Annotated in this window: 43 protein-coding genes and 1 tRNA gene (2 of these 44 only partly in view); 24 read left to right on the top strand and 20 right to left on the bottom strand. The window is 55.3% G+C overall.

Features of this window, described 5'->3' with window-relative positions:
* Positions 1 to 1242: the 5' portion of a thiamine pyrophosphate-binding protein gene (locus GOW92_RS08940; protein WP_170559989.1), read on the bottom strand. It extends 453 nt beyond the left edge of the window; the window shows 1242 of its 1695 coding nt (coding positions 1–1242); its start codon is at positions 1240 to 1242; its stop codon lies off the left edge, out of view.
* A 72-nt stretch (positions 1243 to 1314) separates the two neighbouring features.
* On the opposite strand from GOW92_RS08940, the gene GOW92_RS08935 reads away from it, so the two are divergent.
* From GOW92_RS08935 to GOW92_RS08905, 7 genes are all read left to right on the top strand, one after another.
* Positions 1315 to 2055, top strand: a complete 741-nt coding sequence (locus GOW92_RS08935) for a GntR family transcriptional regulator (protein ID WP_368040266.1) — start codon at positions 1315 to 1317, stop codon at positions 2053 to 2055.
* Entirely contained in the window at positions 2052 to 2771 is a 720-nt protein-coding gene (locus tag GOW92_RS08930) for an aspartate/glutamate racemase family protein (RefSeq protein ID WP_170559987.1), read from the top strand. The genes GOW92_RS08935 and GOW92_RS08930 overlap by 4 nt, the downstream gene beginning before the upstream one ends.
* Before the next feature lie 117 nt (positions 2772 to 2888).
* A complete protein-coding gene (gene queC / locus GOW92_RS08925) occupies positions 2889 to 3587 on the top strand; it encodes a 7-cyano-7-deazaguanine synthase QueC (protein WP_170559985.1) in 699 nt (232 codons plus the stop codon).
* A complete protein-coding gene (gene queD, locus GOW92_RS08920) occupies positions 3587 to 3940 on the top strand; it encodes a 6-carboxytetrahydropterin synthase QueD (RefSeq protein WP_170559983.1) in 354 nt (117 codons plus the stop codon). The genes queC and queD overlap by 1 nt, the downstream gene beginning before the upstream one ends.
* On the top strand, positions 3937 to 4638 hold the full coding sequence (gene queE / locus GOW92_RS08915; protein ID WP_170559981.1) for a 7-carboxy-7-deazaguanine synthase QueE: 702 nt from the start codon (positions 3937 to 3939) through the stop codon (positions 4636 to 4638). Before queD ends, queE begins: the two co-directional genes overlap by 4 nt.
* 15 nt (positions 4639 to 4653) lie before the next feature.
* Entirely contained in the window at positions 4654 to 5118 is a 465-nt protein-coding gene (gene queF / locus GOW92_RS08910; RefSeq protein WP_170559979.1) for a preQ(1) synthase, read from the top strand.
* A gap of 210 nt (positions 5119 to 5328) precedes the next feature.
* A complete protein-coding gene (locus GOW92_RS08905) occupies positions 5329 to 7185 on the top strand; it encodes an SLC13 family permease (RefSeq protein WP_170560759.1) in 1857 nt (618 codons plus the stop codon).
* 73 nt (positions 7186 to 7258) lie between these two features.
* Here GOW92_RS08905 and GOW92_RS08900 read toward each other — a convergent pair whose 3' ends face one another.
* The 3 genes from GOW92_RS08900 to GOW92_RS08890 all read right to left on the bottom strand — a co-directional run bounded on the left by GOW92_RS08900 (position 7259) and on the right by GOW92_RS08890 (position 12374).
* The gene (locus tag GOW92_RS08900; RefSeq protein ID WP_170559977.1) at positions 7259 to 8521 is read right to left on the bottom strand and encodes an HlyD family type I secretion periplasmic adaptor subunit; all 1263 of its coding nucleotides are present in this window, start codon (positions 8519 to 8521) and stop codon (positions 7259 to 7261) included.
* 65 nt (positions 8522 to 8586) lie between these two features.
* A complete protein-coding gene (locus tag GOW92_RS08895; RefSeq protein ID WP_170559975.1) occupies positions 8587 to 10680 on the bottom strand; it encodes an ABC transporter transmembrane domain-containing protein in 2094 nt (697 codons plus the stop codon).
* Positions 10677 to 12374 carry an ABC transporter transmembrane domain-containing protein gene (locus GOW92_RS08890; protein ID WP_170559973.1) on the bottom strand — a complete coding sequence of 566 codons (1698 nt, stop codon included), beginning with the start codon at positions 12372 to 12374 and terminating at the stop codon, positions 10677 to 10679. The genes GOW92_RS08895 and GOW92_RS08890 overlap by 4 nt, the downstream gene beginning before the upstream one ends.
* A gap of 179 nt (positions 12375 to 12553) precedes the next feature.
* Here GOW92_RS08890 and GOW92_RS08885 point away from each other — a divergent pair, with 179 nt between their 5' ends.
* Positions 12554 to 16114 carry a PA14 domain-containing protein gene (locus tag GOW92_RS08885; RefSeq protein ID WP_170559971.1) on the top strand — a complete coding sequence of 1187 codons (3561 nt, stop codon included), beginning with the start codon at positions 12554 to 12556 and terminating at the stop codon, positions 16112 to 16114.
* A gap of 6 nt (positions 16115 to 16120) precedes the next feature.
* Here GOW92_RS08885 and GOW92_RS08880 read toward each other — a convergent pair whose 3' ends face one another.
* The 6 genes from GOW92_RS08880 to bioB are packed head-to-tail and all read right to left on the bottom strand — an operon-like array spanning position 16121 to position 21503.
* On the bottom strand, positions 16121 to 16879 hold the full coding sequence (locus GOW92_RS08880) for a methyltransferase (RefSeq protein ID WP_170559969.1): 759 nt from the start codon (positions 16877 to 16879) through the stop codon (positions 16121 to 16123).
* The gene (locus tag GOW92_RS08875; RefSeq protein ID WP_170559967.1) at positions 16876 to 17496 is read right to left on the bottom strand and encodes a pimeloyl-ACP methyl esterase BioG family protein; all 621 of its coding nucleotides are present in this window, start codon (positions 17494 to 17496) and stop codon (positions 16876 to 16878) included. The genes GOW92_RS08880 and GOW92_RS08875 overlap by 4 nt, the downstream gene beginning before the upstream one ends.
* Positions 17493 to 18779: an adenosylmethionine--8-amino-7-oxononanoate transaminase gene (bioA, locus tag GOW92_RS08870; protein WP_170559965.1), complete on the bottom strand. Its 1287-nt coding sequence runs from the start codon at positions 18777 to 18779 to the stop codon at positions 17493 to 17495. Before bioA ends, GOW92_RS08875 begins: the two co-directional genes overlap by 4 nt.
* On the bottom strand, positions 18776 to 19396 hold the full coding sequence (gene bioD / locus GOW92_RS08865) for a dethiobiotin synthase (RefSeq protein ID WP_170559963.1): 621 nt from the start codon (positions 19394 to 19396) through the stop codon (positions 18776 to 18778). Before bioD ends, bioA begins: the two co-directional genes overlap by 4 nt.
* Positions 19393 to 20526: an 8-amino-7-oxononanoate synthase gene (locus GOW92_RS08860; RefSeq protein WP_170559960.1), complete on the bottom strand. Its 1134-nt coding sequence runs from the start codon at positions 20524 to 20526 to the stop codon at positions 19393 to 19395. The genes bioD and GOW92_RS08860 overlap by 4 nt, the downstream gene beginning before the upstream one ends.
* Complete coding sequence (gene bioB, locus GOW92_RS08855) at positions 20523 to 21503, bottom strand: biotin synthase BioB (RefSeq protein ID WP_170559959.1); 981 nt, start codon at positions 21501 to 21503, stop codon at positions 20523 to 20525. The genes GOW92_RS08860 and bioB overlap by 4 nt, the downstream gene beginning before the upstream one ends.
* Before the next feature lie 331 nt (positions 21504 to 21834).
* Here bioB and GOW92_RS08850 point away from each other — a divergent pair, with 331 nt between their 5' ends.
* Positions 21835 to 23814 (top strand): bifunctional 2',3'-cyclic-nucleotide 2'-phosphodiesterase/3'-nucleotidase, encoded by a 1980-nt coding sequence (locus GOW92_RS08850; protein ID WP_170559957.1) that lies wholly within the window; start codon positions 21835 to 21837, stop codon positions 23812 to 23814.
* A gap of 101 nt (positions 23815 to 23915) precedes the next feature.
* Here GOW92_RS08850 and GOW92_RS08845 read toward each other — a convergent pair whose 3' ends face one another.
* The 5 genes from GOW92_RS08845 to GOW92_RS08825 all read right to left on the bottom strand — a co-directional run bounded on the left by GOW92_RS08845 (position 23916) and on the right by GOW92_RS08825 (position 31361).
* A complete protein-coding gene (locus GOW92_RS08845; protein WP_170559955.1) occupies positions 23916 to 25025 on the bottom strand; it encodes an AI-2E family transporter in 1110 nt (369 codons plus the stop codon).
* A 25-nt stretch (positions 25026 to 25050) separates the two neighbouring features.
* Entirely contained in the window at positions 25051 to 25836 is a 786-nt protein-coding gene (locus tag GOW92_RS08840; RefSeq protein ID WP_170559953.1) for a TIGR03084 family metal-binding protein, read from the bottom strand.
* Between the two features lie 89 nt (positions 25837 to 25925).
* Positions 25926 to 27899 (bottom strand): acetyl-CoA carboxylase biotin carboxylase subunit, encoded by a 1974-nt coding sequence (locus tag GOW92_RS08835; protein ID WP_170559951.1) that lies wholly within the window; start codon positions 27897 to 27899, stop codon positions 25926 to 25928.
* Between the two features lie 58 nt (positions 27900 to 27957).
* Entirely contained in the window at positions 27958 to 29577 is a 1620-nt protein-coding gene (locus tag GOW92_RS08830; RefSeq protein ID WP_170559949.1) for an acyl-CoA carboxylase subunit beta, read from the bottom strand.
* Complete coding sequence (locus tag GOW92_RS08825) at positions 29577 to 31361, bottom strand: acyclic terpene utilization AtuA family protein (RefSeq protein WP_170559947.1); 1785 nt, start codon at positions 31359 to 31361, stop codon at positions 29577 to 29579. Before GOW92_RS08825 ends, GOW92_RS08830 begins: the two co-directional genes overlap by 1 nt.
* A gap of 113 nt (positions 31362 to 31474) precedes the next feature.
* On the opposite strand from GOW92_RS08825, the gene GOW92_RS08820 reads away from it, so the two are divergent.
* From GOW92_RS08820 to GOW92_RS08780, 9 genes are all read left to right on the top strand, one after another.
* Positions 31475 to 32110, top strand: coding sequence for a TetR/AcrR family transcriptional regulator (locus GOW92_RS08820; RefSeq protein WP_170559946.1), 636 nt, complete (start codon positions 31475 to 31477; stop codon positions 32108 to 32110).
* Complete coding sequence (locus GOW92_RS08815; RefSeq protein ID WP_170559945.1) at positions 32107 to 33264, top strand: acyl-CoA dehydrogenase family protein; 1158 nt, start codon at positions 32107 to 32109, stop codon at positions 33262 to 33264. The genes GOW92_RS08820 and GOW92_RS08815 overlap by 4 nt, the downstream gene beginning before the upstream one ends.
* Before the next feature lie 1092 nt (positions 33265 to 34356).
* Positions 34357 to 35370, top strand: a complete 1014-nt coding sequence (locus GOW92_RS08810) for a tyrosine-type recombinase/integrase (protein WP_170559944.1) — start codon at positions 34357 to 34359, stop codon at positions 35368 to 35370.
* Positions 35371 to 35518: 148 nt separating this feature from the next.
* Positions 35519 to 37090 (top strand): type I restriction-modification system subunit M, encoded by a 1572-nt coding sequence (locus GOW92_RS08805; protein WP_170559943.1) that lies wholly within the window; start codon positions 35519 to 35521, stop codon positions 37088 to 37090.
* A complete protein-coding gene (locus GOW92_RS08800; RefSeq protein ID WP_170559942.1) occupies positions 37083 to 38327 on the top strand; it encodes a restriction endonuclease subunit S in 1245 nt (414 codons plus the stop codon). Before GOW92_RS08805 ends, GOW92_RS08800 begins: the two co-directional genes overlap by 8 nt.
* A complete protein-coding gene (locus GOW92_RS08795) occupies positions 38327 to 39157 on the top strand; it encodes a hypothetical protein (protein ID WP_170559941.1) in 831 nt (276 codons plus the stop codon). The genes GOW92_RS08800 and GOW92_RS08795 overlap by 1 nt, the downstream gene beginning before the upstream one ends.
* Positions 39154 to 39903 (top strand): abortive infection family protein, encoded by a 750-nt coding sequence (locus GOW92_RS08790; RefSeq protein ID WP_170559940.1) that lies wholly within the window; start codon positions 39154 to 39156, stop codon positions 39901 to 39903. The genes GOW92_RS08795 and GOW92_RS08790 overlap by 4 nt, the downstream gene beginning before the upstream one ends.
* A complete protein-coding gene (locus GOW92_RS08785) occupies positions 39900 to 43040 on the top strand; it encodes a type I restriction endonuclease subunit R (protein WP_170559938.1) in 3141 nt (1046 codons plus the stop codon). Before GOW92_RS08790 ends, GOW92_RS08785 begins: the two co-directional genes overlap by 4 nt.
* Before the next feature lie 35 nt (positions 43041 to 43075).
* On the top strand, positions 43076 to 45328 hold the full coding sequence (locus GOW92_RS08780) for a GmrSD restriction endonuclease domain-containing protein (RefSeq protein WP_170559936.1): 2253 nt from the start codon (positions 43076 to 43078) through the stop codon (positions 45326 to 45328).
* Between the two features lie 234 nt (positions 45329 to 45562).
* Here GOW92_RS08780 and GOW92_RS08775 read toward each other — a convergent pair whose 3' ends face one another.
* Positions 45563 to 46231 (bottom strand): recombinase family protein, encoded by a 669-nt coding sequence (locus tag GOW92_RS08775; RefSeq protein WP_170559934.1) that lies wholly within the window; start codon positions 46229 to 46231, stop codon positions 45563 to 45565.
* A 120-nt stretch (positions 46232 to 46351) separates the two neighbouring features.
* On the opposite strand from GOW92_RS08775, the gene GOW92_RS08770 reads away from it, so the two are divergent.
* Entirely contained in the window at positions 46352 to 46525 is a 174-nt protein-coding gene (locus GOW92_RS08770) for a hypothetical protein (protein WP_170559933.1), read from the top strand.
* Positions 46526 to 46903: 378 nt separating this feature from the next.
* Here GOW92_RS08770 and GOW92_RS25315 read toward each other — a convergent pair whose 3' ends face one another.
* The 4 genes from GOW92_RS25315 to GOW92_RS08750 form a co-directional block, all read right to left on the bottom strand.
* Entirely contained in the window at positions 46904 to 49987 is a 3084-nt protein-coding gene (locus GOW92_RS25315; protein WP_170559932.1) for a DUF5906 domain-containing protein, read from the bottom strand.
* A 391-nt stretch (positions 49988 to 50378) separates the two neighbouring features.
* Positions 50379 to 50732, bottom strand: coding sequence for a hypothetical protein (locus tag GOW92_RS08760; protein WP_170559931.1), 354 nt, complete (start codon positions 50730 to 50732; stop codon positions 50379 to 50381).
* Between the two features lie 273 nt (positions 50733 to 51005).
* Positions 51006 to 51479, bottom strand: coding sequence for a hypothetical protein (locus GOW92_RS08755; RefSeq protein WP_170559930.1), 474 nt, complete (start codon positions 51477 to 51479; stop codon positions 51006 to 51008).
* A 609-nt stretch (positions 51480 to 52088) separates the two neighbouring features.
* Positions 52089 to 52173 (bottom strand) — tRNA-Leu (locus GOW92_RS08750).
* A 775-nt stretch (positions 52174 to 52948) separates the two neighbouring features.
* On the opposite strand from GOW92_RS08750, the gene GOW92_RS08745 reads away from it, so the two are divergent.
* The 5 genes in view from GOW92_RS08745 to GOW92_RS08725 are tightly spaced (at most 32 nt apart) and all read left to right on the top strand, a layout consistent with a single transcriptional unit that may run on beyond the window.
* Positions 52949 to 53344: a hypothetical protein gene (locus GOW92_RS08745; RefSeq protein ID WP_174822482.1), complete on the top strand. Its 396-nt coding sequence runs from the start codon at positions 52949 to 52951 to the stop codon at positions 53342 to 53344.
* 2 nt (positions 53345 to 53346) lie between these two features.
* The gene (locus tag GOW92_RS08740) at positions 53347 to 55359 is read left to right on the top strand and encodes a dynamin family protein (protein ID WP_170559929.1); all 2013 of its coding nucleotides are present in this window, start codon (positions 53347 to 53349) and stop codon (positions 55357 to 55359) included.
* 8 nt (positions 55360 to 55367) lie between these two features.
* A complete protein-coding gene (locus GOW92_RS08735; RefSeq protein ID WP_170559928.1) occupies positions 55368 to 57089 on the top strand; it encodes a dynamin family protein in 1722 nt (573 codons plus the stop codon).
* Between the two features lie 32 nt (positions 57090 to 57121).
* Complete coding sequence (locus GOW92_RS08730) at positions 57122 to 57523, top strand: hypothetical protein (protein ID WP_170559927.1); 402 nt, start codon at positions 57122 to 57124, stop codon at positions 57521 to 57523.
* 23 nt (positions 57524 to 57546) lie between these two features.
* A protein-coding gene (locus GOW92_RS08725) for a hypothetical protein (protein WP_170559926.1) crosses the window boundary here: on the top strand, positions 57547 to 57671 show its 5' portion. The gene runs 736 nt beyond the window's last position; only the first 125 of its 861 coding nucleotides appear in the window; it begins with the start codon at positions 57547 to 57549; its stop codon lies off the right edge, out of view.

The following is a 57671-nucleotide window of genomic DNA, read 5'->3' as shown; positions in this document are numbered from 1 at the left end:
GCGCCAGCGGTAATAGGCACTGAAGTAGGGGCAAGGGGTGCCAGGATCGGCGACGACAATCGCGTCGTCGTCCAAAATGTCCGCAAGAGCTGCCATAACTGCTTCTGGCCGGATCGGGGCTTCGCGGCTGGTCGCAAGCGGAGCAAACGCGGCCAGCTTGGCCTCCCAAGCCGCACGGGCCTGTGCCGCACCGTCAAAACCTGGCAAATCACCCCGCACCTCAAGCGACCGCGCCAATGCCTCAAGTGCCAAACGGGCGTCGGCACAGATGGCGACTTCGGTTTGATAATTCGCTCCGATCACCATCGGATCGCTGTCTATGTGGATAATCGTGGCATCCCGCCCGGGGCTGCGCCAGCGTTCGGTCGTCACCGACCCCGCACGGCATCCGACAAACACAACAACATCTGCCTGATCAATAACGGCGCGCGTAGCCGGAACACCACCGTTCGACCCAACGACGCCCAAGGCAAGCGGGTCAGTTTCCGCAATAGATCCTTGTCCGGAAACCGTTGTTGCAACCGGGATATCCAACAGAGCTGCGACTCGACGCAACGCCCCCTCGGCGCCGGAAAGAACCGGTCCGCCGCCACAAACGATGACTGCTGATTTGGCTTTGATCAGGAGATCAGCAGCTGCTTCAATGGCGTCCAGATCCGGCCCCGCGCGTTCCGCAGGATAACAGCGGTGGCGTGTGTCTGCCCAGATTTCAGCCTCGTCCACCTGCCCTTTTTGCGTGTCAAAGGGCAATGCCAGATGTGTCGCGCCTGGTGTTCCGGTCGTCATTGCCCGAAAAGCCGTGCGCACCATTGCCGGCAGGCGCGTGGCGTCATCAAGGGACGTGTTCCACTTTGCCAGTGGCTTGAAAAGCGCGGCCTGATCCAACTCGGTCAACGGGTACTTTCCCCGACTGGTCGTCGCCACATCAGAGGTGATCGCCAAAATAGGAACCGAGCTTTCGCTGGCCTCAACAACGCCCGGCAGAATGTAGGTCGCACCGCCACCGGACGGACCCTCGCAAACACCCGGCTTTCCGGTCACGCGCGCATATCCGTCGGCCATATAGGCCGCGTGACGCTCATCCCGCGTCAGAATGTGCTGAATGCCATGATCCATGCGTGCCAACGCGTCATAGAATGGCAGCGTTGTATCGCCGCACAGGCCGAACATGTGTTTCACACCGTGTGCTTCCAACATGCGCACCATTGCTTCGGCTCCTGTCAGATAGTTCGTCCCGGTCATGGCTGGGTTCCTTTGGTTTGCATTGCACACAGATCTGTATACAGTTTTGTATATTGATTTCAAGAGCGACCTGTGTCACGCCTTGATAAACTGGAAAAGGCAGTACTTATGGCGGGTCCGCGCGTTGACGACATCTATGATCAGGTAAAGGCGATGGCCGTCTCGTTTCGTCTGCGACCAGGTGATCGGTTGAATGAAGTGGCGCTGTCGAAGGAATTGGGCGTCAGCCGTACACCCCTACGCGAAGCGCTGAATAGGCTAGTGGCGGAACGCCTGTTTGATTTTCGCCCCGGTCAGGGGTTTTTCTGTCGCCCGCTGGATGCGCAAAGTGTGTTCGACCTGTTCGAACTACGCCAAATCATCGAATCCGCCGCAGCGCGCAGCGCCTGCGCCAAAGCGTCAGACGAAGATCTGAAAGCTCTACGTGACGAGCTTTATTCGACCGGCATCGACATAACCGGCCTGACAGTCGAAGAGGCCGTTAGCAGGGACGAGGCTTTTCATTTGGGCATCGCCAGACTTTCGGGCAACAACGAAATGATTCAGACCCTTACCCGGATCAACGAACGCATCCGCTATATCCGTTGGATTTCCATGAGCTTGGATCGCGTCCAACGCTCGAAAGGCGAGCATAAGAGGGTCATGCAAGCTTTGATGGATCGTGACGCGGACGAAGCAGCGCGCGTGTTGAGTGCGCACATTTCCAAGCGAATGGATCAGGTTCAGGAATCGGTGCGCCACGGGATATCCAGCATCTACATGGAAGGGCCCGAAGAAATCTCGGCGCGCGTTATTGAGGAGACGCACGGATGATCGTCCAAGGCGGAAAATCCATTTACGGAGCGTCGGTCGGCATTCTTATGCTGGACGCTCAGTTCCCGCGCATACCCGGAGATATGGGCAATGCGGTGACATGGCCGTTTCCGGTGCTTTATCGCATCGTTCGAGATGCTTCACCAGATCGGGTGGTTCGGCACCGAGCTGACGGCATGTTGGACGCCTTCATTGAAGCAGCGCGTGAACTGGTCAAGGATGGCGCGGATGGCATCACCACGAATTGCGGGTTTCTGTCTCTGTTTCAGAAAGAACTGTCCGAGGCTGTGCCGGTTCCGGTTGTGACATCCTCGTTGATGCAGGTCGAAATGGTGAATCGAGTTCTTCCCGCCGGGAAACGCGCCGGAATTCTGACCATATCGGCATCCACACTGACCAACGATCACCTGCAAAGCGCCCACGTTCCGGACGAAACACCCATTGGCACCACCGAAGGCGGGCGCGAATTCACACGCGCAATACTGGGGAACGAACCCTGCCTGGATGTCGAAAAGGCGTGTGCAGACAATGTTGATGCAGCGCTCGCGTTGCAGTCTCAAAACCCTGACCTTGGCGCAATTGTTCTGGAATGCACGAATATGTGCCCTTACGCGTCAGATATTCAGCGCGCCACAGGATTGCCCGTCTTTTCGATCGTGACGTTGGTCAGTTGGTTTCAAGCCGGACTTTTGCCGCCGCACTTCCCCGATCCTTAGGGAGCGCAACGGCCGTTCGAATCCACAAAGTCGTGCATTGCGCTTACCGGTAAAAACCCGTAAGCGTCCAGCCCGCCGGTCGCAGCCTACCCGGCTATCAAAACAAGGACTGAAAACATGAAAACTACATTGGTCTGCTCCGGCGGACTGGATTCCGTGTCGCTTGCCCATGTGCTGGCCGCGGAAGGAAACCTCTCGCGGCTTGTGTCTTTCGACTATGGCCAACGCCACACCAAAGAACTGACCTTCGCTGCCCTTTGCGCGCAGCGGCTGGACGTGCCCCATCACGTGATTGACCTGCGTTCCGTAGGTGCATCGCTGACGGGTTCGGCCCTGACCGACGACGTGGACGTACCTGATGGCCATTACGCGGAAGAAACGATGAAGGTGACGGTTGTTCCCAATCGCAACGCGATCATGCTGACCATCGCTTATGGTGTGGCAGCAGCGCAGGGGGATGATGCGGTGGCTGCTGCCGTACATGGCGGGGACCACTTCATCTATCCCGATTGCCGCCCCACATTCACCGATGCGTTCGACACCATGCAACGCGCAGCGCTGGACGGCTATGCCGAGGTCGCGCTGCATGTGCCGTTCGTGCACCGAAGCAAAGCCGACATTGTCCGAGAAGGCGCGCGCGTGGACACTCCGTTCGATCAGACATGGTCCTGCTACAAAGGCGGTGACCAGCATTGCGGCCGATGCGGAACATGCGTTGAACGGCGCGAGGCGTTCGAGCTGGCCGGAGTGCCGGACCCAACCAAATACGACGACAGCGAGTTCTGGAAATCAGCCATCGCAGGAGCAAGTGTCTGATGTACCGGATAACAAAAGAGTTCCACTTTTCCGCCTCACATCAGCTGACCCACTTGCCTGATGATCACCAATGTGCCCGAATGCACGGCCATAACTATATTGTCGTGGTCGAATTGGCAGGGCGTGATTTGAACACGGATGGGTTCGTGCGGGATTACCACGAGCTGAAACCGCTTAAGACCTATATCGACGACGAATTTGACCACCGGCACCTGAACAGTGTACTGAACGTCGTTTCGACCGCCGAAAACCTTGCGCGCCATTTCTTTGACTGGTGTGCAGCCCGCTGGCCCGAAACCGCGGCGGTGAAAGTGTCCGAGACGCCCAAGACTTGGGCCGAGTATCGCCCATGACGTTAAGGATATCCGAGATTTTCGGCCCTACAGTGCAGGGTGAAGGCGCGCTGATCGGTCAACCGACAGTGTTTGTACGGTCTGGGGGGTGCGATTTCCGATGCAATTGGTGTGACAGCCTGCACGCCGTCGACAGCGCCTATCGCCAAGATTGGACGCCGATGGAGACCGAGGCTGTTTGGTCCGAGGTCCAGCGTTTATCAGGTCGACGGCCTCTGACCGTGTCCTTGTCTGGTGGCAATCCTGCCATTCAGGACTTTGGCCCCCTGATCCGGCAGGGAGTGTCTGAAGGTTATGCCTTTGCGTGCGAAACCCAAGGTTCGATCGCGAAGCCGTGGTTTGCCGACCTCGCTATGCTGGTTCTCAGCCCAAAACCGCCCAGCAGTGGCGAGGATATGGATTGGACCGCGTTTGAGGCGTGCCTCGACGTACGCCCTGCGCAAACTGTCCTAAAGATCGTGATCTTTGACGATACGGATTTCTGCTGGGCGCAAAGCGTTGCGAACCGGTATCCGGACCTTCCCCTTTACCTTCAACCCGGCAACCCGGAAACCGACCCGACCAGCCCGGTTGATTTGACCAAAGCCACCAGCCGTATGGAATGGCTGATCGATAAGACTCTAAATGCCGGGTGGTTCGCACCCCGCATTCTGCCGCAGCTGCATGTGATGATCTGGGGCAATAAACGCGGCGTCTGACCGCAGGAGCATAACATGACTGATAGTATCTACAGCAACCTCACCCAGTTGGGAGGAGACACCAAAATGCCAGCGAGTCCGGAACAGGCAGTTCTGGAACGCGTACAAAACCCGCAGGCTGATGTGGACTACAACGTGCGCTTTACGGCACCCGAGTTTACCTCGCTGTGCCCGATGACGGGCCAGCCGGATTTTGCCCATCTGGTGATTGATTACGTACCTGATCATTGGTTGGTGGAAAGCAAGGCGCTAAAACTGTTTCTCGGCTCATTCCGCAATCACGGCGCCTTTCACGAAGATTGCACCATCTCGATTGCCCGCCGCCTGCAGGAGTTTTTGGAACCAAGGTGGCTGCGCATCGGAGGTTACTGGTATCCGCGTGGAGGCATTCCGATCGACGTGTTCTGGCAAACTGGGTCGCTGCCCGAAGGGGTATGGATCCCAGACCAAGGTGTACCGCCTTACCGTGGGCGTGGTTAACCCACTCGAAACGTGATTTTGTGAGGGCCAAGCCTGATTGAACAATCAAAGGCCCTTACGCAACGCCTGCGCTGTGTTCGTAATTTTGTTTCGCTTACATTCAATATTTTGAAACATCATGACAACCATTCTACGATGGGTTAGATGTTCTTTTAATGTAAGAACATATTCCTGGTGACGTTTGTGGAACAGGTGGCCTTTAATTTTGAGATGGGTGTCGTTTGCGCCCTTCTTGCTTTCACCGTTTTTCTCTTTGTATCTGAAATCGTTAGAATTGACCTTTCTGCCATACTTGTATTGGTCATTATCGGCCTGCTCAGTTACGTGCCTGGGCTCGAAAACCTCGCCAACGTGCCGCACCTTTTTGATGGTTTCGCATCCAACGCGGTGATATCGATTATCGCCGTCATGATTGTTGGCGCGGGCCTCGACAAGACCGGCATAATGAACAAAGTAGCCGCCGTTATTCTGAAGTACGGCGGTACATCAGAGAAACGTGTGCTGCCCATTATTTCGGGCACTGTCGGTGTTATTTCCTCGTTCATGCAAAACGTTGGGGCCGCCGCCCTGTTCCTTCCGGTCGTCAGTCGAATATCCTCTCGGTCAGGCATCCCGCTGTCGCGCTTGCTGATGCCTATGGGGTTCTGCGCCATCCTTGGTGGCACAATGACGATGGTCGGTTCTTCGCCGCTTATTCTGTTGAACGATCTGATCCAGACTGCAAACAACGGCCTGCCCGAAAGTCAACAAATGGCGCAATTTGGCCTGTTCTCTGTAACGCCGATCGGGGTTGTTCTGATTCTGACCGGTATCGCCTATTTTCTTCTGCTCGGTCGTTGGGTTTTACCGGGTGATGAGGGATCCGAGAACACGGGAACAGGACAGGGAACACAGGAGTATCTGCAACGGGTCTATGGCCTGAAAGCGGATGTTTTTGAAGTAATTGTGCCAGCCGAAAGCCCGTTGGTTGGGCAGATATTGGCTGACATAAACCACGAAAACCACCTGTACATCATCTCCACATTCTATCGCGGAAAGACCTCGATGGTTCAGGTCTTGACGGCTGAAATTGCAGCACCGTGTCGGTTGGCGATTATCGGCCGGCGTTGGGTCGTTGAAGAATTCGCCGACAAATACGGGCTGACCGTTCTTCCAGAGCTCGACATTTTTGTCGAAGAGTTCGCTCCAACCAATGCCGGAATCGCCGAAGTCGTTGTGACACCGGACAGCAAGCTGATTGGAAAATGCCCTCGTGAGCTTCTGTTTCGCAAGACATATGGCATGTCGTTGCTTGCCATCCATCGCGGAGAAGAAACGCTCAGCCATGTCGAATCCGACACGCACGAGTCCACTCAAATCGGGCTTGAGGAGTTCCACGCAGGCGACATGTTGGTCGCCCATACCCGCTGGGACAACCTGATGCGGATCAAGCGCGACCCCGACTTTGTGGTTGTGACCACCGACTTCCCCCAAGACGAGCTTCGCCCACAAAAGGTCGGTTGGGCGCTGGCGTTTTTTGCCATTTCCCTGTCGATGATCCTGTTCACCGACATTCGCCTCTCTCTCTGCCTTTTGACGGGAGCTGCGGGAATGATGTTGTCTCGAGTGCTGAGCGTTGACGAAGCCTACCGCGCCGTTGGGTGGAATACGGTCTTTCTGCTCGCATGTCTTATTCCATTAGGTCAGGCCGTTCAGAATACCGGCACGGCAGCGTGGATCGCGCAGCAAATCATGATCATTCTGGATGGATGGCCGATCTGGTCCCTTCAGGCAGGAGTTGCGGTTTTGGCGACAGCATTTTCGTTGGTGATGTCCAATGTCGGCGCCACCGTTCTGCTAGTGCCATTGGCCGTTTCAATTGCAGTGGCAGCTGGCGGTAATCCAGCTGTCTTTGCTTTGACGGTAGCCATATCAACCTCGAACAGCTTCATTATCCCAACTCATCAGGTAAACGCCCTGATCATGGGTCCTGCAGGGTACAAGGTGATGGACTTCGTGCGCTCAGGCGGGGTTATGACCATTTTGTTTCTTGTTGTGTCTCTCCTCATGCTCAATCTGCTGTACTGACTATTCGAATGCACGGGGATGGTTCCGCGATTGCTGCAGAAGGGATGGTGTGAGATCGCTCCTTAGGCGCAAGCTAGCGTTCACTGAATGCGCGTTCCATTGTCATCTGAATCGGTTTAAACAGGTAGGATAGTAGTGTCTGTTCGCCCGTTGTCATCTCTGCAACAACAGTCATCCCGGCCTGAAGCGGACGCTCCCACGGACCCGTGCCGACCTTCGCTTCGGTCAGCTCAAACGAAGCTCTGAAATAGGTTTCACCGTTTTGTTCATCCGTCTGAGCCACAGGGTAGATGGATAGCAGGCGTCCTTCGACCTTTCCGAAACGACGCGCATCGAACGTGTCTACGCTTACTGAAGCCGGCTGATCAACCTCAACATGGCCAATCTCGGAATTTGCGATACGTGCTTCAACGATCAAGGCCTGGCGAGTCGGCAAAATTTCAAAGATCACCTCGCCGGGCGCTATGACTTCCCCCGGGTTTGGATACGTTATTGCCTGAACAATTCCACGTGCCGGGGCCGAAATACGCAATGCAGCCAATTTTGAGTTCACGACATCCAGTGAAACTTCTAATTCCGCACGCTTTTGCTCAAGTTCGGCCCGACGGGTCAGCAGCTCATCTCGCAGGGCAAGTGTTTCTTCGGCTTTGGCTGCGCGTGTTAACATCAGCGCACTCTGGGCTTCCGCCAGACGGACCTGAGCGTCAGAAGCCGCTGCGCGCACCACATCCACTTCATCCTCTTCCTCAAGGAAATCGCTCAGAGACTTTAAACCTTGCGCCCGCAGTTGCGCGTATCTTTCCAGAATCTCTTCTTTCTTTCGGACACGATCCTGAGCGAAATGCGCGGCCCGTGCCAGAAGATCCAATGTTTTTTCTTGCTGTTCGATCGATGCCGACTGAATGCGTTGGCTTTCCGCGTAAAGTTTCAGCCTTGCAGCAGCGGCGACCAGGCCCTTGCCATTAAGCGCATCTATCTCCGACCTTTCAGGTACAGCCTCCCGATCCAATACCGCCAATACAGCGGACGCTGTGTCCAAGTCTCGCTTAACCGCGGCAAGCTGGCCCGATGTGACATCCCTTTCCCGAGTCAGATCCGGGTGGTGCAGCTCAACCAGCAAATCCCCGGCCTCAACCAACTGGCCATCGCGGACATGAACGGCTCTGACAATACCGCCCGGCATCGTTTCAATTTGTGGATATGCGCCAACAGGCAGGATAGTCCCTGGGGCGCGGGTGATTTGGGGAACGGCAGTTTGCCCCGCCAGAACCACAAGACACACGACCATGGTCGAAACCGCAAGCGAGAGGAATGCCGCAAACCGGGGCCGCCTCATTCGACGACTCCAGTTTGCGCGACCCATCGGACCGGATTCGCTAGTTTTCTTAGAAGCTGTGCCCACTATGCCCTCCCAAGCGTTTTCAATACGACCTGAAGTTTCTTGCGACCGGCATCACCTGTGCTGTTCACGACGACCCTGTCGCCATTCAGAAAGATGAACCGGTCAGCTATTTGCATGAAGGAACGATCAGCAGAAGCGATGACCACAGTACTACGCCCCTGCTGCGTGCGGATCCAATTTTTGAAACACACCCGGCGATGGTTAGACAGACCGTTGGTTGGCTCAGAAAACAAATAGATCGAGGAAGGGCGCGCCATACTGCGTGCAAGGGCTAGTGACTTCAACGTTGCCGAAGGCATCTGCGCCAAATCAACATCCGTTAGCCGGGTGTCAATGCCTTTTGGCAGAAGGCTTTGGTCATCCAACAAATTCATATCAGCCAAAGCACTCATTATGCTGTCGTCAGTAAGAGACGGTGAAGCCAGTCGAAAATTCTGGGCAACGGTGCCGTAGAACAAAGAAGTGTCGTAGGTCGCGTAAGATATGGTTTTCCGCAACTCGTCCCGAGCTATCTGGCGAATGTCGATGCCGTCATGTTCAATCGTACCGGCCAAAGGTGAATAGAACCCGTCGATCAGATCCAGCACGGCAGTACGACCGGCCGCATCGCTTCCCATGATCAAAACCACTTCGCCTGGGTCACAATTGAAACTGGCCTGCGAAAGGACTGGCGCATTCAATGGGTCTGGCCGGTAAGTGACTGAAGAAAATGCAATCGCGCCACTAAGCGTCTTTTGGTGCGTTGGCTCCAGCCCCACCTCGATCTCTTCGCCAAGATCAAGGACCCGGTCTGCCTGAAGTCGACTGTTTCGGAATGACAGCAACTGGGGGCAGCTGGAGTACAGAGACTGAATTGGCGCGAGAATTTTGGACACCAAGGCAATCGAGGCAATTAACGCTCCAAAGCTGATATCCCCGCGCAATGCGCCATGCGCGCACAAGATTATGGCCCCCATCGTGGCAAGTGCCGTAACTGACTGAGCCAATGACTGCGCAAGCGCCTGAAATTGACGGCTACGGCGCGCTGCTGCTTCTGCTCGCTCTGCAAGAGGCATACAATGATGCAGCCATTGCTTTTGCATACCAAGACCGGCAATGGCACGCTGATGCACAATAGCGTCCTGAACGGCTGACTGGCTTGCCGCGCCGGCGTCGGCCGCTTTTTGATCCAGCCGTTTTTGGTGCGGGATGATAACTGCGCCGAGTAAGACCAATGTCGCAGCCAACCCGAGTGTCAGCAGCCCGACCTGTGGTGCGAGATATGCAAGAACCGCAAAGAAGATCACCACGAAGGGAAGATCCAGAAGGGTCGTCATAATCTGCCCGGTGAACGCATCGCGCAAAGATTCAAATTGGCGAAAGCGCGATAGCTGTTGATTTACATCCGCCTTCCGGAGTTGGCTCAGCGGTAGAGACATCAGCTTGCGAAACAGCGCAATCATCAATTGCCTCTCGCCACGCCAGCCTACATATGCGAGCGCTCGCGTGCGTGCATGGCGAAAACACAGGTCCGACGCCCCGACGATCACGACACCGATCATCAAAGACATTAACAAACTGACGGAACCTGACGGGATCACCCACTCATAGATACCCATGATCAACAGGGGCGCCATAAGCCCTAGAATGTTTGACAGCAATGAGGCGGTGAATAGCCAGGGAAACATCGGGCCCAACTCTGCAAAGGCAGAGCGAACAGTCGTGAACCGTCGGCCAGCTCGGTGATGCGTGAAACGGTCGATCCGGATAACCGTGCACCATTGACGGCGAGGCCGGAGGTGCCTCAGATCCGGGTTCTGATCGTCGCTGATCTGCAGTGTTTCGCCTGACTGGCTAAACGCCAGGTAGCATGCACCATTGTCCGGTATGATCAACGCCGGGCATTCGTGGTTGGTGATCTCGTGTTCACGACATCTGATCTGCGTGTAAGGAATATCGAGGTTATCCAGCGTCTCAAAAATGTCGCCCGGACGGAGTTGATCCAGGGTGTGCGGAAACGCCTCAAGCAGTCTGTCTTCAGTATTGCGCCAGCCACCAGTCAATAACAGCTTAAACAGCAAGCCGCTTGCCATCTGAGTATTCATTACGGTCATGCGGCACCTCTTTTCCAAGCCACCGCCGCCGCGCGTTCAAGATTTGCGTCCACTGCCCACGCTGCCAAATCCAGGGCGTTTGAAGTACGCAGGCGAACGCACTTGTCCGTTAGCTGCCTCAACCGAGGGTCCGGGCTGGCCATAAGTATCGTGGGTCTGGGTGAAACAGATTGGAGGTAATCAGCTAACGCCTGACGCTCCTTGGTATCAAGAACCGCTGTCGGTTCATTCATCAAAAGCACCCGCGGCTGCAGTGCCAAGGCTCGTGTCAATGCTATGAGGTGCCGGTTCACTGGATCGGCCTCAAAGCCGGTTCCGGTGTTGAGTAGGGTCGCATAGCCCATGGGCAAGCGGTGAATCCGGTTCTCTAACCCAAGTGCGACGGCAACCTGTTTGGCACGATCAACCGTGGCTGCGTCGCCGAAGGCGCTGATGTTTTCAAGAATTGTCCCCGACAGGATCGCAGGGTCGGTTTCCAACGCGACCAGCGCGTCGTGCCCGCGCCATCCAATCAGCTGCGAGGCTGGCGCGTCATCAATGAACAACCCACCCTCATCAGGCTCACGTTGCCCCGTCAATGCGTCAAAGAACGCTTCGGCCATCCAGCTTGCTTCGGGTTCGATCAATACGCCCTGTCCTTGGTCCACCTGAAAGCTTACTGGAGCAAAGCCTTCTTCTTTCGCCCGATGCATGGACATACCGGACGCTTTGATCTGACCCATTTGATAGTTGTAAAGTCTCGCGCATTGACCAGTTTCAATCTTCTCCATTTCGGTCAGACGTGCCCTTGAAAGGCTTGAGTTTTCGGACTGAACCCAAATCATCATGAGTTTGGTCAGAGGTTGGATAATCCGGCCATTCAACAACATGCAGGCGGCCAATTCGGCGACACCGATCAGGTCGATGATCACCAGATAGGCCCCCACCAATCCCATTGCAGCGACAGCCATCTGAGAAAAAATGGCTCCGAAGCTTTGCGAAAAACCTGCGAATTGAATCAATTTTCTGCTGATATCGACGGTCTGATCCTCAAGGAGTTCAAAGCGGCGGGCCATTTGTGGCTCCATCCGATTTGCCTTGACCGTGGGCATGTCAGACAAGATCTCAGACAAAAATGCGTACCGGCGTGTATCCAGGGATTTGCGGCGCTTAAACAGAGCCCACTGCCCCCGCTTCATAACAGTTGCAAAGACGATAACAACGCAGAATGCAGCCAGCGGCACCAAGACCACCCACCCCCCGATTAACGCGATCAGAATTGCGAACAAGACCGTAAACGGAAGATCAATCGAAAGCGTTTGCCCCTGCCCTGAATGGTAGTCCCGTAACTGGCCAATAGCTGCGTAGCGTTCGGAATAATTGCTCACAGGCTCGCGCGAGAAGGCCAGAGAATTCGCGTTCAACACTTTGGTCAAAAAGCGGCGATAGTTCCAAATGGCTGCCCCTTCGGCCGTGGTCGTCAAGAGGACGGCGCGGCAGTGCCGCAACAACAACTCCATGCCTGCACCGATCACCAGCACAACGGTCAAAATACGAAGGGTTTCGTTAGACTGGAACGGAATGACACGGTCGAATATCAGCAGGATGGATATCGGCATCAGCAAAGACAGAATATTCATAGTCAGGGAGGCAACCCAAAGCGGGATGTCAAAATGCGGTGCCGAGATACGACCGACAAATCCACGCGGTTCCATGATGGTTCTCACCCCCTTGGTCTTTTTTGCAGGAGTGGCCGGTTGACCTTTAAAACTCGTAAACCCGATGGCCAGTGATTTCTAAAAACTTCCTTTAAATTTAATCGCTTAATTGCCCCCATTAGGCGAACGCATGCTACCAAATATTGTGAATCAGCTGCTGTTTGGGGATGTGTGTCATGGGTAAACTGGAAAACAACCTGGATTTTCACGCAAAGTCCGCGCGGGCCGCTATGGACGAAAAGCAGGAAATCGCCTCTCATCTTTCCCGCAATGCAACCGGACCAAGTGAAGATCCCACGCGTAGTACATTGCACACAGGCCAACAATTCTCTGGTACGTTGGACAGAAAAGCTCTGAGTGAGGGGGCGCCCGACCAGCTGAGCCCTCAAACAGTTCATCAGCAACAATCCAGCAGTGAGACAGGCGCTGACACCGTCACCACTCTGCATACTTCAACGAATAAGGCGAATGGCAGGACGGCCCGGATTGGCGAGGCAGACGAAAAGGGAAGTTTCGAAAATACCGCTGCGGCGGAAACATTCAGAACTGCGATCTCAACTTCCCAAACGATCGAAAGCGTGGACAAAACAAACGCCACAGGGCCCGCTTCTCGTCCAGATTTGCTCGAATTATCCGATATGGATGCAACCGAGATAGCATCACCAGACACACGGCCAGAAAACAGCGCGCCGAAAGCGATCACTTTGGACAATTCTTCTATCGCTGAGAACGCTGAGGGTGCGGTGATCGGGAACATCTCCGTTGGGGATCCGAATACCTCCGACGCGCACAGCTTTGATGTCTCAGATGACCGATTTGAAATCGTGGATGGCAAGTTGCAGCTGAAACCTGACATTTTGCTGGACCATGAAGAAGCGGAACTCATCGAGGTCGACGTCACTGTCACGGACGCTAGCGGGGTCTCTCTGACAGAGCGCTTCAACATCGACGTTCAGGACATGAACGAGGGTCCGACGGGTCTGGCGTTGGACAACTTCACTGTTGCCGAGAACGCTGAAGGTGCGGTGATCGGGAACATTTCCGTCGTGGATCCGGATGCCTCGGACACGCATAGCTTTGCAGTCTCAGACGACCGATTTGAAATCTTGGATGGCAAGTTGCAACTGAAACCCGGAATTTCGCTGGACCATGAAGAAACGGAACTCATCGAAGTTAACGTTAAGGTCACGGACGCTGGCGGGATCTCTCTGACAGAGCGCTTCAATGTGGACGTTCAGGATATGAACGAGGGTCCGAATGGTCTAGCGTTGGACAACAGTGCCGAAAACCTAATCCAGAATGGTAGCTTCGAAGAGTTTGACCTGAACAAAGGCAAGTGGAAAGGCTTCGGTGCGGATGAAAGCGGGTCCTGGCAGGACGCGCATGGACTGGAAATCTGGGATCATCTCGGCGGCATAAAAGCGTCCGATGGCGATCAGTTGCTTGAGATGGATCATGGTCGAGGTATCGACAGCATTTCTCAGGTCATCAAGACAGAAGACGGTCAGCTTTATGACCTGGGGATCGACCTGCGTGAGCGTCTCGCAGGCGGAACCGATACTGTCGAGGTCTTATGGAACGGTAATCTGATCGCTGAGCTGGATCCGCAATCCGCTGATTGGGAGACATTCCAGCTGCAGGTCGTTGGAACAGGTCAGGACACGCTGGAACTGCGTGAACCTGAGGGTCAGAACGATACCTATGGTGCGTTAGTCGATAACATCACGTTGACCAGCGCCGAGCAGACGGTGGCTGAAAATGTCGATGGTGCTGTTGTGGGTCAACTCAGTTTCGATGACCCGGATCAGCACGACACTCATCGGTTCGAAATCTCAGATGACCGGTTCGAAGTCGTCGACAATCAATTGCGCCTAAAGCCCGGCGTTGCGTTGGACTATGAAGAGGCGACATCCGTCAGCGTTGATGTATCGGTGATTGACGAAGGCGGGTTGCGTCAGACCGAAAACTTTACGGTAAACGTGACCGATACTGCCGAGATGACGTTTTCGTCAGGTTTTCATGCCAAATACTTCGATGTTGATCAGCGCCTTTCAAAGCTGGATGATATCAACTGGATAGCCGATCCGACGCATGAGGAAGTTACTTCTGAAATCAACTACGCCAACGGTCGAGACTCATTCTGGGATGAAGGCTCAAAAGACACTTTCGGTGTGCAGATCAATGGCAATATCGAGGTCGAGGAAGGCGGAGTATTCACCTTCTTTCTGGGTGCCGATGATGGCGCGATGTTGGTGATCAACGGAAAACCGATCGTTGATAACGACGGCCTTCACGGATTTCGGACACGAACCGGTGAAATTGAGTTGGAACCGGGGACGCATTCGATCGAAATCCGTTACTTCGAAAATTACGGGCGGGCGGGATTGAAGCTTGAATGGGAAGGCCCCGGTCTGGACGGGCGCGAAGTGGTCACAGCGCCGGACCTATCCGAAGCACAGACCGTATCCGGCATGCCGCTGGCGATCGATGTGGATATGGGACCACTTGCCGTCACCGGTAAAACCGCATTCGAACTGACAGGATTGCCAGCTGGAACAATTGTCGAGGCCGGTGGCGCTACGTTCACGGCTAACGTGGACGGGATGGCAGCGCTGGATGGCTGGCAAGGTGGGATGTTCACCGTTACTACGCCGTCAGAATTTCAAGGAACGGTTGAAGCGGCCCTGCGTCATTCTACGTCAACCGGAGAGAACAACAGTAACGACGGCGTGCAAAGCCTGACGTTCGAAGTTGCTGCGGCTGACCTGACGCCGCCTGAAGCGAAGATGGTGGGCGGATTTCATGCCAGCTATTTCGACATGGACAACAGGTTGTCGAAGTTGGACGATATTGACTGGTCCGCGGAACCCTCCCACCAGGAATTTGTGCCTGAAATCAACTATGAAAATAGTCGGAGCTCGTTTTGGGAAGGCGGTTCAAGGGATACGTTTGGAACAAAGCTCGAAGGTAAAATCACCATAGAAGAAGGCGGTACCTACTCTTTTTTTGCTGGTGCGGACGATGGTGTCGCGGTCTTTGTAAACGGTGAAAAGATCGTGAACAATGGTGGTCTGCATGGGTTTCGAACGCGGTCCGGAGAAATCGATCTGGACGCGGGCACCTATGACATCGAAGTCCGGTATTTTGAAAATTACGGCCATGCTGGGTTGAAATTGGAATGGGACGGGCCGGACACAACTGGGCGTGAGCTTTTGCAGGCAGACCCACAACCGACAGCCGACGAAACCGGAACATTTGAGTTGGGAATCGAACTGGACCATGCAAGTGATCAGGCATTGGTCTCACTGGAAGGTTTGCCGCCAAATACGCTGCTGATCAGCGGTAAGGATGCAGTGATGACGGATGGCGGACCTGCGGATCTTTCCGGCTGGGACCTCGATTACCTGCAGATATCTCCGCCGCCGGGTTTCGAAGGCGTAATCGAAGGGGATATCCTGGTGGCGGATACCGGGTTTAATGGCGCGCAATTAACTTCAGAGTTTCCATTTGCGCTGGAAAACGGGCCGACCGATGGGGCCGCAAAGGGCACCAGCGCTGATCTGCCTGAAACGCTTGGGGCGACAATGCAGGTCGAAACGCCCGGGCCCTGGCACGTGGAACTGACGCAAAGCGATGCCGAAAACGACGGCGATATCATGGCAGAGGCGGTGTTGAACTGCCCAGGCTCTGAGATATCGTGTATTGAGACCGAAGCCAATGAGCGCATTGACTGGTAGCTGCATTCAATATCGTTTTCGGGCCACAATCCATGTCGGGTTATATGTAAGTGAGACGCCAGACTCGGTTTTGAAATTCCGGGTATAACGCGCAGTAAAGTCGGCCAGACTGGTTTTTGTCCATACTTTCTGTGCACGCCCGTTGACCCCAGTTCTTCGAAGATGCTTGAGGACGTCTCGGGGCGTCTCAAAGTGCAGGACAGAAAGAGTTTCGCCGCAGGTGATGATTTCCAACTGGTCTTCAATCGCTGCCGCCAGTTCTTCAGATCGGCACAGGCCCGGCGCGCTGGCTGTTGACCCTACCTTGACCAGTTCGCGGTACTGTTCCGGTCCAAATCCTGAAACCGCCAACCACCCTCCCGGGGTCAATGCCTCGGCCGCGCGCTGCAAAAAGGTTGCGGGGTCGTACAACCACTGGATCATGGACGCCGACGTGATCAGATTAGGCTGAGGCGGCCATTCGATGACGTTGGCGTCGCCGCACAAGAAATCTGCGTTCGCCGCCATTGCGGTGACGACTGCCTCGGGTGACAGGTCATTGATCGTCAGGTGCCCAATGTCGAATGCACTTGTCATCAGATTCGTGAGGTGGCCGGTGCCACATCCAAATTCCAATGCGGTCGCGAAGCAACGCGGTGCGCCGCAGACCTGCATTTCACGGATAAGGCGATCGGCGATCTGGGCTTGTTGGCCGGCTGCATCGTGATAGCTGCGAAAACTGCGGCTGAAACTTCGCTGGACGCGGTCTGCAATGTGGGCGTTCATGCGATCCACTCTCTCCAACTTTGACCGTCGCGAAACGGGACATGAGGAGCGTCTATGCCACGCGCTGAGGACTGTTGGTGCGCCCACGCCGCCTCTTGCGCAGAACTTGGGATAATTCGGTCCCGCTGTGGTATCCAAATCCGGTCAAATGCAACCTCGGGTGCGTTACCGCGATCGATCACGGCGTGCAACTCTGACCGCGCGGCCTCAGGATCGATTTCGGGAACCGGCCCGTTCAACCCGGCGCGGCGACAGAACTTTGCGAAACTGGCTTCGGTCAGGTTGTCCGCAGTGGCGCGGATCATATCTTGCGCAATACCGCGCGCGGGGTCAGCCGGAAATAGTGTACCACTAACCGCAATCAGCCGGTCAGGACTAAATCCTGTTTGAGCCAACCAATGAGCCGCGGAGGTGACGCCAAAAGAAAAGGCTATCAAATTGACCCGATCATATTGCGCGATGTCAGACAGAGGATTTCCAAGGTCGTGATAGTCGTCGACAAACAGTACATCGCTGTCTGCCGCGAGCCCGGCGAACGGTGCAGCCCCCAGAGCCCAACCTCCAAAAATCAGGATCAGTTCTTCCGTGCCTGAGCACGACAACCACCGTTGTTTCATGACAGGCCTCGGACAAGCGACACCATCGCCGATGTTACGCGGCTCAATTCATCGGCAGAGATGACATAGGGCGGCATACAATAGATGTTGTGGGCGAATGGGCGCAACCACACGCCGGTCTCGGGTGCTAAAGCATGTGCAACCGTCGGATCGACCCAATGCTCCATTTCGATAACACCGATTGCTCCGAGCACGCGGACATCAACCACACCGGGCAATTCACGTGCCGCGGCAAGCTCTTGCTTCATCTGGTCGGCAATCGCGCGCACCTCGGCGCGCCAATCTCTGACCGATAGCTGTTCCAGACTCGCCACTGCAGCTGAACAGGCCAGTGGGTTGGCCATATACGTCGGGCCATGCATCAGGACGCTGGCTTCGCTTTCACCAATTCTGCGCGCAACGTTCTCTGTCGCGGCGGTTGCAGCCAGCGTGATATGGCCACCTGTCAACGCTTTACCCAAACAGATGATGTCGGGAACCACCTCGGCATGATCCATTGCAAACAGTTCGCCCGTGCGGCCAAACCCGGTTGCTATTTCGTCAAAAATCACGAGAATATCATGCGCTTTGCACAGTTCTTGCGCTCGTTGTAGCCACTTGGGGTGATAGAAATACATACCACCCGCACCCTGCACCACCGGCTCAAGGATCAATGCTGCAATGTTTTCGGCTTTGGTCTCCAGCAACTCTTGCAACGCATCCAGCCCATTCAGGGTCGGATCATCCGTCCATTCCTGTTCCAACGAGATCGGTGGACGTGGCAAGAAATGCTGGATTGACAGAGCTCCACTGAACAACCCATGCATCCCGTTCACAGGATCGCAAACGCTCATCGCTTTCCAGGTGTCCCCGTGGTATCCGCCGCGAATGGTCGCGAATTGCTTCCGACCAGTATGACCCAGTGCCATCTGATACTGCACCGCCATTTTCAAGGCGACTTCAATCGCAACCGATCCGCTATCGCTGTAGAAAACTCGGTCGATCCCACCCGGCAACAGCTCGATCAGCTTCCGACCCAGTTCAATTGCGCGCTGATGCGTCAAGCCGCCGAACATGACATGGGGCAATTGGTTTAGCTGTTCCTGCATCGCAGCAATGATGGCCGGGTGACGATGACCGTGCACCGCACACCACCAAGACGACATAGCGTCAATCATGCGAGTGCCATCGTCGCGTGTCAGCCAAACCCCTTCCGCTTCGGTGATCAAGTGCATCGGTCCGGGGTTCAAAACATTTGTATAAGGATGCCACAAATGGCGGGCGTCAAATTCCAGTCCGGTCACAGGGCCCTCCGAATTGTTTCCGTGTCGATTGCTTCGAAGGCATCTGACAGCGTTTCCCGTGAGAGGGTTTCAAGATGTGGCAAGCGACCCAAATGGGTGATCTGACACATCTGAGCGATGGTCTGTTCAACGTCCGGCACAGCATCGCCAACAAACGCGACACCGACGACGTTACATCCCGCGTTCCGCAAGGCCATCAGGGACAGACTTGTGTGGTTGATCGTCCCCAACGCGGTGCGCGCTACAAGAACCACGGGTGCTTGCCACTCCGAGATTACATCAAGAAAGAATGTCGAGCGATTCAGCGGCACCATGACCCCGCCTGCCCCTTCCACGACCAAAGGTCCCTTGACCTGAGGCAGCGTCAGCCGATCAGGCAAAATCTCAACACCCATGTCTTCGGCCGACAAATGCGGCGAGGCCGGCATGTTCAGTCGATAGGCTTCGGGCACGACTTCGGCACCCGAAAGCGCCAAGACTGTTTCTGTATCCGTCGCATCCTCAAGCCCCGATTGCACTGGCTTCCAATAGGTCGCGCCAAGAGCGGCTGTCAGCCCCGCCGCAAAAACTGTCTTTCCGACACCGGTGTCAGTGCCTGCCACGATTACAGCGCTCATGCCGCCTCCGCCTGTTGCTGCGCCAGTGTTTCGAATAAGTCGTTTATGTCCTCCTTGCCAACGTTACCGGTGATCGAAACACGCAACCGCGATGTGCCGCGTGGCACGGTCGGCGGCCGGATACCACGGACATCAAAACCTTTGGCCTGTAGTTTTTCGGCCGTTTCCATGGTTTTGGCGTCATCACCCAGAATGATGGGGATAATGTGACTGTTAAGCGCCTCTTTGGGTATTCCGAACTGACGTGCGATGGTATGCGCGTGGCGGGTTCGGGACTGGGCGTTCAGTATCAACGAACGATCCGTTTGCAAATGCTGCAGCACCGCCCGAACCAGGGCCGCATTGAAGGGCGACGGGGCTGTCGCGAAGATAAACGGCCTCGCGCGGTTGATCAGTGTTTCGATGATCACCCGCGGGCCGCAAATCAACCCGCCCGAAACCCCCAATCCTTTCCCGCAGGTGTGCAGAGTCAGCAGATCAGCCTCCAGGCCATGTGCCAAGCCTCTACCGTTCGGACCAAAAACTCCGGTCGCGTGGGCCTCGTCCACGACCAATATGGCGCCATGTCTAAGGGCGAGATCCGATAGCGCGTTCAGAGGCGCAATGTCGCCTTCCATTGAATAGATGCTTTCCACGGCGATCCAGATTTGGCCCGTTCCGCCCTCTGCCAACCATTCCTCAATTGTCAGGCGGGCCGCTGCCACATCGTTATGGGCAAACGCACGTGTTTGGGCACGCCCCATCCGCATGCCTTCATGCGCACTGGCATGAACCAAAACGTCATAAAGGATCAGGTCTTCGGCTGCTGGGAGGGTCGAAAAAATTGCCTGATTTGCCTGAAAACCCCCGCCCATGAACAAAGCCGCCTCAGCGTTGAAAAACGCGGCAGCCTCATGTTCCAGCGCCTCATGCTCAGGGTGATTGCCCCGCAACAGACGAGAGCCCCCGGATCCCAGTGGCACACCCCGCCCCAATGCCTTTTGGGCTGCATCCCGCAGGAGCGATGATTGTGCCAAACCAAGGTAATCGTTGGAAGCAAAGTCCCGACCGCACCGAGGTGCCAACACCCGGCGACGATGCCGGGTGCCCAGCAATTCAAGCATCGAGCTCAAACGACTCAATGCCTTCATTCAGCAGCATCCAGGCAGGATTTTTCAACTGACGTTTCTGCCTGTAGACCCAGCTTCTTGAATAGAATGGCGTCAGTGTCTTCTTCGGGGTTTTCTGCCGTCAAAAGCGTTTCACCTACAAACATTGAGTTAGCGCCAGCGAAGAAGCACATGGCCTGCAATTCATCAGTCATGTCGCTGCGCCCTGCGGACAGACGAACATAAGACTGCGGCATCATTATCCGTGCCACGGCTATTACCCGCACAAAGTCGATCGGGTCGATGGGCTTCGCGTCTGCCAATGGTGTGTCTTCCTGCGGCATCAGCATGTTGATCGGCACTGAATCCGGTGCCGGGTTCATATTGGCCAAAGTGACAAGCATATCGACCCGGTCCTGAACCTCTTCGCCCATTCCGAGGATACCGCCGGAACAGACCTTGATACCCGCTTCCTGCACACGGTTCATCGTGTCAATCCGGTCTGCAAAGGTGCGAGTGGTGATGACTTCGGGATAGTACCGTTCGGACGTGTCGATGTTGTGGTTGTAATAATCAAGCCCGGCGTCGCGCAAACGGACCACCTGATTGTCGTCCAGCATGCCAAGGGTCATACATGTTTCCATCCCCATCTCGCGCACGCCTTCGACCATGGCAACAAGGGCATCCATATCCCGGTCTTTGGGTTCGCGCCACGCAGCGCCCATGCAGAACCGGGTTGCCCCACCGTCGCGCGCCTTGCGCGCTTCGGTCAGAACGCGCTGAACCTCGATCAATTTGGAGGCCGACAGCTTTGATCCGTTCCGCGCCGATTGCGAGCAATAGGCACAATCCTCGGCGCATCCACCGGTTTTGATCGACAATAGTTTGGATGTCTGAACCTTGTTGGGATCAAAGTTTTCGCGGTGCACTGTCTGAGCGCGAAACAGCAGATCCATCAACGGAAGGTCATACAACGCTTGGGCAGCTTCGCGGGACCACAGCGGGGAGGTGTTTTTCATTTTATAGATACTTTTCGAAAACTCTCATGGCTGCGAATACTTTTATAGATAAAGATCACGATCACAACAAGAATCTGGCCATTGCGTCACTCGGGCGGAATTATGCGAATGACTCCTGTGGTACGCACGTCCGCACTAGGCCCGGCAAGAAAAGCCACCCGTCTCAAATCGACACATATTGCTATGATTGGGCTAGCAGACCACAATGGTATTCAGTACCTCATTACCCCTCATGGGCCGCGCCGCTGTAAACGCGTCGAATACCAGTGTCACACGTTTGTATTGCAAGTCATGCAAAAGGCGCGTCGACCAACATATTGAAAGGATCCGAATGACCTCCTCCAGCCACTTTTTGATGTCTCGTCGCCAGTTCCTTGCCACAACGACCGCCAGCGCCGCGGCAATCACTCTGCACCCGTTTTCGGCCGCTGCCGCTGACAATCAGGCGCATCTGCGGATCATGGAAACAACCGATATCCATGTGCATGTGTTCCCTTACGATTATTACGCGGACAAGCCGCGCGATACCGTGGGCCTGTCGCGCACGGCATCGATCATCAACGATATTCGGTCCGAAGCGACCAACTCGTTGCTGGTAGACAATGGTGACTTTTTGCAGGGAAACCCGATGGGTGATTACATCGCCTATGAACGCGGCATGAAGGAAGGCGACGCCCACCCAATCATAACCGCCTTCAATACAGTCGGCTATGACGCTGCGACCTTGGGCAATCACGAATTCAACTACGGCTTGGATTTTCTGGAAAAATCGCTCGCTGGCGCTGATTTCCCTGTCGTGTTGGCCAACGTAGCCAAAGAACAAGGTGCAGGGCCACGTGATGATAAGACCCTGGTCAAGCCTTACGCCATTCTGGACCGGGAAATTGAAATGGGCGACGGCAGCAAGCATCCAATCAAGGTCGGCGTCATTGGCTTTACACCACCTCAGATCATGAATTGGGATCGCAAGCATCTGGAAGGCAACGTTCAGGCCCGAGACATTGTCGATACTGCGAAAGCCTATGTACCAGAAATGCAAGAGCAAGGCTGCGACCTGATCATCGCCCTGTCGCATTCGGGTATCGGTGAGGCAGACCACACCGACGGGATGGAGAACGCCTCAGTCGCGCTGGCTGGCGTCGATGGCATCGACGCGCTGGTCACAGGCCACAATCACCTGGTCTTCCCTTCGCCCACCTTCGCGGATCGTCCAGGCATCGACGTCGAAAAAGGCACGCTGTTGGGTAAACCTGCGGTCATGGGCGGATTCTGGGGCTCGCATCTGGGCCTGCTAGACCTACTACTGGAACGCAGCGGAGACGAATGGCGCGTCGTCACAACGACATCCGAGGCCCGCCCGATCTCAAAGCGCAACGAAGACCGCTCGATCACCGCGCTGGTTGGCGACGACCAGACCGTTCTGAATTCGGTTGCCAAAGATCACGACGAAACACTGGCATATGTGCGCCGCGCCGTTGGCAAGACGTCTGCGCCTTTGCATAGCTATTTTGCGCTCGTCGCGGATGACCCGTCGGTGCAAATCGTGTCGATCGCGCAAAAGTGGTATGTCGAAGAGATGATGAAGGGCACCGAACACGAGGGGCTGCCAATCCTATCGGCCGCTGCCCCGTTCAAGGCCGGTGGCCGTGGTGGACCAGAATACTATACCGACGTCCCAGTGGGCGATGTAGCCATCAAAAACGTAGCTGACCTGTACCTCTATCCAAACACTGTGCGGGCGGTTCGCGTGAACGGCGCGCAGGTCCGGGGCTGGTTGGAGCGTTCGGCGGGTATGTTCAATCAGGTCGAGCCCGGCTCAGCTGACGCAATCCTGCTGAACCCGGAATTCCCGTCCTATAATTTTGACGTAATGGACGGCGTGACCTATCAGATCGACCTGTCCCAGCCTTCGCGCTTTGGGCCAAAAGGTGAAGAGTTGCACCCCGACGCCGCGCGGATCGTGAACCTGTCCTTCAACGGCACTCCGATTACCGACGATATGGAGTTCATCATTGCCACCAACAATTACCGCGCTTCGGGCGGTGGCTCATTCCCGGGTGCGATGGGTGACACGATCGTCTTCGAGGCGCCGGATACCAACCGCGACGTCATCGTACGTTACATTGTCGAACAGGGTACGATCGATCCAAAAGCCGACGCCAATTGGTCTTTCGCCCCACTCGCGGATACTACGGTTCTGTTCGAAACCGGACCAAAGGCCCGCGACTATATGGACGATGTCAAAGGGGTGTCGATCGAAGATGCCGGCGAAGGCTCCGATGGCTTTGCCGCGTTCCGCATCAAACTATAAGCCAAAGAGGTTTTCTAAAGGCCGCCGTCTTTTCCAGAGGGCGGCGGTCGCTCACTACAGAAGAACGGTTGTTTAACTCCGAAATCCGGGTTGCTGTGCATTCAGTCAAGCTCGCCGCTTTCTGACATCAAAATAGCCAGCGGTCGCGTGGAATGGATTTGCGACAAGATGATCATCACAACGGCGGTCAACGGTATTGCCAGTATGGTGCCTGCCAATCCCCACATCGCAGTCCAGATCGTAAGGGAAAACAGCACCATGAACCCGCTCAGGTTCACCGAGTTCCCGACCAATCGGGGCTCAAGAAAATTTCCGACAAACAGCTGCGCCGCCATAAGCGCGCCCAACGCGACAACTGCGTGCCAAATACCACCGAATTGCACGAGGCTGAGCATGACGGGAAACAGGACACCCACGATAGAACCCAGATACGGAATATAGTTCAGGAGCCCAATCAAAATGGCCCAGAACATCGCGAATTCGATCCCAAGCAACAGCATGATTAAGTATGAGATCACGGCCAGGATGACGTTGATCAGGGTCTTGGCGCTCAGGTAGCTGCCGATTTTCTGGTTAATCTGAGCGACGATTTTCAGCGACCGGTCTGCTGTTTCAGCATCACCCAGCGCCTTTCGAACCTTTTCCGGCATGTCATCCAGATCGGAAAGGATGAACACGATATAAAGGATCGTCATCATCAAGACCGTGCCGAAACCCTGCACCGTAGACAGCGTTCCCTGCACAAATCCCAGGATATTGAACTTGCCAGCAAGCGTCTGTTCGATCGTGGACCAATCCGGCAGTTTTTTAACGCCCAGCATGGCCATTACCGAGTCAAGCAGCGCCTTCAGGTTGGTTTGATACTGTGGGATGTTCTGTGCGACTGCTTGTGCGTTTGCCTCAAGGAATACTCCGATCAGAACCAACATCAGAAAGATGGCAAGCAGCGCAAGCAAACGGCGGCCTCTGCGCGGAATGTGTCGCAACCCTGGAACACGGCCGATTGTCGAAGCGGTCGAGTCCAGAATGTAAATCCCGATAATGCCCAACAGGACCGGTAGAAAGATGCTTTTGCCCAGCACAAGTAGCCAACCGATGACGAACGCGACGATCAGGCCAGATGCAAGTTTTGTCACGTTAAACTGCAGGATATCTTCGCTTTCGGTCGGACGCATGGTTCCTTTTGTGCCGGGTTCAAGTGCTATATTCAACTTTTATTCACGCAGATTGGACACCTTAAGCGCGGTGACGGCTGCCCGGTGCAGGAGGTGTTTCGCGACCGCCGGCAAAACACTGCGCGATCGACATCCATTCCGCAGCAACCGGCCCCTCTACCTTCAGCGATGTATCCGCAATGTTGCGTGTTTGGGCTGATACCTGCGCGAACTCCACCGCAGATCCTGTTATCCGGTTGACCCCTTGTTCACCGAACTCCCACAAGGCTCCGGACGGTGCGGTCAATTCCAATCGTGGCATCGCCTCTGGTACGGGTTTGCCGTTGACCTGATAGGCCCAACCAAACGTGTTAATCCCCAGAATGACGATGTTTTTTATCCGGTCCCGTTCGACGCGCTCTATGCCAAGAATATCAAAAACCTCTTGTCCATGCGCCCATGTTTCCATCTGACGGGCGGTCATTGACGAGCGCACCGACATATCCGGGCCGGCCCATTTCACCCGGTGTTTGGGGTTGAGATCAGCCCACCGTTTGCCAATGTCCGTGTAAAGTGCCCGCCACGCTTCGCGCAGCTCGTTCCCACGCAGCAAGATCGCTTTATTTTCCGCCGCACGTAGCCCTTCAGCCTTTGCTTGGGTGAAAAGTGCCCCAATCCGTGCAGTAAACGCGTCAGGGTCCTGAAGCGACAAATCGGCCATTTGGTTCCAATAGTGCAGGTGCACCAGAACGTCGTTCAACGTCCATCCCTTGAATTGGGTTTGGGTGGACCATTGGTCGCCCGAAGCATCGGCCAGAATGGCAAACAATGCCTCGCTTTCTTCCAGAAAATCGGTTGCCTGTTGCACTGCGTCTTCCTTCGATCTTGTTTTGGCTGTCTTCGATGGGTCTGGATGCCTTTGGAGAGAGGCGACAGCCGATTCACATCCAAATCCATCTACGTTTCATCAATCTCGATCAATACATCCCCCGCATTCAACTGCTGGCCAACCTCAACATGGACAGAGGTGACGACCCCATCAACGCCAGCGGTGATCTGGTGCTGCATTTTCATGGCTTCGAGAACAGCCAACCGATCTCCCTTGGACACGTTCTGACCCGGTTTCGCGGACACCTCGACCAAGGCGCCCGGCATGGGGGCGGTAACGCGGCCGCCAGCAACGGGTTCCGCACCCAGCGCACCCGGGCGCAGGCGTCTAAAAATCAAACGTTCGGGGCCAATGGCGATCTGGGCTGTGTCGTGCGTTATGTGTGTGGCGGCATCTACGGTCTGGGCATTTATGCGCGCGCGAACCTTTCCGTTGTCACACTTGGTGCACGAGACATCATACGAGTCGCCATAGACCCAAATCGTCCACCCACCCGGGCGGGCGAGTGCGCGCGTTTGTATCTCCGTGTCTCTATAAGCAAACGTCGTAGCAAACGGCGGCAACGCCGCACTGGCCCAACCAAGCTGGTCGGCTGAGACATAGCCCGCCGTTGCCCTGGCACGGGCCTGATCCGCATCCAACAACAGCGCTGTCGCCAATGCGATGTCTCGGGCATTTACTTCGTACGCAGGAAGGCCTTCGGGATAAGTCCGATCCAGAAACGTTGTCGTTGCTTCGCCGGAGATGAAGAATTTGTGCTGTAAAATATCGTCCAAAAACGGTGCATTCGTTACCGTTCCCAGCAAAATGGTTTCTTTCACAGCCATAACCAGCCGCGTGCGTGCCGTTTCGCGGGTTGGGCCATGCGCAATGATCTTTGCGAGCATTGGGTCATAGAAAGGAGATACATCTTGCCCTTGTTGGATACCTGCATCCACACGCACACCGTGGCCGGATGCAGCTTGCCAGAAATCAATTGGGCCGATTGCCGGAAGAAACCCGTTCGCGGGGTCTTCGGCATAAAGGCGCACTTCGATGGCGTGGCCATCCAGGGTGATGTCTTCTTGGGAGACTGAAAGTGCGTCACCTTGTGCGACTGAGATCTGCAGCGCCACAAGATCAAGGCCCGCGACCATTTCGGTAACCGGATGTTCAACCTGCAGACGGGTGTTCATTTCCAGGAAATAGAACGTGCCGGATGGTTCCAGAAGGAATTCCACGGTTCCGGCGCCGCAATAGCCCACAGCACGGGCGGCCTCAATCGCCACAGCCCCCATTTGGGCACGCAATTCTGGCGTCATGGCCGGGCTTGGGGCTTCTTCGATAACTTTCTGGTGGCGGCGCTGAACCGAGCACTCTCTTTCGCCCAGATGAATCACGTTCCCATGCCCATCGGCAAAAATCTGAAATTCGATATGGCGCGCATCGCTGATCGCTTTTTCAAGGATCAGCCCGCCGGATCCAAAAGCGCTCTCGGCCTCAGATCTTGCGATTGAAATCGTCTCGGGAAGTGCCTCAGCGGACTGGACGAGACGCATCCCGCGCCCGCCCCCTCCTGCTGCGGCTTTAACCATGATGGGGAAGCCAATTTTGCAGGCTTTTGCTGTCAAAGCGGTATCAGATTGTTCATCGCCTTCATACCCCGGCACGCAGGGCACACCGGCATCTGTCATCAGGCGTTTGGCAACGGCCTTGTCGCCCATCAGCCGGATTGCCTCGGGTTCGGGTCCGATAAAAGTTAGGCCCGCAGCGCCAACTGCCGCCGCAAACTCTGCGTTTTCGGACAAAAACCCGTAACCCGGGTGGATCGCCCCTGCCCCGGTTTCCTGCGCGGCCTCAATGATCTTTTCAGCTTTCAGGTAGCTGTCTCCGACCGGTCCTTCCCCGATCCAAATCGCTTCATCGGCAAGGTCGACATGCGGGGATTGTGCGTCAGCGGTTGTGTAAACTGCCACGGTGCGCAGTCCAAGCGACCGGGCAGTTCGCAGGATACGCACCGCGATTTCACCGCGGTTGGCAATCAGAAGCGTATCAAAAGTCATGCCTCAACCCCTGCCGTTCTTTGTTTTGGATGGGAACTTCGCGAATTGTTCAGCATGGTCAGAACCTGTGCACCCCGTACGAACTGGGTTTGACCGTCCGCGCACGACCTTCAAGGCAGGTTTCAAGGCAAAAGCCCAGCACACGCCGTGTGTCGCGCGGGTCAATTACGCCGTGATCTATGCACCGACCCGAGGTGTAGAACGCATTCTCCTGTTTGGTGAAGTGCTGCGTAATTGCTGCTTTTTGTGCGGACAACTTGGCTTCGTCCGGATCAATCCCCTTCCGTTTGAACCCAGCCCGCGCGACCATTTCCATCGTTCCGGCTGCCTGCTCGCCACCCATCACACCCGTTGCTGCATTGGGCCACGCAAACAAGAAGTCCGGGTCATAGGCATAGCCGCACATTCCATAATTGCCCGCACCGAAACTTGCCCCGATATAAAGCGTGATCTTTGGCACGTTAACCGAAGTGACGGCCTGAATCATCTTGGCGCCATGTTTGATCATGCCGCCCTGTTCATATTGCGTACCGACCATAAAACCCGTTATATTGTTCAAAAAGATCAGTGGGATATCAGCCTGTCCGCACAACTGAATGAACTGCGCGGCCTTGTTTGCCCCGGCGGGATCAAGTGGTCCGTTGTTTCCTAGGATGCCCACGGCGATACCGTTGAGCACGGCCTGCAAACAAACCGTCGCCGGACCATAACCGGGTTTGAAATCCTCAAAGTCCGAGCCATCCACGATACGTGCAACAACTTCGCGGACGTCATAGGGAACACGGTAATCGGTTGGAACAAGACCCGCGATCTCATCCGCATCGTATTTCGGCGGCTGTACCTCTTTGCTGCGACGCACGGGCAAAGATTTGTTCCAATCTAACCGAGCCATTACGTTCCGCGCGATTTCGATTCCGTGCGCATCGTCCTCGGCCAGGTAGTCGACCAGCCCAGATGTGCTGGCGTGCATCTCGGACCCGCCCAGATCGCGGTCATTTGCTTTTTCACCTGTCGCTGCGTGGACCAGCGCGGCCCCAGCTAGTGCAGCCATACCATTATTCTTTACGCCAACCACATAATCCGCAAGACCGGGCATATAGGCCCCACCGGCGGTTGACGGGCCGTGTAGTACTGCAATGTTGGGCAAGCCAGCGGCCGAATGGCGGGCAAGGTTGCGGAACAGTTTTCCGCCATTGGCCCAGAACTCGACCTTGTATTCCATCAAGTTTGCGCCGGCGCTTTCGACAAGATGCACGAATGGCAGGTTCTGTTTCCATGCCATGTCCTGCGCGCTCAGGAATGCTGCGGCCGACATTTCGACCATTGCACCAGCCTTTATCCCCGCATCATCGACGATAATCATGCAACGCACACCGGAGACAAAGCCGATACCGACGAGGAGCGACGCGCCCGGAACAGATTGTTCCGGATCATCGACATCGACGCAATAGCCTGCCAAACCATGCAGCTGTAAAAAAGGCATTCCAGGATCCAGCAACTGGGCCAGTCGGTCACGGGGTGTGATCTGACCCCGGGCCTCCATCCGTTCGCGCCGTTTTTCTGAAAGGGCGATTGGACGTGCTTCAAGTGCGCGCATCTCATCGACCAGCGCCAGCATATCGGCCCGGTTTTTCGCAAAGACCTCAGAGTCGCGGACGATCTGGCTGACAAAACCCATCAGACGCCTCCTTGTTCGGGGTGTACGAATAACTCTGCCGGAATCTTGATCGGTGTGGCCAGCAATATCTGAGAAAAGCTTTTACCTTGTGCATCATTACGCAGGGAAGCTATGCCGCCGCCACCCAGCGCATTGTTCAGCAAAATGTTCATGGAATGCGTACCGGGCAGATAGAAACGATCGACCCTGCCACACAGGGAGTCAGAGAATACGTCTGCCAGCGATGCTTCGGTCAGCGCTGCCCAAATGTAGGGGAGATATGCTGCATGGCGCGCAATAACCCCGATGTTAGCAATATCGCCTTTGTCGCCAGACCTTGCCCATGCAAGATCTTCTAAGGGGTGTGTGACCCACTTGTCTACGCTTTCATTGGCCGGTTCCGGCGCTTTGATCCCAACAGGCACTGGCTCTTGCGGGTAGGTCTTTGGCGGTGTGTAAGCGATGCTCTCGCCGTCCATCGTCACACGAAGGTTTACAGTGTCCGCGGGCACCAGAAAGGAAAACAGAGCGACAACCGGCGAAGGTTTTGGCCGCCCTCCCCCAGTAAATATATGCAGTCCCGGTGGTGCAGCCAATGCAGCCCCGGTGATCTCACGCAAGAAGACACCAACGGCGCGGGGATCGTCGTGCTTCACAGCCGCTTTAAATGAGATCTCTTCGTATTCGCTCGTGCCGGGCCGTCCGCCGAAAGCCTCTACAGACACCTCACGATAATCGGGGGCACCCATTCGGTGCAGTACAGCGCGTGCGCGATCCAATCCCGCTTGGGCAAATGCATCCGATTTTTGTCGTGCGTCGCGCCCGTTGATCAGAAACGTCATTCCCGCGCGATACCCATCTGCCCAAGTGGCAGACACCTTTAGCTGCCCAGTCGGTGCGCGGCCTTTTGCGCCCGAGACGATTACTTGGTCCGGCGTTGATTGTTCGATCCTGACATCGGAAAAGTCGCAAACCACGTCCGGCAAGACATACGCTCGTGGATCGCCGATCTCATACAGCATCTGTTCACAGACCGACGCAGGGGTCACACATCCGGTCGTACCTTTCGGCTTTGTCAGGGCGATTTTGCCATCATCGCTGATCTCTGCGATCGGATAGCCAATTTTGGCGATGTCACCTGCCAATTTCCAGTCCGTGAAATTGCCTCCGGTCGCTTGGGGACCACATTCCAGAAGATGCCCCGCCAGCGACCCGGCAGCCAAAAAATCATGGTCTTCGTGCCGCCAACCGAAATGAGACATACAAGCGGCCAGCGTTAGTGCGCTGTCGACGCAACGGCCTGTGATGACTATATCAGCGCCTGCCCGCAGCGCCGCCAATATTGGCCCCGCACCGATATATGCATTGACCGAGGCGATTTTCTCAATCGGCGGCATGGGCGCACCGGAGAACATCTCGGTCCGATCAGCGAACTCAGCCGCATGGGGCAGCAGATCGTCGCCTTCGACAACTGCTATTTTCAAGTTCAATCTCAATTCAGCAGATTTGCCCCGCAACGCATCGGCGCAAGCTTTTGGGTTTACACCGCCTGCATTTGACAACACCTTTACGCCGCGCTCGGCGATTTTGCTCAAGTTTTGAGCCATAACTTCTGAGACGAAATCGACCGCATAGCCCTTTTCGGGATCTTTCAAGCGCGCGCGAGCCATGATCGACATGGTGATTTCGGCGAGGTAGTCGTAGACCAGAAAGTCAATCTGTGGGGCACGCAGCAATTGCTGTGTTGCATGAGCGGCATCCCCCCAAAACCCGCTTGCTCCTCCGATCCGCAGAGAATGTGTCACGCCACGTCTCTCCCGTTTTGGCGCGATCTGCAGTTTACAGACCGACTGTTCTGTTTTTATGATTTGCCGATCACGCTGGTCAACGATGATCTGCCACAGCGACGCCACGGAAGATGACGGAAACGATTCAAAAGAAACCCTCGGTCCAGGATCAAAGATCCCGGGATATGCAGGCAAAAATCTGCAATGCCACGGTCACGTGCCTTGATCAGATGGGATATGCAGAGACAACCTTTGCCAAGGTGCAGGCCAAAGCGGGTATCTCGCGTGGCGCAATTACGCATCATTTCCCTACGAAACAGGCTCTGGTCGCTGCGACCGCCTTGCAGCTGCTGAGCAAAGCGCAAATCCCGCCAGGGTCTCAGGATCGCGCACCTCAGCCGGTTTATGATCTGATCATGTCTGCCTGGGCCAATATCGTAAATTCCGCAGGCGGGCGCGCCATAGTCGAAATTCTGGTTGCTTGCCGTACCGACGCGGAACTGTTCGGACTGCTCGAACAAAGCCTGAGAGATTGGGACAAATCGAACCTGAGCCTGATCTCAGCCCGATACGCCAGCATATCGGGCGACCGTGATGATACCGCGCTTTTGTGGAGTATCACTCGAAACTTCCTGCGCGGCTTGCTGTTACATGAGAAATTTGTGTCCTCGCCGGAATACCTGACTCAGATGATGGATCGCTTTGCCCGCATGATGGAAAGCCAGCTTCAGCCCGGGCCGGAACATTACGTCGAGGAGGTCGAATGACACTGCCATCCCCTTTCATGACCCCGGAACGTGACGCTTTTCGCCGGAACTTTAGTCGCTTCGTCGACACTGAAATCAAACCTCACATTGACCAATGGGAGGCAAATCGCGGCGTCCCTTGGGAACTGCATGCCGCAATCGCCGAGTTTGGGGTCTTCGGCTTTGGGATTGATGAGAAATATGGTGGTCTGGGTTTTGACAACGCGTTCATGCGCCATGACTACAGCGAAATCCTGTTTGGCTGTGGTGCATCCGGTATCGGTGCCGCAGTCGGCGGGCGTACGATTTCAATCAGTCCAATTGCAAGATTTGCTTCGGAAGAATTCAAACTGAAGGTTCTGCCCGAGATTATCTCGGGACGCATGATGTCGGCGCTTGGGATCACCGAACCGGGCGCAGGTTCTGACGTGGCCAGTATACAAACCCGAGCCGAGCGCAAAGGCAGTAAGTGGATACTGAATGGGGAAAAAACCTATATCACCGGAGGGATGGATGCCGAATGGTTTGTGATTGGCGCCCGTACTGGTGGTCCTGGATTGACCGGTATCTCTTTGTTTTTGGTCCCTCATAACGCGCCCGGGTTCAGCCGTACACCGTTAGGTGGCAAGATGGGGTGGCATAGCTCACAGCAGGCGACACTACATTTTGATTGCTGTGAGTTGGATGCAAACGCGCTTCTTGGGCCCGAGAACAAGGGCTTCGTAGCAATCATGGACAATTTCAACTTTGAACGGCTTGGCCTGACGTCCGCTTCGTTAGGCATGATGAAATTGTGTTTCGACAGCGCGCTGGACTGGGCTCGCGAACGTGAGACATTCGGAAAACGGCTGATCGAACATCAGGTTATTGGCCACAAGTTTGCGGAAATGTCCGCCCGAATTGAAATGAACGAGGCATATATCGAACGCATCTGCTGGGCGATTGAGCAGGGCCTGATGCCCGTGGCTGAACTTGCCAAGGCCAAGGTGCAGGCCACCACGTCGCTGCAGTTTGTTGCATCCGAGGCCATGCAGATCTTTGGTGGTGCCGCCTATATGCTGGGCAATCCGGTCGAACGCGTCTGGCGCGAGATTAAAATCATGGCGATTGGTGGCGGATCCGAAGAGATAATGCGCGATTTGGCGGTGCGCCAAATGGGGTTAGCGGGGCAATAGCTGCTTTTTTAAGCCCTAAACGGGCATCGCCAAGCTGAAGAAGTCGCCGTCAGCGCCACATCAGCCAAATTCCTTGCGCCGCAACTACTCTTTAAAAGCAATGTGAGATTGAACAATCAATTTTGACAACTTACATAAAACCAGACTTACCATGCGAGGGTATTATGGATATCTGGTTTTTTTGTTGGGCTTGGCCTGTTCATATGGGCCGTTCGTGATTTGGTTTTTGGTTCGACCTACATGTGGGAACGGGTCATTCGGGCAGAAAACCCAGGAACATATTGGGTATGCGTGCTGGTTTGGCTTGCCGTCGCAGCGGCAGTTTTATTCACGTCTCCCACGATCTACTACCTGTTCTCATGACGACACGTCTCATTCTAAGCGGCATGTAACCCGCATTTTGAAGCCATAGCGATCTGGGTTGTCGCCCCAGTTGCACCTGAATAGAAATTCGCTGAACGGTAGTGCATGAGTGCTCAGAAGCCGAAATTCAGTCGACCGTCGAGAACAAGGCTTAGACTTTAGCCAAATGCCGTGTTCAGCCGGACCGCAAAGCGAAAACCCTTGGGAAAAGTTTGGTGCGGGTGGAGGGACTTGAACCCCCACGCCTTGCGGCGCCAGAACCTAAATCTGAATCCTAGGGATTTTTCGGGGTAAGTTGTGACATTTTCCAGAATAGGTCCGCGATATTTAAGCCATTACTTTTTAGTCATATTTTAAGTTTTCTTGGGCTTTGCCTTGCTTTCGCCGAATTCTGCTACCAAACCTGATTTTTGCGATATGCGCGTAGCAGGATTGTAGCAGAACCACATTTTGGAGGAAAAGTTGGGGGACAGGGTCAAACTAACCAAAGCGGTGATCGACCGACTTGACCACGAGAAAGACGGACAGTGGGTCACGGACACAGAGGTACCGGAACTATTGGTCAGGCTAACGCCTACCGCTAAGACCTTCGTTGCCCGCTGGACGTCCAAGATAGACGGAAAGCGCAAACAGGAAAAAATCGAGAAGGTTGGAACAATAAGCGTTGCCGAGGCTCGCGACCGTGCCCGCAAGCTGGTCGCAGATGACAACTTTTCGACGGTCGAAACCTTGGCGGACGTCTTTAAGGTTTGGAACGAACACTATTCGTCGCTGATAGGTGAGCGACACGCCAACGACATGCGCAGCGCGTGGGTAAAGCACATCGGGCCAGACCTAGGCAAAACGAAGCTGTCCCGCCTCAGCAACGCCACCCTGCAAGAGTGGTACAACAAGAAACTGCATGAACATCCGTTGACCCCGTCCGGAAAACCACGCGCCAAACCGTACTCGCCGGACACAGTACGGCGATGGGTCTCATATGTTTCGAAGCTATGCACCATTGCGCGAAAACGAGGCGACATGATTGCGAACCCCGTCGAGACGGTGGAAATGAAAGCACGAACTGTGCGTGTCGCGGTCTTTACACGCGAGGACATGAAAAACTTGGCCGACCATATAAAAGTGGCGCAGGATGACTATCCTGTGGGGGTCGCCTTGCTCCGCTTTTTGATGATCTTCCCGTGTCGGGGAGAAGAAGCACGAGAAATGGAATGGGCAGACCTTGATCTAGACGCGGGAGCTTGGACCATTCCCGCTGAACGCTACAAGACGCGGCAAGACAAAGTGTTTCCTCTCGGGCCGCTTCAAATTGACCTTCTGCGTTCCCTGCCCCGCTGGTCGGACAAGTACGTTTTTCCAAGACCGTCTGCCTACGGCATCGGGAAGACCCGGAAACCATTGAACAAGCCCGCCGACGAACTTCCGGTGACGAAGAATCATCAAATATTGGTTTGGAAAAAAGTCCGCCCGAAACCGTTGGGGGCGCATACACTGCGCAAAACACTGGGCACGTTGTATCTCAACGATGGAATGCCGCTCGAAGTGGTCTCCAAGCTTCTCGGACACTCAAATACCCAAACAACACAAAGAGCCTACGCCCATTTGTCCCCCTCGACCGCAGCAAAGTATTTAGCGATTTGGAGCGGGATCGTTGAAGACGATGAACCGCAAATGGACGGCGACGATGAAATGCTTGCCATGCTTAGGTTTCAAGCCGCGCTATCTGACGCTGGTCGCCGGTGAAGAAGCTCGCGCCGAGCTTCAGCCTCGGCAAATGAGGATTGCGCCAAGCATGTTGGATTGAACCGCAGTTAATCGCGTATGAGGAGAAGACCTTTCTTCCGCTCTCGCCTTGCTCTAGAGTGACCAAAAACAACGGGAGAACAGTGATTTGTCCGGCACGAGCGACCGAAAAAGTGATTTAGAATTTGCGGCTGACCTCTTCAAAGCCGCCGACAAGCTGCGGGGCAACCTAGAACCTTCTGAGTACAAGCATGTCGCGCTGGGCCTGATCTTCCTGAAGTATATCTCGGATGCCTTCGACGCGCTCCATGCGAGGCTGAGTGAGGAGGATGGGGCAGACCCAGAAGACCCGGACGAATACCTCGCCGAGAATGTGTTTTGGGTCCCGAAGGAGGCGCGCTGGTCCTACCTGCAGGCAAATGCCAAGCGATCAGAAATCCAGCTTGAGGACGGCAAGAAGGTCGACATAGGCGGACTGATCGACCGGGCCATGGAGGCCATCGAAAACGTCCCCAGCAACGAAAGCCTGAAAGGTGTTCTTCCGAAGAACTACGGTCGCCCGACTCTGAATAAGATCATGCTGGGCGAGCTGATTGACCTCTTTTCCAACATCCCCATGCACGATGGCGGCGCGAAGGACTTGTTGGGGCGTGTCTACGAATACTTCCTGTCTGGTTTTGCTTCGACTGAAGGCAAGCGCGGTGGAGAATTCTTCACGCCGCGCTCTGTAGTCCGCACGTTGGTCGACATGCTCGAACCCTACGAGGGCCGCGTTTATGACCCTTGCTGCGGCTCTGGCGGGATGTTCGTGCAGTCTGAGAAGTTCATCGAAGACCACGGCGGGCGGCGGGATGCAATCTCCGTCTATGGGCAGGAAATCAACCACACGACGTGGCGTTTGGCTAAGATGAATCTCGCCGTTCAGGGGATCGATGCGGACATCCGCTGGAACAACGAGGGCAGTTTTCACCGAGACGAACTGCCCGATCTGCGCGCCGACTTCATCCTCGCCAACCCGCCGTTCAACATATCCGACTGGGGCGGTGAGCGGCTGCGCGACGATGGGCGCTGGAAGTTCGGCGTGCCGCCGGTGGGCAACGCAAACTTCGCGTGGTTGCAGCACATCTACCATCACCTTGCCCCGCGCGGCACGGCGGGTGTGGTGCTCGCCAACGGCTCTATGTCGTCGCAGCAATCGGGCGAAGGCGACATCCGTACAGCGATGATCAAAACCGACGCCATCGATGCTATGGTCGCCTTGCCGGGGCAGTTGTTCTACTCGACGCAAATCCCGGCCTGCCTGTGGATTTTGGCCAAGGACAAGAGCGCCAACGGACACCGCGACCGACGCGGCGAAATCCTGTTCATCGATGCGCGCGACCTTGGCTACATGGTCGACCGCGTCCGGCGCGAGTTCCGGGAAGAGGACATCGCGAAGATTGCCGGTGCCTACCATCGCTGGCGCAACAAGGACCACGAAGAGGCGTACGAGGACATCCCCGGCTTCTGCAAATCCGTGCCCATCGAAGAGGTTAGCGAAGGCGGCAATGTACTGACACCCGGTCGATATGTTGGTTCTGCCTCTGTCAGAGACGACGACGCAGTCTTTGAGGAACGCTTCGCAGCGCTCAGACAATCACTCTCCGAACAGTTCGCAGCCAGCCACGAGTTGGAGGACCTGATCAACCGCGCGATTTCATCGGTGGAAACCGATGGCTGAGTGGAACGATACAACACTCGGCGAGTTCATCAGCCTTCAACGTGGTCATGACCTGCCTACGACGACCCGTGAGAAAGGTGACATACCGGTAATGGGCTCGTTTGGCGTCACTGGCAGCCACTCCGTAGCCCGTGCAAAAGGACCAGGCGTCACGGTTGGCCGAAGCGGAGCTTCCATCGGCGTTGTCAGCTATGTTGATGTGGACTACTGGCCATTGAATACCTGCCTTTTTGCGACTGATTTCCACGGCAACAACCCCCGCTTTGCCTACTACTTCTTGCAGACGCTCGACCTTGCCTCCCACAATTCAGGTAGCGCCCAGCCATCGCTGAACCGCAACTACATCGCACCCATTCGCATCTCCGTCCCTGACCGCGACACTCAGGATGACATCGCTGGTTTCCTTGGGTGCGTCGACGACAAGATCGAACTGAACCGGCGGATGAACGAGACGTTGGAGTCGATGGCGCAGGCGATCTTCCGGGATTGGTTCGTCGATTTCGGCCCCACCCGGCGTAAGATGGAAGGCGCAACCGACCCCGTCGTCATCCTCGGCGGCCTGATCCCCATCCCCGAAAAAGCCGCCCCCCTCGCCACCCTTTTCCCCGCCACGCTCGGGGACGACGGTTTGCCGGAGGGGTGGTCGCAGAAGTCGCTGGATGAAATAGCGGAACAAGAAAAGGCGTCCGTCAAACCGCAAGACGCACCCGACGAACTGTTCGAGCATTTCAGCATCCCAGCTTTCGATTCCGGCAAATCGCCAGCGATGGACCTTGGGGAGACGATCAGGAGCAACAAGACGTTGATTCCTGAAGGCGCGGTTCTACTGTCGAAGCTCAACCCTGAAATCCAACGGGTATGGCTCCCACGCAAGAAGGATGAGCACCGCCAGATTTGCTCGACCGAATTTCTCGTCTACACGCCGCGAGAACCATTTGGGCCAGCGTACCTGTATTCGCAGTTCTCCGAGAGAGGCTTTCGCAATCTGCTCACGGGAATGGTGACCGGCACGTCGAAGAGCCACCAACGGGTAGCACCAAAGGCGCTCGCCACTCGACTTGTTGTGGCACCAGACAAAGGCCCCGTTCGCGCATTCGAGGAAATCGCAGCATCGCTGCTTGATCGGGCGCTTCACAATCAAGCAGAGAACAACACCCTCGCCGCGACCCGTGACCTTCTCATGCCAAAGTTGATGTCCGGCGAAGTCCGCCTTCGTGAGGCGGAGGCCGTTGCCTGATGTTCTGCCCGTCCGGTCACTGTCTCTGCCGTACGTTGCAGAACCAGTCCACGCAGGTCTGGAACGACCTTCAGGACGCAGAAATGCTTGGTTCGCCCTATCACGAAGACACGGTCACGCAGTCGCTCGCACTGCACCTGAATCGTCATCATCCGGCGGAAAACCGGGTGCATATCTTCACCGGGCCAAGGAAAGAGAGCCGTAACGGCTCGGATTTCATATGGCTTCTCTTCGACGCTAGCCTGAGCCGTTATTTTCCGGTCGCTGTTCAAGCCAAGCGGCTATACCCCAGTGGGCGCTATGACGCCTTCAAGGCTCATCAGGTCGGCAAGATTACAACCTACGCCAAGGTAATCGGCGGGTTTCCGATCTACCTTTTGTACAACTACCCGCCCATGGTTTCTGGGCTGTGGAAGGTTTGGTCCAGCCGACGCAGTGATTGGCCCGTAACCGCTTTGGATTACCCGCGCGACCTCGGTTTGACCTATGTCCACGCCGAATTTGTCTCTGGCATTGGTGACGGGAAACTTCAGCCATCAGATATCGCTGCCACCTGCTTTCCCATGTGGACGCCGTTTTGCCAGTGCCAAGTGGCCAGCTCCAGTGATCCCTTAGAGAACATCTGGGAAGCCTTCACGTTGTGGTCAAAGCTCATCGAAACCATGCCGGATGGACCGCAGGAGACGCCTCAACGCCTGATGCAATGGAAACAAGGCGGTGAAGTCAGCGAAGACGGTTTGCGGGACGTAATGAGACTGCCTCCAAGTGAAGACGACGAAGGATTCGCTCCGTCTTTCATGCTTGGTACCACTTTGGGTGGCCCGCGATGAAGCAAGATTGGTACCCCGGCATCAAAGCCTTTTGTGACCATTGGAGCCACGCTCCGATGCTCAAGCAAACGCTTGAGTCGCTGGAACTGCAATTCGATGAAGAGAACGATGGCTGCATCGATGCTGCCAAGGCAATTGTTGAATGCGCTTGTCAGGTCCTGATTGCTGAGTTGGATGATCCAACGAATCCGATCAAGGAATGGAAAGACAGTCCAATCAAAGCGGACCAACCCGGATTCAAGGATTGGATCAGCGCCGCCTTTCGCCTGATGCGCCTTGTCGAAGGCAAAGGTGACCCATTCAGTAAGGTCATTTCTCAGCACTATAAGATGACTGATGCTCTGGGTGAGTTTCGCAATACAGCCGGTCCACTCAGCCATGGCAAGAATGGGTTTGCCCAACGGCTGAGCGCGCATCATCGCCGCTCGGCTCTTCTTGCGGCAGATGCCTTGGTTACCTTTCTGCACGCTTCATATCTCGAACGCACCCCTGACCCAGTCCGAACGCTTGAGCCCTACGAACGCTTCGGCGAGGCGAACGAGAAGATCGACTACGCGTCAGCGTTCCGCGTCGTCTCCGCCGAAAACGGATCGCTTGACCTCGAAATACTCGTCGGAGACGACGAGCGAATTCCGATTTCAGTCACCCCGTCATTATTGCTTTTTGGCGTTGATCGTGAGGCTTACAAACTGGCGCAGAACGCGACCGCCTCGGTCGAGATATTACCCGAGGAGGTTGAAGAATGACGATAAACGAGGACATGGTCGAACAAGTTGTCCTATCGATCTTGGAGGGGCTTGGATACACGCGGCTTGGCGCTGACGAGGCTTCGCCTGATGGAAGCGCTCCTGAGCGTGACACCTACCATGAGGTTGTGCTTGAAGACCGCTTGCTTGCCGCCGCACAGCGCCTGAACCCTACCATCCCACAAGACGCAATTGATGATGCGCTAAGAACTCTTCAACGCCGAGAGACACCCAGTCTCGTGGAAGAGAACCGACGGGTTCACCAAATGCTTGTCAACGGGATCGATGTCGAGTTCCCAACGGAAGACGGTACCATCCGTGGCGACAAAGTCTGGCTGATCGATTTCACCGAACCCGTGAAAAATGACTGGGTCGTGACGAACCAGTTCACCGTGGTGGAAGGCAAGTGTAACCGACGCCCTGATGTGGTGGTCTTCGTGAACGGCCTGCCCATCGCGGTTGTCGAATTGAAAAACGCGGCAGGTGAGAATGCGACCGTCGAAGCCGCGTTCGACCAACTACAAACTTACAAGGCTCAGATTCCTTCGCTCTTCCGCACCAACGGTGTATTGGTTGTCTCAGACGGTCTCACAGCAAGAGTGGGCTCGCTCACTGCAGATCAGGAACGCTTCATGCCGTGGCGGTCGGTTACGGGCGAGCATGGCGATTTTACACCCAGCGGACCGCATGAACTCGACACGCTCTTGCGCGGTGTATTCGACCAGAAGCATCTCTTGTCGCTCATACGAGACTTCACCGTGTTTGCGGACAAGGGCGATGGGCCCTTCAAGATCGTTGGCGGGTATCACCAGTTCTTCGGCGCGACGAAGGCTTTGACGAGCGCGATGGAGGCCTCTTCGCCCAATGGCGACCGGCGCATTGGCGTAATCTGGCACACTCAAGGATCGGGCAAGAGCCTCTTGATGGCTTTCCTTGGCGGGCTCCTCGTGCGTTCAAAGGAATTGGAAAACCCGACGCTATTGGTTCTGACCGACCGGAACGATCTTGATGACCAGCTTTTCGGTACCTTCGGGATGTGCAAGGATTTGATCCGCCAGACCCCAGAGCAAGCCGACAGCCGAGACGAACTGCGACGGCTTCTCCAACGTTCGAGCGGCGGCGTGATCTTCACGACTATGCAGAAATTCGCGCCCGAGCGAGGCGAAGAACGGTTCCCGGAACTTACCGACCGGAACAATGTGATTGTCATCGCTGACGAGGCTCACCGGAGCCAATATGGCTTCGATGCAAAACTCGACGAGAAGACGGGGGTTAGGCGCTACGGGCATGCACATTATGTCCGACAAGCCATGCCAAATGCATCGTTCATCGGCTTTACCGGCACCCCAATTGAGGGAGCCGACAAGAGTACCCGCGCGGTCTTCGGCGAGGACATCGATGTCTACGATATCACCCGTGCGGTCGAAGACGGTGCGACTGTTCCAATCTACTACGAAAGTCGGCTGGCTCGCATCGAACTTGATGCCGACCAGAAACCGCTCATCGACTCAGAGATTGAACAGATCCTCGAAGACAGCAGCCTGAGCGAACAGGAAAAGGCAAAGGCTAAATGGGCGAGCGTTGAAGCACTAGTCGGCGCTGACAAGCGAATGCGTCAGGTAGCGTCCGACTTGGTCGAACACCTAGAAGCCCGTCTTGAGGGGATGAGTGGGAAAGCAATGGCGGTTTGCATGAGCCGCCGAATTTGCGTGTCTCTCCATAAGCACATCATCGAACTCAGGCCAGATTGGCATTCGGAAGACGACACCAAGGGGGCAATTAAGATCGTGATGACCGGTTCGGCGTCCGATCCGCTAGACTGGCAACCTCATATCCGCAACAAAAAGGGGCGCGACGATCTTGCGAAACGCACTCGCGACCCCGACGACCCGCTGAAGCTTGTGATCGTACGTGACATGTGGCTGACCGGTTTCGACGCACCATGCATGCACACCATGTATGTCGACAAACCGATGCGAGGGCACAACCTCATGCAGGCCATCGCGCGCGTAAACAGGGTGTTCCGCGATAAGCCGGGTGGTTTGATCGTCGACTACATCGGCATTTTCCAGAACCTGCAGAATGCGCTTGCCGAGTATTCAGAGTCCGACCAAGACCGGACCGGCATTGATGAGGAACAAGCGATTGCCGTTCTGGCAGAGAAGTTGGATGTCGTTAGAGGCATGTTCCATGGGCTTGACTACTCGTTAGGTATAGTGGGGGAACCCGCAGAACGGCTTGTAGCTCTTGCTGATGCTGCAGACTGGGTGCTCAAGAAACAGAATGAAGCCGCCGCGCGCGCCGAAGGTGAAGATGCGAAGAGCAAGGAACGCCAGCGTTTTCAGTTGACGGTGGTTGAACTTGGCAAAGCTTTCGCCTTGGCATCGGCGAGCGACTTCGCTCGAGATGTGAAGGAAGAGGTCGGGTTCTTCCAAGCAGTTCGTTCTGCAATCGTGAAGTCTTCACCCAGCGCGAAGTTGAACTCGAGGTCAAAGCAATTTGCAATAGAGCAGCTTATCGACGCTTCGGTCTCGAATGCCGAAATCGTCGACATACTGTCTGCAGCCGGTCTTCAATCCCCAGACATATCCATCCTGTCTGACGAGTTCCTCATGGAAATGCAGAACATGGACCGGAAGAACCTTGCTCTTGATGCTCTTCAAAAGCTGCTGAACGGCGAGATCAAAAGCCGGGCAAAGCGGAATGTCGTCCAATCAAAGGCATTTTCGGAAAGACTAGAAGAGGCAGTCGCTCGATATCACTCGAACGCGATTTCCACAGTCGAGATGATCCAAGAACTGATCAATTTGGCAAAGGAAATCAAATCGGCGTCGGACCGAGGTGCGGAAGAAGGCCTGTCGGATGACGAACTAGCTTTTTATGATGCTCTCGCGCAGAACCAAAGCGCTGTAGAGGTGATGGGGAACGAACAGCTCCGCATCATCGCCCACGAACTGCTAGAAAACATGAAGTCAAACGCGACTGTCGACTGGCACAAGAAAGAAAGCGCCAGAGCCAAGATGCGTATTCTTGTCAGACGCATCTTGAAAAAGTTCGGCTACCCTCCCGATTTGGCGAAAGCGGCAGTAAGGACTGTTATCGCGCAAGCAGAAGCGGTTCTTTCAGATACTGCCTAGTTCTCCCTAAGACATATTTCCGAAAGGCAACTGACGTGAACAAAACAGTTTACAAGAAAATCGATTACGACCTGTCTGGTCTGATCTCCGATATCAAGATCGGGGATATTGCACTGCCGGAGCTCCAGCGTCCGTTTGTCTGGAAGAACTCGAAGGTACGAAACCTTTTCGACTCGATGTATCGGGGCTTTCCTGTCGGATTTTTCCTTTTTTGGGAGCCTTCGGTAGTTGAGGGGGCACGAGCGATTGGTACGGACGGCAAGCAGAAAACGCCTCGTCTGTTGGTGGTGGACGGCCAGCAAAGGCTAACGTCCCTCTACGCAGTAATGACTGGCACGCCTGTAATTCGTGAAGGTTATGATGCTGAGAAGATCGAAATTGGCTTCAATCCTTTGCAAGAAAAATTCGAAGTAGCTGATGCAACGACGCGGAACAATCGACAATTCCTTCCCAATATCTCCGTAATCTGGGACCCAGATGCAGACTTCGATGACTTAAAAGATGAGTACTTTTCACGACTGACCGAAGTTCAGGAGCTTTCCGGCGAAGACCGAAAACGCGCGCGTGCCGCTCTGAACCGACTGGAAAAACTTAGTTCCTACCCATTCACCGCGTTGGAATTGACGGCGAACGTGGATGAAGAGCAGGTCTCGGAGGTCTTCGTTCGGATCAACTCCGAGGGCAAGAAGCTCAATCAAGCCGACTTTATTCTGACACTGATGTCGGTGTTCTGGGACGACGGGCGCGCGGAGCTTGAGAAATTTTGCCGAGATGCGCGGGTTCCAGCAACGTCTAAGGCATCGCCATTCAACTATTTGATGCAACCTGATCCGGATCAGCTATTGCGGGTTTCTGTCGGCGTCGCATTTCGGCGCGCTCGCTTGCAATATGTCTATTCGATCCTGCGTGGCAAAGACTTGGAGACAGAAGAATTTAGCGACGAACGGCGCGAAGAGCAATTTGAGAAACTCAAGGATGCACAAGCGCGGGTCCTGAACCTGCAATATTGGCACGATTTCCTCAAGGCGATTAGGTTTGCTGGGTACAAGAGTCACAAGATGATCAGTTCGCAAAACGCCGTGCTGTTCGCCTACATCCTCTACCTACTCGGTCGAACAGAGTTGAAATTCGATGAGCCAGAGCTTCGACGTCTAATCGCCAAGTGGTTCTTTGTAACAGCACTAACCGGTCGATTTACAAGCTCCCCGGAGTCCAAGATGGAAGCGGACTTGGCAAAGTTGCGCGCAGTCGAAACTAAAGAACAGTTCAAGACCGTCTTGGACCAGATTTGTGGTGCTATCACCACAAACGATTACTGGAAGATTACGCTTCCTACAGAACTAGCTACATCTTCGGCGCGCAGCCCTTCAATGTTCGCCTACTTCGCGTCACTTACGATCTTGGACGCGAACGTTCTATTCTCTGAACAGAAGGTTTCGGAACTATTGGACACGTCCACCAAAGAACCGCGCTCGCCGATTGAGCGTCACCACCTCTTCCCGCGCGCGTATCTGGATTCAATAGGACGCACCACAACACCCCAAAAGAACCAGATCGCTAACTATTCTCTCGTAGAATGGGGGGACAACTCAAAGATCGCAGACAGCGCGCCTGTCGATTACCTGCCGGACTTGGAGTCTCGTTTCGCGAAGAAAGACTTGGAGCGGATGTTCTACTGGCACGCGTTGCCAGACGGGTGGGCGAATATGGAGTACGAAGACTTTCTTCGCGAGCGTCGTGAAATGATCGCGACCGTAGTTCAGGACGCCTATGCACGCTTTGACAAAGGGGCAATGGGCCAATCCCAAGAGGAACAAAAGGACATCGCCGAACTGATCTCAGAGGGCGAGAATGGCGCAACTGAATTCAAGTCAACACTTCGCAAAAATCTTCACACGGGCGAAAACGACGTTCGCATGGAAAATTCTGCCCTCAAGACGATTGTTGGTTTTCTCAACTCGAAAGGCGGCGGAACGCTATTTATCGGCGTGACAGATGACGGTGTTGCCCTTGGAGTTGAGGCCGACTCGTTCAAGAATGAAGATAAAATGTACCTGCACTTGAACAATCTGATCAAAGACCGGATAGGGGCGAAGCACATGCTCTATATCCATCCACACTTCGACGATTATGAAGAAAAGCGCGTTCTTGTTGTGGAATGCCTTCCTGCACGCTCACCGGTCTATCTCAAAGAGGGCAACGAAGAACGTTTCTATATCCGTTCAGTCGCGGCAACAGTGGAGCTGAAAGGTGGCCAAGCACAGGATTTTATAGCGCAGCGCTTTTGATTGTGCCGTGTTGAAGCTTCCCACTCGCCAGAAACTGCAACCTTTTTTCGTGAGTTGGTCCAGTTAGTAGAAACAGGTACAGAAATGGAATGTGGCCCCCTCCCCATCCCCCTTAAGGGGCCCCAGATGCCGTATTCGAGAGGCCAATCATCACATCATATTGATCAAAATTGCCAAAATAGGCAAAGCAGCAATGTCGCGAATAAAAGAGCAAATGGATCAAACCGCATGCTCCTACATTCCCCAACGTTGTAAAGCGGCCTCTGCGGCCTCTGGTTCGTCACGGATGCGTAGGACTGCTTGGCGGGATAGATTGGTCTCACGAGCGATGGCGCTGACCGTATGAGCCTTCTTTGCCAACATGGATTGCACCGCGTTGAAGCTCTGTCGATCAAAGCTGGGCTTCTTGCCTCTATATTTCCGAGGCGCATCGGCTGACGCCTTGGCGTGGGCGATACCTGCCCGCCGCGCTTCCTTCTTGGCTGTGGCGTCAGCTTCTGCCAGCGCGGCCATGAAGCCGAGTATCGCATTGCGTGAGGCTTTCTGCGTCGGGTCGGTTAGTTTGTGGTCAGCCTCAAACGTCATGCCGTTGATGACGGTGGAAACGGTCACGCCCCTTTTGTTGAAGGTCTCGATCACCTCTTTCACGTCTTCATAGTCACGTCCTAGTCTATCGACCCAACGCACGAGAAGCGTATCGCCCGGCTGCAACAGATCATAAAGCCTACGGCCTTGGTCGCGTTCCTTGAGGCGCGTCGAGACACCCGAGACACCATGATCGGTAATGACATTTTGGTCTTCGATATCGAAACCGGCCTCTCTAGCTTGTACAAGTTGGTGTTCACTGGTTTGTTCGGCTGTAGACACGCGCATGTAGAGAACAGTTTTGGGGGTTGGAGTCATTTTCTGGCCTCGTGCGTCCGTAAGGGTTCTATCCTTTTATACATGTGTCCGATGATGATTCGCAATCCTTACGGACACCATCTTCAAGGTATTGCAGATTGTCCGCAGGGGTATAGCCTTATGGACAAAAAAGCGGAAACGCTTGGGCCAACGGTTCGCGACAAAGATCGCATCAAAGACGCTTCGCCGACAAAAACAGTGCCGTTAGATGCTCACGTCAGTGTCGATCAAACTTACACCCTTGCAAAAATAGGAGTCGCTCATTTCAAAACCGACGATGGTCAAAAGTGCTAGCTTTTATCTTTGCTTCAATGCTTTTTCTGGTTGAACTGACCGCAGAACCCGGGATTACAAAGCGCGATTTGATTAACAAAAACTAAATACAACCCTACGCCAATAGTTGCGAACGGCTCGCAGAGGGCTGCTGAGAATAGATTCATGGAAGCCAAACAAATCGCTCGGCGCGAGCCGGTCGAAACTAAAGGTTGGGTTTCGCTTGGAGCGATCCATTTGTTGTAAATGTTGTTGTTGTTGAAAGGAAACGAACCACTACCAATGCCACCGCGCGCCCCTTCATCGGCGCAAAGAGGGGCGCGCGGAAATGCTTGCGGCTACACCGAACCTTGCAACACAACAACGTTTGCAACAATCCAGTGAAATCAGAGACTTGACCTAACCCGACTTACAACAGGCCGCAACAGGCTCGATCAAATTCGGCGGGCGTCCCCATGAGGACACCCCCAAACGCGCCTCGACCATCCCACGGATCACGCTCAAGCCCGGCAGGTGGTACATGGGCGTATTGAACGGAAACGGCTGCCACATGTACTCAGCACCCCCTCCACCTTCATCAAGCACCCGGCGCTCCCCCGATGCCCGTGCCGCCTTGGGCTTATCCAGCTCTTCCCGAAACAGCCGCTTCCAGACGGCGCTAGCAGGCCGCATGTCGCTTTCATGACGCCCAGCGAACGACCTGACCCAATGATCTACCGCCCTCGCCGGAATCCGGTTTTCTCCATAATCTGAGAGGAAGATACGGAAAGTCTCGACGCCTTCCTTCCACTCAAAAACACCATCTTCCAGCATAGCGAGAAACTGCTTATCGGAATCCCTTAGGCCATCCGCCCACATCTGCTTGCGGTGAACCGTTTCAGGGGCAAGGCGAACGTCATCCCATTCGAACCCGGCTGACGCCGGGTCGTACTCTTCCAGCTCCTTCAGGAAGGCCTGCATCGCCTTTCCTGCGATGTGGTCATACAGCTCCTTAAAGTATTCCTTGTCGCCCATCTTGGCCTTGGAAACCTTGAGCACGAGAAAGCGCATCTCGCTGTTGTTGCCTTCAATCCGGACCGGCACGTCATGGTTGCTGTCGAAGATCATGCGGTAGTAGACGGTGACCACAATTGACTGAACGCCCTTGGCTTCGACACGCTGCTTTTCAAGGGTGATCATTCCCTTCAGACGGTCGGCGACCTCGGCGCTCTTGCCGAATACGGCCTCTTCAGAAATCACGGCAAGAGACGTTGCCAGCGCGGGACCGGCGAACGTGCCAACAACATGGTTTGGGTCAATCAGAGTGGTGTTGTACGGATAAGTCAGGCGGCGAATGATTTCGCCGAACGTCCCCTTTCCGGTACGACCGTCCCCGTACATCACAAGTGCCGTGCCGGGGCGTTCCCACGGGCGCTGCACCATGTGCGCGAGGTAGAGGAAGAGCCACTTGTAGGTTTCTTCGTTCCCGTCGCAGATGATACACTTGAGGAACCACCTGATTGGTCCGGCGTCGCCCTCCGCGGATTCCAGACTGAACCGGCTGGAGTCGAAGAGGTTAATTTCGTTCGAGCGGTCGGGTTCTGACGGGTCGAACACGACGCGGGTATGCCGCTTCGCTTCACCCCACCACCGGTCAACGGGATTGACCCACTTAAAACCCTTACCTTCCCCTTCAGGCCAGCTCTCGTGTGCATAGAACTGCTTCAATGAGTCCTTGGTCCAGAACTCAAGCAGGTCATCGCCCGCTTCAAGCGCATCCCTATCTACGGTCCGGAATACAAGAGTCTTGCCCTTGTAGTTGCAAACCGCAAACCGCGCACTGAGGGATTCCAGCTTCTGTTCCGGCGTGTGGCCCAGAGGGTCGGACGGATCAAGGGAAAGAACGAAATTCTCTGCGACTTCTGAAACACGCTTGTTGTTCTGCTTGGCCTTCCAGTCTTCGAGGTAGGCTTCACCTGCCTTGCTGTGCCGCTCGCGTTCCTTCTTCGTGCCGCCGATCAGCTCCTCAAGCTTTTCGCGAGCACCTTCCTTGTTCTTGGCCCAGATCACGCCTGCGTAAAGCGATGCGATGGCGTCGTCGTCCAGTTCTCCAATGGCATCGTATGCCACTTCCACTGCCTTCGCCGTCCGCAGCTTTGATACCGGTCGAAGAATTCCGTAGTCATAGATGCTGGGGGCCGAGTCGTCGGGATAAAAAATCGGATCACACAGCAAGGCCGAGAGTGACTGGCAACCGTCCGGAAGGTCGATCTGTTCCTCGATCAGTCGCAGGAAGTCGCAGGTATAGATGCCGTCGCAGTGGTCATGGTGACAATATACCGTCGCGCCACTGTCAGCGTTGGGACCGTCAATTGCCCATGCGGTTTCACCAGTTCCTTCGCTGTGTGCACCCGCGTTGGGGCACGCAATTTCGAAACCCTCGCCAGCATCGCCCAGCACGTCCCAGCCCAGCATTTCGAGGAAGTCACGAAGGAGGAAATCGCTTCCGTGCTCGCGCCACCACGCCAAAAGGTCGAAGCCATCTGACAGGAATGCAGGTTCACCCTTTACACCCTCGTTCCCAACCTGAGCGCCTGACGGCGCGCGGCGGGTGTACTTGCTTACGTCCCCGACCGGCATGTCGTCCAACGCCAGCCCGCGCCCCGCAATGACGTAATGCTTGAACTCGGCGCCCTTCGGACGCGCAGGCATGTACATAAGCTGCGAGGGGAGACGCCCCCGCGCGTCGATTTCACCGGGGATCAGATGTTCGCACAGGCCGATATAACGGGACTGCCATTCGGCATAACGCGTATTCCAGTCCTCGCCGAACTCGAAAGGTTCCGCCAGAGGAATGATAACCCGGAAACGGTCGCTCCCCGGTCCGCCCTTAGTCGTGTGCGAATGGGTCGTGTAAACGACAGCGAAAACACCAAGCTCGCGCAGGCGAGCAATCACCGGCTCGGCACTGCACCCACCGTCCACGTCGATTGCGACGGCGTAGACGGTCCGCAGCTTGTTCTTGAGCTTGTACATGTACCGGAACGTCAGGCCATCAATGCTGACGGTCTTTCCGGTCCGGTCGGACTCGGCGAAGAAAATCGCATGCCCGCCCTTGTCCGCCCGTTCGGGATGGGTGGTCATCATCTTCACTACGGCGCCCCACGTACCCTCGAACCGCACCCACTTGTCGCCCAAGACGCGCGGCGCGCGGTCGGTCACGCCCACCACCGCTGGAGAATTCAAGAGCGCATCACAATCGGGGGCCTCAAGATTACCGATCACGGTGGCTTGTCCGGTGCGCGTCAGCGCTGGACGGGTGAGCCGGATCACGTTTCCGTCGGGGTGATGATCGTACATCCACAAGGGCGGCTCGGGCCGGTCCGGGCAGTCGCTGTCCCACCCATGATGCCATTCTGCGAAGTCCACTAACTCCCCGGCGGTCAGTTCCAATCCGGCAGCGAGATACGGGTTGTCGAAGTTTTCTGCTACGTGCTTTGCCACTGTCTGTTTCTCCTATGCAGCTTGGTTAGCGTTTCATTGATTCGGCTCCTTTCATTGGTTGGCGTGGCCCGCGTCACGCGGGCCTTCACCAGACGCGATTTGCGTCAGTTCGCGCAGTTCGCCGTTCCCGGTGGGGCCAACTCTTCGACCTTGGCGGCGAGGCGGCGCAGTGCTTCGTCGCGGTCGTTCATGTGTTCGCCTCCCTTTTTGAGATGACCGCAAACTAGCCGGGGCCACGGTCACGGGCAACGGGCCAAAGTATTAAGTGATTGAACTATCTAATTAATTCAGCTTGAAGCCAAATTTACCCGTCGCACATGAGGTGCCATGGCACCTCTTTTCTGCTTCAAGCTGAGCTTCTGCGATAACGTAATGTTACGATCTGAAACAATCAGGACGCTAATGCCAACGCGACAGGCCGCGATGCCCCTTCGGAGATGGGCCGGTAGTCATCAAGAATAGTTTCGCAGATCGATTCCAGCGTCTCCCAGTCGGTAACCTTGGTAAGCGGGTGCGTCCCCTTGCCGACGAACCATTCGCCACCTTCGGCAGGCACCCATCCCGTACGCAGAAGTACGCGGCGGGCGAGACGGCTATCGTCATTGCAGCAGCGTGCGGCGAACTCGGCGAAACGCACACGGAAACCGTCGGTCTGGTATCGCTTCAAACGGTGGATGATGTTGCCCAGCAACATAGCAAGCTCAGAAGCCAGAAGCTTCTCGGCGGGCGTGTCTTCGATGGTCATATTTCTATTTCTCCATAGCAGGTGTTTTGTGGTGATCGGATACAGACGGCGGCGAAACTTTCACGCAAAACCTGCACTGCGGGTGCCGCCGCCTTTTCTTCCGGGGAGCAAGACGTTCGGCCCTATCCCCCAAATTCGTCTTCAAGGCTTGCCGCAATTGCGCGCTCAATCGCGGGGCAGCTCTGCCGGAAGGTCACATAATCCGAACAAGCCAGCCGAGCGGCGTGCCAGAGCTGACAACGGCGCCAATACCGCGTCAGCGCAAGTCGAGTGTCAGACACCCCCATGTCCATATCCCTTGGCGATTTCGTGCTCGAAGCGCTGGGCGACCCGCTCTGATACGTAAAGGTCCAGCTTGCCTTCATCGCGCGCCATTGCCATCTTTCGAGCGCGCGGAATTTCTGCCAGAACCTCATTCTTCAATCGCTCGCGCAGGTCGTCGTCAGATGCTGCCAGCGAGCGCTGCGACAGTTCGCAACCGCTTACCCCGTCGCATGCCCAACGCGCCCAACCGCCCACTTCTGACGGCAGCTCTGCCACCGTGGCACCTTCAAGATGTGCAAGCACTTCCGGGCGCAAGATCACCTCCCGGACAAGCTTCTCTGCCATCATGGGCGAGAGGCGATTTCCGTACTCCCGCGCCAGTGACAACGCCATATTCTGCCGGACCTTTTCCAGCTTTTCAGCCTGCGGCTGCGTGAGGCCGCGCTCCAGATTTTCGATGCGATTCAGGTCGTAGGTGCCCATGGGTAGTTCCCCTTCTTGAAAAGTGAGCGAATGTAGAAAGTGTCGGTGAATCCTGCGTCCTTGACGCGAGGAAGAACCACACTGATTGCGTAAAGCTTCTCCCTGCCACCGCCCTTCGCGCTGGGCGAAGCAAAGGCGCAGGGAAGCGGATAAGGTCGGTTAAGAAGACGTCTAGCGGCGTGATACGAGATGCCGAGAGCCTCCCCGACCTGACTCGTACTGAGCATGTCAGGCCTCATATCTTGTTGTTGGAAGAAAGCGCCCCCGGCGCTTGGGACAGCATCCCCGATGCTGGCCTGTGAGCATATGATACCATAGGAACGATATCCGACAAAATCTGAACGGTTAAACGGTTCATGCCGTTTGCAATGCTATTTGCATGATGCGGCTTGTCCGGCCTTGGGATGCAAAAGGCCCGCCGTTAGGGCTGCATGCCTTCCCGCTGAAGCTGCTGTAAGAAACTTAGGTGACGAGCGCCGCTACAGTCGTGAATCGAGGGGCAGCCATGCTGCTACAGTAGCTGCGCCTTGCGTAGCAGAATTGTAGCAGTAGCAAGTTTTCCGGAAGGGCCGATACTCGAAGAACTTATTTTTCTGTTTTATCTCAATATGGTGCGGGTGGAGGGACTTGAACCCCCACGCCTTGCGGCGCCAGAACCTAAATCTGGTGCGTCTACCAATTTCGCCACACCCGCAACCCAGGCACTCAGTGCCAGAATGTGGGCGTCAATAGCAAAGCTTGCAACGGAGTGCGAGAGGGAAAATCGCGTTGCATGCAAGATTATTGATGACAACAAGGCAATATGTTCCCAAGCCGAACTCCGAGCACCCGTAACCTTTGCCGTAAGCTGCCGCCAAGCGGGCCTTGGATATGCCTAACGTGTTGCTGCGTTGGAAACAAAAAATCTTCCATTCAAATTGCTTTTCAAACAGATCAACAGAATTCTCTTGTCAATTTTGGCTGTTTTTATTGTCCCTCTTCAGGCAACATTCCGGGTCATTTGGTGATAAAATGAAAACAAGCTTACGTTGAGCATCGCCTTCCTCTCTGGAAAAGCTACCAATGGCGAAAACTCAAAAGCATTCACGACAGGTATTTGTTTTACAGTTGTCACTTGCGTAAACTTGGTTTTAGAAGGTTACTAAAACTTATTTAAAACAGTATATTAAGTGGGTTTCTCAAAATGCGTCGCTCGCGCATCTCCTTAAAAAGTCAGTTCGCTCAGACTGCGAACTAAAAGTATTTTTGCCTATATCGATGTCAAAATACGCCCATAGGTTGAAGAACAAAAGCAATGCACAACACATTTGCGCCACAATTCAAACGCCAAAATATCTTATTCGCGTCAAAATAAGACCGCCTTGAAAGTCATTGATGAGCGGCAGGAGTTAATGAGTCTTTTTGCCCTCGGGCGCTGTACGAGTTTTTTTTCGCTCAACTCCAGTACAAGGGTCTGAAACGTGACCAATATGATGAACTCCGCTGCTGCCGAGCAAGAAGCCGTTGGCCTTGCGCGTGAAAGTTTTCTTGGTGAACTCAAATCCCTGAACCGCGACCATCCGAACACCGGGTTTGGCGTGTCATTGCGCACGCGATCCGGGCGGCGATACCTGCTTGCCAATTCGCGCATGCCATTGCCTGAAACCAAATCTGAGGGCTTTCCGACAGGGCGTCGTCTCGCCCGACTTGAAAACAGCGAGCGTTTCAGTTCGATCGAAGTTTTGGCCGATTGCCACACCTTCGAATCGATTTCTCCGGGGGCCGAAGCCGCAATCCTGGGTAATGCGCTGAATCTCATCGCTCGAATCGACACCATGACCAGCACGCCAACGGACACGTTGGCCGCAACAGGAACCGGAGGCTGAACATGGCGCGCAACGACCATCTTTTGTCAGTTGGCAATGAGGCACTGACGCCCATGACGTCGGCGATGACTTCGCTGACCGCACAGATTGATCAATTGACAGAGGTGGCGGATGCGCGTTCGTCCGCTCGACTTGCGACGCTCAAGACGCGGATGGAGAATTTCACGGCCAGCGTAACTATGGTCGGCCAGGTCAAGGCCGGAAAGTCCTCGATCGTGAACATCTTGGCCGGGCGCCCCGCCCTACTGCCGTCGGATGTGAACCCGTGGACGTCAGTGGTGACCACACTGAACATCAATACCCGCACCGAAGGGGACAAACGTGCAAAGTTTACCTTCTTCGAACAGGAAGAATGGGACAACCTGATGGTCGGCGGCGGCCGTCTGGGTGAACTGGCAAACCGTGCCGGTGCAGATGACGAGATGGATGACATTCGCCGCCAGATTGGTGAGATGAAGGCCAAATCCGAATCCCGGCTGGGCCAGCACTTCGACCTTATTCTGGGGCAAAGCCATCAGTATGATTACTTCGATGAAGAACTGATCCAGCGCTATGTCTGTCTGGGTGACGAAGACGATCCCGACATAAACCCAAAGACCGGGCGGTTCGCTGATGTGACGAAGTCGGCGGAATTGTATATGGACATTCCGCAATATCCGATTTCGTTGAAACTGTGCGACACGCCGGGTGTCAACGATACCTTTATGGTCCGCGAGCAGATTACTCTGCGCAGCTTGCGCGGATCAGAGGTCTGCGTTGTTGTTCTGGCTGCCAGCCAGGCGCTGACGACAATGGACATGGCGCTGATGCGGATTATCGCGCAATTCGAAAATCGGCAGATCATCCTGTTTGTGAACCGAATTGACGAACTGGCAGATCCGGTCAATCAGGTCCCGGAAATCCGTGATCGTATCCTGGATACGCTCAAACAGAACAATATCGATTCCAGCACCAGCGTCATTTTTGGCAGCGCCCTATGGGCTGAAGCCGCGTTGACGGGTAACCCCGAAATTTTGTCTGATGAATCGCGAGAGGCGTTGAACACGTTCTACCTGGCGGCCGGTTTTGGTGATCAGGCCCCCTCGCTCGACAAGATCTGGGCGCTGTCCGGTCTGCCCGATCTGCTGTTGGCCATGAACGAACGCATTGCCGAAGGCGCAGGCAACCGTCTGCTGGATCGAGTGCGCCACCGCGCGCGGAACATCGCCAGCCAAATCCGCGCTACGGCTGTCGCCAAAACCCTTTCGGGTGGCGAAGGTCTCGTGCGCGACTTGGACGGTGTGTCACCCGAAGAAGCGATCGCAACGCTCTCGGAGCAGTACGAAAAGAAAGCGGCCGAACTGACCGCATCCTTGCGTGCCAAGGTGTTGGAACGACTGAACTCGGCGGAAACCAACTTTGTCAAACGCGCGACGGACTCGCTGATAGCTCACTTGGAGCTGAATGGCGAACAGGGCACATGGCAGTATGACCCTGCGGGGCTCCGGACTTTGCAAAAGGCGGCATACTTCAGCTTTGCGCGATCGATGCGCAAAGAAGCAAGTGCGCTGTACAATACTGCAGCCGCAGATATTGAGGCCCTTTACCAGAAGATTCTGGGCAACCACTTGGGTGAGTTCAGTATCGAAGCGCCCATCGTTCCGCGTGTACCGCCCCCGCTTGGCATCGGGCGAACCATTGCGCTGGATCTGCAAAGCACGTGGTGGCGCCGCTGGTGGCAACGCCGAAAAGGGTTCGAAGCCTACGCCGCCGACTATACCCGCCTGATCACGTCCGAGGCGAATTCGATCACCAAGGACATTGAGGAAAACCAAGTAGCCGCCGTGTTGGAAAACGTTCGGGCAATCCTGTCGGATTTCATGCGCGAGCAGAAAGAGACGTTGCTTAGCATTTCGGCCTCAGCCGAGAATGACCCAAGCCGCAACGCAGCTCTGATGGCAGGACTGACACCACAGAAATCGCGTGACGATATTCTGGGCGACATCCTGAAAGATCTTAGTAACGAGGCAGCATAAGTAGCGATATGGCAAAAGACTCACAAACCCGTTTCGTCTCGCCCAAAGCATGGGAACGCATCGAGCAGTGGTCCCGCCGCAAGCCGATCTTTGCACTCATGGGTGAATTCAGCGCCGGCAAATCGACGCTGATGAACTTTCTGCTTCGGTCGCATACGCTGCCGACTCAGGTGACGGCCACACAATTGCCTCCCGTCTGGTTCAGTTGGGGCAAGCAATCTGCCTATGTACAGCGCCACGACGGCACACGCGAAAACATCGAGTTGGATGCGTTGGAGTCGGTCGGTGTAAACGACGCCCAATTCGTTCGTATTTTTCTGGAATCCGACATTCTCGAAGCGGTTGATCTGATCGACACGCCGGGTATCTCGGACCCCAAGATTTCAACCGATGTATGGCGTCGCGCCGTAGGTCAGGCCAATGGCGTGCTGTGGTGCACACATGCAACCCAAGCCTGGCGCGAGACCGAGCGGGCGACATGGGTCGCTCTGCCGGAACGGTTGCAGCATAACTCGCTGCTGCTGGTAACACGTGCGGATACATTGGGTCCGAAAGACCGCCAGAAGGTGTTGCGCCGCGTCAACCGTGAGGCCGGACACCTGTTTAACCGGTCAATTTTGTTCTCGGCCCGCGATGCGATCATCGCGCGCGACAAGAGCGGCGATGCTGAACTGTGGGGACGCAGCGGTGGTGGCAAGATGGTGGACAGCTTTCTTGAGATCACCGAGCAGATCATGGACAATCGCGCAGACATGTTGGCGCGGTACCAGATCGACAATAGCCTTGCTGATGGGCCACGTGTCCAACCGATCCGCCCACGCAAAACTACTGAAAGTGCCGAACAGCCCACTCCGCTGAAGCTGGTCAATCCCGTTCAGGACGAAAATGCGCAGGACGAAGTGGTAACCAGCTTTCCTGTACGCCCTGCCCGCGTAGAAGCACGCTCAAACGATACCGAACGTGCCCCCCGGATTGATGCGGATGAGGCAGAGCGGTTGCGCGCTGAGATGACCGCGATATCAGAAGAAACCAAACCTGAAACGGAAACCGATCAGGACGAGCTACGGTCATTCTTCCGGGAAACACCTAGCCAACCTTTAAATTTGGCAGATATCACGGAAATCCCTTCGGAAGAAAACGCGTTTCTTGAACTAGATGACGAGGATTTCGACGAAGAAGATTCCTTGGAACTGGAAGGTGAAGACGAAGCAGAACAGCCTGACATCAACTTCGATGGCCAGGACCCCTTTGGGACATCGAATGAGGGTAAGCTGGCTGATGCGCCTGAAACCAGTGAGGCCGACGAACCTCAAGTGGACGCTCAAAGCGCTGATGTTTCCGTGTCTTCCATTGCTGCCTTGCTTGCCGAGCAATCCAATGGTGCGGCTGATGAATTCGAACCGGAACCTGAAACCAGCGGCCTGATCGAAACACAGGTCGTGCCCATGCCGAACGGCACCTCTTCAGACGCAGAGCCCGAGTCTGAAACGTTGGAGCAACTATTGAGTGTGGATGCCGGATCAACCCTCAGCGCGTCGGCGATGTGGCGTGAGATTACGACAGGCGAAGATCTTCCCGAAGACGTCGAAGGCCTGAAAAAAGTATTCGGAGCCTTCCTTGAAGAGTTCGACAAGATCGCTGCTGAACACAGCGCCCGTGACGCAAATGAAGATGTGCCAACGCTTCCGAAAACCGGAAACAAAGGCGGGGCTGAATGGCATGTTTTATAACGTGAAACCAAGGTAGAAGGACGGGACACCCGATGTCTATCGAAGCCGCACTGAAATCCGCGATGGAAACGATACCCGACTGCGTTGCAGCCGGGTACGTCGACATGGAAACAGGGATGTTATTGGGGACCAGCATTACCGATCAAGAGGACGCAAAGGTGCTGGACAGTCTCGCTCTTGCGGTGGCGAACCTGTTTCAAGGCGGCGGTGTCGGTGCTTTTGAAACATTGCTGCGGCAATCGGGGAATGCCGATGCTGAAAATCCGGGGTTTGGGGAAATCGCTGTGTTTTCAGGGGATCGGCTGAACATATTTTTGAGGACAGAGGCCTATCCGGATCACGTAGTCTGCTACATCTGTCGCAACAGCGCGAATGTAGGATTGGCACTGACAAAATCGCATCTCAGTTTGGGGCCGGTCGCGGCCGCAGTTTAGACGGGACCAGAGGGGGTCACGGCATGATGGATACAGACATACTCGACCTGCTCGAGGATATCGGGCGATCATCGGTTGCACGGCTGGAACCTGCCGTTGCGCTTTCGGGTGACACGGCCGTTGAGCGTCGCGATAGGGTGCTGCAATC

Source organism: Ruegeria atlantica, from assembly GCF_013032505.1.
Taxonomy (GTDB): domain Bacteria; phylum Pseudomonadota; class Alphaproteobacteria; order Rhodobacterales; family Rhodobacteraceae; genus Ruegeria; species Ruegeria atlantica_F.
This window is presented reverse-complemented; position numbering and strand designations above follow the sequence as displayed.

Coding starts and splice junctions, on each gene's coding strand:
- GOW92_RS08890 (WP_170559973.1), bottom strand. CDS start 12,374: ATGGAACCGCGTGGATTTGTCGGTCGTATCTCGGCACCGCATTTTGAC.
- GOW92_RS08785 (WP_170559938.1), top strand. CDS start 39,900: ATGACGATAAACGAGGACATGGTCGAACAAGTTGTCCTATCGATCTTG.
- GOW92_RS08770 (WP_170559933.1), top strand. CDS start 46,352: ATGGACAAAAAAGCGGAAACGCTTGGGCCAACGGTTCGCGACAAAGAT.
- GOW92_RS08760 (WP_170559931.1), bottom strand. CDS start 50,732: ATGACCATCGAAGACACGCCCGCCGAGAAGCTTCTGGCTTCTGAGCTT.
- queF (WP_170559979.1), top strand. CDS start 4,654: ATGACTGATAGTATCTACAGCAACCTCACCCAGTTGGGAGGAGACACC.
- GOW92_RS08930 (WP_170559987.1), top strand. CDS start 2,052: ATGATCGTCCAAGGCGGAAAATCCATTTACGGAGCGTCGGTCGGCATT.
- GOW92_RS08815 (WP_170559945.1), top strand. CDS start 32,107: ATGACACTGCCATCCCCTTTCATGACCCCGGAACGTGACGCTTTTCGC.
- GOW92_RS08820 (WP_170559946.1), top strand. CDS start 31,475: ATGACGGAAACGATTCAAAAGAAACCCTCGGTCCAGGATCAAAGATCC.
- GOW92_RS08800 (WP_170559942.1), top strand. CDS start 37,083: ATGGCTGAGTGGAACGATACAACACTCGGCGAGTTCATCAGCCTTCAA.
- queE (WP_170559981.1), top strand. CDS start 3,937: ATGACGTTAAGGATATCCGAGATTTTCGGCCCTACAGTGCAGGGTGAA.
- GOW92_RS08875 (WP_170559967.1), bottom strand. CDS start 17,496: ATGAAACAACGGTGGTTGTCGTGCTCAGGCACGGAAGAACTGATCCTG.
- GOW92_RS08830 (WP_170559949.1), bottom strand. CDS start 29,577: ATGGGTTTTGTCAGCCAGATCGTCCGCGACTCTGAGGTCTTTGCGAAA.
- bioB (WP_170559959.1), bottom strand. CDS start 21,503: ATGAAAAACACCTCCCCGCTGTGGTCCCGCGAAGCTGCCCAAGCGTTG.
- GOW92_RS08740 (WP_170559929.1), top strand. CDS start 53,347: ATGGCGCGCAACGACCATCTTTTGTCAGTTGGCAATGAGGCACTGACG.
- GOW92_RS08885 (WP_170559971.1), top strand. CDS start 12,554: ATGGGTAAACTGGAAAACAACCTGGATTTTCACGCAAAGTCCGCGCGG.
- GOW92_RS08745 (WP_174822482.1), top strand. CDS start 52,949: ATGATGAACTCCGCTGCTGCCGAGCAAGAAGCCGTTGGCCTTGCGCGT.
- queD (WP_170559983.1), top strand. CDS start 3,587: ATGTACCGGATAACAAAAGAGTTCCACTTTTCCGCCTCACATCAGCTG.
- GOW92_RS08880 (WP_170559969.1), bottom strand. CDS start 16,879: ATGAACGCCCACATTGCAGACCGCGTCCAGCGAAGTTTCAGCCGCAGT.
- GOW92_RS08795 (WP_170559941.1), top strand. CDS start 38,327: ATGTTCTGCCCGTCCGGTCACTGTCTCTGCCGTACGTTGCAGAACCAG.
- queC (WP_170559985.1), top strand. CDS start 2,889: ATGAAAACTACATTGGTCTGCTCCGGCGGACTGGATTCCGTGTCGCTT.
- bioD (WP_170559963.1), bottom strand. CDS start 19,396: ATGAGCGCTGTAATCGTGGCAGGCACTGACACCGGTGTCGGAAAGACA.
- GOW92_RS08835 (WP_170559951.1), bottom strand. CDS start 27,899: ATGACTTTTGATACGCTTCTGATTGCCAACCGCGGTGAAATCGCGGTG.
- GOW92_RS08775 (WP_170559934.1), bottom strand. CDS start 46,231: ATGACTCCAACCCCCAAAACTGTTCTCTACATGCGCGTGTCTACAGCC.
- GOW92_RS08895 (WP_170559975.1), bottom strand. CDS start 10,680: ATGACCGTAATGAATACTCAGATGGCAAGCGGCTTGCTGTTTAAGCTG.
- GOW92_RS08790 (WP_170559940.1), top strand. CDS start 39,154: ATGAAGCAAGATTGGTACCCCGGCATCAAAGCCTTTTGTGACCATTGG.
- GOW92_RS08730 (WP_170559927.1), top strand. CDS start 57,122: ATGTCTATCGAAGCCGCACTGAAATCCGCGATGGAAACGATACCCGAC.
- GOW92_RS08755 (WP_170559930.1), bottom strand. CDS start 51,479: ATGGGCACCTACGACCTGAATCGCATCGAAAATCTGGAGCGCGGCCTC.
- GOW92_RS08900 (WP_170559977.1), bottom strand. CDS start 8,521: ATGAGGCGGCCCCGGTTTGCGGCATTCCTCTCGCTTGCGGTTTCGACC.
- GOW92_RS08905 (WP_170560759.1), top strand. CDS start 5,329: ATGGGTGTCGTTTGCGCCCTTCTTGCTTTCACCGTTTTTCTCTTTGTA.
- GOW92_RS08860 (WP_170559960.1), bottom strand. CDS start 20,526: ATGAAGGCATTGAGTCGTTTGAGCTCGATGCTTGAATTGCTGGGCACC.
- GOW92_RS08735 (WP_170559928.1), top strand. CDS start 55,368: ATGGCAAAAGACTCACAAACCCGTTTCGTCTCGCCCAAAGCATGGGAA.
- GOW92_RS08850 (WP_170559957.1), top strand. CDS start 21,835: ATGACCTCCTCCAGCCACTTTTTGATGTCTCGTCGCCAGTTCCTTGCC.